At 39.5% G+C, this 57,671-nt stretch carries 26 protein-coding genes, 11 tRNA genes, 2 rRNA genes and 6 pseudogenes (2 of these 45 only partly in view); 6 read left to right on the top strand and 39 right to left on the bottom strand.

Going from position 1 to position 57,671, the window contains the following annotated elements:
* The 8 genes and pseudogenes from AC2TF5_RS03200 to AC2TF5_RS03165 form a co-directional block, all read right to left on the bottom strand.
* Positions 1 to 11,886, bottom strand: the 5' portion of a protein-coding gene (locus AC2TF5_RS03200) for an amino acid adenylation domain-containing protein (RefSeq protein WP_491300834.1). It extends 2,025 nt beyond the left edge of the window; only the first 11,886 of its 13,911 coding nucleotides appear in the window; it begins with the start codon at positions 11,884 to 11,886; its stop codon lies off the left edge, out of view.
* Between the two features lie 30 nt (positions 11,887 to 11,916).
* Positions 11,917 to 12,885, bottom strand: a complete 969-nt coding sequence (locus AC2TF5_RS03195; RefSeq protein WP_491300833.1) for a 2,3-diaminopropionate biosynthesis protein SbnB — start codon at positions 12,883 to 12,885, stop codon at positions 11,917 to 11,919.
* 126 nt (positions 12,886 to 13,011) lie between these two features.
* Complete coding sequence (locus tag AC2TF5_RS03190) at positions 13,012 to 13,458, bottom strand: GNAT family N-acetyltransferase (protein WP_491300832.1); 447 nt, start codon at positions 13,456 to 13,458, stop codon at positions 13,012 to 13,014.
* Positions 13,459 to 13,486: 28 nt separating this feature from the next.
* Positions 13,487 to 14,455, bottom strand: a complete 969-nt coding sequence (sbnA, locus tag AC2TF5_RS03185; protein WP_491300831.1) for a 2,3-diaminopropionate biosynthesis protein SbnA — start codon at positions 14,453 to 14,455, stop codon at positions 13,487 to 13,489.
* Positions 14,452 to 17,547: a cyclic peptide export ABC transporter gene (locus tag AC2TF5_RS03180; protein ID WP_491300830.1), complete on the bottom strand. Its 3,096-nt coding sequence runs from the start codon at positions 17,545 to 17,547 to the stop codon at positions 14,452 to 14,454. Before AC2TF5_RS03180 ends, sbnA begins: the two co-directional genes overlap by 4 nt.
* Positions 17,548 to 17,568: 21 nt before the next feature.
* Positions 17,569 to 22,053, bottom strand: a complete 4,485-nt coding sequence (locus AC2TF5_RS03175; protein WP_491300829.1) for an amino acid adenylation domain-containing protein — start codon at positions 22,051 to 22,053, stop codon at positions 17,569 to 17,571.
* A gap of 27 nt (positions 22,054 to 22,080) precedes the next feature.
* The gene (locus AC2TF5_RS03170) at positions 22,081 to 22,773 is read right to left on the bottom strand and encodes a thioesterase II family protein (RefSeq protein ID WP_491300828.1); all 693 of its coding nucleotides are present in this window, start codon (positions 22,771 to 22,773) and stop codon (positions 22,081 to 22,083) included.
* Positions 22,774 to 23,082: 309 nt separating this feature from the next.
* Positions 23,083 to 24,321: pseudogene (locus tag AC2TF5_RS03165) on the bottom strand (IS256 family transposase).
* Between the two features lie 209 nt (positions 24,322 to 24,530).
* Here AC2TF5_RS03165 and AC2TF5_RS03160 point away from each other — a divergent pair.
* Positions 24,531 to 25,811, top strand: a pseudogene (locus AC2TF5_RS03160) (IS3 family transposase).
* Positions 25,812 to 25,942: 131 nt separating this feature from the next.
* On the opposite strand, the pseudogene AC2TF5_RS03155 reads toward AC2TF5_RS03160, so the two are convergent.
* The 3 genes and pseudogenes from AC2TF5_RS03155 to AC2TF5_RS03145 all read right to left on the bottom strand — a co-directional run.
* Positions 25,943 to 26,107 (bottom strand): annotated as a pseudogene (locus tag AC2TF5_RS03155) (IS200/IS605 family transposase); the annotation flags it as partial.
* Between the two features lie 251 nt (positions 26,108 to 26,358).
* Entirely contained in the window at positions 26,359 to 27,021 is a 663-nt protein-coding gene (locus AC2TF5_RS03150) for an ISL3 family transposase (RefSeq protein WP_491300827.1), read from the bottom strand.
* A 416-nt stretch (positions 27,022 to 27,437) separates the two neighbouring features.
* Positions 27,438 to 27,761 carry a Cap15 family cyclic dinucleotide receptor domain-containing protein gene (locus AC2TF5_RS03145; RefSeq protein WP_491300826.1) on the bottom strand — a complete coding sequence of 108 codons (324 nt, stop codon included), beginning with the start codon at positions 27,759 to 27,761 and terminating at the stop codon, positions 27,438 to 27,440.
* Here AC2TF5_RS03145 and AC2TF5_RS03140 point away from each other — a divergent pair.
* Positions 27,662 to 28,153, top strand: a complete 492-nt coding sequence (locus AC2TF5_RS03140; RefSeq protein WP_491303036.1) for a hypothetical protein — start codon at positions 27,662 to 27,664, stop codon at positions 28,151 to 28,153. The two genes, AC2TF5_RS03145 and AC2TF5_RS03140, sit on opposite strands and share 100 nt — an antisense overlap.
* 187 nt (positions 28,154 to 28,340) lie before the next feature.
* Here AC2TF5_RS03140 and ltrA read toward each other — a convergent pair whose 3' ends face one another.
* The 4 genes from ltrA to AC2TF5_RS03120 all read right to left on the bottom strand — a co-directional run bounded on the left by ltrA (position 28,341) and on the right by AC2TF5_RS03120 (position 34,267).
* Positions 28,341 to 29,429 (bottom strand): group II intron reverse transcriptase/maturase, encoded by a 1,089-nt coding sequence (gene ltrA, locus AC2TF5_RS03135; protein WP_491302793.1) that lies wholly within the window; start codon positions 29,427 to 29,429, stop codon positions 28,341 to 28,343.
* A gap of 837 nt (positions 29,430 to 30,266) precedes the next feature.
* On the bottom strand, positions 30,267 to 31,349 hold the full coding sequence (locus AC2TF5_RS03130; protein WP_491300825.1) for a phosphotransferase enzyme family protein: 1,083 nt from the start codon (positions 31,347 to 31,349) through the stop codon (positions 30,267 to 30,269).
* A complete protein-coding gene (gene rsgA, locus AC2TF5_RS03125; protein ID WP_491300824.1) occupies positions 31,346 to 32,422 on the bottom strand; it encodes a ribosome small subunit-dependent GTPase A in 1,077 nt (358 codons plus the stop codon). Before rsgA ends, AC2TF5_RS03130 begins: the two co-directional genes overlap by 4 nt.
* Positions 32,423 to 32,851: 429 nt before the next feature.
* Positions 32,852 to 34,267 (bottom strand): sensor histidine kinase, encoded by a 1,416-nt coding sequence (locus AC2TF5_RS03120; protein ID WP_491300823.1) that lies wholly within the window; start codon positions 34,265 to 34,267, stop codon positions 32,852 to 32,854.
* A gap of 107 nt (positions 34,268 to 34,374) precedes the next feature.
* Here AC2TF5_RS03120 and AC2TF5_RS03115 point away from each other — a divergent pair.
* Positions 34,375 to 35,203 (top strand): annotated as a pseudogene (locus AC2TF5_RS03115) (alpha/beta hydrolase family protein); the annotation flags it as partial.
* Between the two features lie 115 nt (positions 35,204 to 35,318).
* Positions 35,319 to 35,411 (top strand): annotated as a pseudogene (locus AC2TF5_RS03110) (IS3 family transposase); the annotation flags it as partial.
* Positions 35,412 to 36,165: 754 nt separating this feature from the next.
* Here the strand turns inward: AC2TF5_RS03110 and AC2TF5_RS03105 are convergent.
* The 4 genes and pseudogenes from AC2TF5_RS03105 to AC2TF5_RS03090 all read right to left on the bottom strand — a co-directional run.
* On the bottom strand, positions 36,166 to 37,086 hold the full coding sequence (locus AC2TF5_RS03105) for a hypothetical protein (RefSeq protein WP_491300822.1): 921 nt from the start codon (positions 37,084 to 37,086) through the stop codon (positions 36,166 to 36,168).
* Positions 37,076 to 39,391, bottom strand: coding sequence for an ATP-binding protein (locus tag AC2TF5_RS03100; protein ID WP_491300821.1), 2,316 nt, complete (start codon positions 39,389 to 39,391; stop codon positions 37,076 to 37,078). The genes AC2TF5_RS03105 and AC2TF5_RS03100 overlap by 11 nt, the downstream gene beginning before the upstream one ends.
* A 51-nt stretch (positions 39,392 to 39,442) precedes the next feature.
* Positions 39,443 to 40,711, bottom strand: coding sequence for a DNA cytosine methyltransferase (locus AC2TF5_RS03095; protein WP_491300820.1), 1,269 nt, complete (start codon positions 40,709 to 40,711; stop codon positions 39,443 to 39,445).
* A 1,034-nt stretch (positions 40,712 to 41,745) separates the two neighbouring features.
* Positions 41,746 to 41,925 (bottom strand): annotated as a pseudogene (locus AC2TF5_RS03090) (ABC transporter ATP-binding protein); the annotation flags it as partial.
* A 142-nt stretch (positions 41,926 to 42,067) separates the two neighbouring features.
* Between AC2TF5_RS03090 and AC2TF5_RS03085 the strand changes: the two are divergent.
* Positions 42,068 to 42,331 (top strand): hypothetical protein, encoded by a 264-nt coding sequence (locus AC2TF5_RS03085; RefSeq protein ID WP_491300819.1) that lies wholly within the window; start codon positions 42,068 to 42,070, stop codon positions 42,329 to 42,331.
* Positions 42,332 to 42,357: 26 nt separating this feature from the next.
* Positions 42,358 to 42,480 (top strand): hypothetical protein, encoded by a 123-nt coding sequence (locus AC2TF5_RS03080; protein WP_491300818.1) that lies wholly within the window; start codon positions 42,358 to 42,360, stop codon positions 42,478 to 42,480.
* A 233-nt stretch (positions 42,481 to 42,713) separates the two neighbouring features.
* On the opposite strand, the gene glmS is transcribed toward AC2TF5_RS03080, so the two are convergent.
* The 20 genes from glmS to AC2TF5_RS02980 form a co-directional block, all read right to left on the bottom strand.
* Positions 42,714 to 44,546: a glutamine--fructose-6-phosphate transaminase (isomerizing) gene (gene glmS, locus AC2TF5_RS03075; protein ID WP_491300817.1), complete on the bottom strand. Its 1,833-nt coding sequence runs from the start codon at positions 44,544 to 44,546 to the stop codon at positions 42,714 to 42,716.
* Positions 44,547 to 45,212: 666 nt separating this feature from the next.
* Positions 45,213 to 46,553 carry a phosphoglucosamine mutase gene (gene glmM / locus AC2TF5_RS03070; RefSeq protein ID WP_491300816.1) on the bottom strand — a complete coding sequence of 447 codons (1,341 nt, stop codon included), beginning with the start codon at positions 46,551 to 46,553 and terminating at the stop codon, positions 45,213 to 45,215.
* A gap of 36 nt (positions 46,554 to 46,589) precedes the next feature.
* On the bottom strand, positions 46,590 to 48,050 hold the full coding sequence (locus AC2TF5_RS03065) for a CdaR family protein (RefSeq protein WP_491300815.1): 1,461 nt from the start codon (positions 48,048 to 48,050) through the stop codon (positions 46,590 to 46,592).
* A complete protein-coding gene (cdaA, locus tag AC2TF5_RS03060; protein WP_491300814.1) occupies positions 48,043 to 48,873 on the bottom strand; it encodes a diadenylate cyclase CdaA in 831 nt (276 codons plus the stop codon). Before cdaA ends, AC2TF5_RS03065 begins: the two co-directional genes overlap by 8 nt.
* Positions 48,874 to 49,073: 200 nt before the next feature.
* Positions 49,074 to 49,688, bottom strand: a complete 615-nt coding sequence (locus AC2TF5_RS03055; protein ID WP_491300813.1) for a zf-HC2 domain-containing protein — start codon at positions 49,686 to 49,688, stop codon at positions 49,074 to 49,076.
* A 115-nt stretch (positions 49,689 to 49,803) separates the two neighbouring features.
* Positions 49,804 to 50,373, bottom strand: a complete 570-nt coding sequence (gene sigW, locus AC2TF5_RS03050) for an RNA polymerase sigma factor SigW (protein ID WP_491300812.1) — start codon at positions 50,371 to 50,373, stop codon at positions 49,804 to 49,806.
* Between the two features lie 263 nt (positions 50,374 to 50,636).
* On the bottom strand, positions 50,637 to 53,423 hold the full coding sequence (ppc, locus tag AC2TF5_RS03045; protein ID WP_491300811.1) for a phosphoenolpyruvate carboxylase: 2,787 nt from the start codon (positions 53,421 to 53,423) through the stop codon (positions 50,637 to 50,639).
* Positions 53,424 to 53,887: 464 nt separating this feature from the next.
* Positions 53,888 to 53,961: transfer RNA gene (locus tag AC2TF5_RS03040), tRNA-Gly, on the bottom strand.
* Between the two features lie 11 nt (positions 53,962 to 53,972).
* Positions 53,973 to 54,046 (bottom strand) — tRNA-Pro (locus tag AC2TF5_RS03035).
* Between the two features lie 21 nt (positions 54,047 to 54,067).
* Positions 54,068 to 54,144: transfer RNA gene (locus tag AC2TF5_RS03030), tRNA-Arg, on the bottom strand.
* A gap of 6 nt (positions 54,145 to 54,150) precedes the next feature.
* A tRNA-Gly gene (locus AC2TF5_RS03025) sits at positions 54,151 to 54,225 on the bottom strand.
* Between the two features lie 7 nt (positions 54,226 to 54,232).
* Positions 54,233 to 54,316: transfer RNA gene (locus AC2TF5_RS03020), tRNA-Leu, on the bottom strand.
* Positions 54,317 to 54,330: 14 nt separating this feature from the next.
* A tRNA-Lys gene (locus AC2TF5_RS03015) sits at positions 54,331 to 54,406 on the bottom strand.
* A gap of 69 nt (positions 54,407 to 54,475) precedes the next feature.
* Positions 54,476 to 54,550 (bottom strand) — tRNA-Gln (locus AC2TF5_RS03010).
* A 57-nt stretch (positions 54,551 to 54,607) separates the two neighbouring features.
* Positions 54,608 to 54,683 (bottom strand) — tRNA-Val (locus AC2TF5_RS03005).
* 57 nt (positions 54,684 to 54,740) lie between these two features.
* Positions 54,741 to 54,815 (bottom strand) — tRNA-Glu (locus AC2TF5_RS03000).
* Between the two features lie 12 nt (positions 54,816 to 54,827).
* Positions 54,828 to 54,903, bottom strand: a tRNA-Thr gene (locus tag AC2TF5_RS02995).
* 3 nt (positions 54,904 to 54,906) lie between these two features.
* Positions 54,907 to 54,982 (bottom strand) — tRNA-Asn (locus tag AC2TF5_RS02990).
* Between the two features lie 9 nt (positions 54,983 to 54,991).
* A 5S ribosomal RNA gene (rrf, locus tag AC2TF5_RS02985) occupies positions 54,992 to 55,108 on the bottom strand.
* A 127-nt stretch (positions 55,109 to 55,235) separates the two neighbouring features.
* Positions 55,236 to 57,671: ribosomal RNA gene (locus AC2TF5_RS02980) — 23S ribosomal RNA — on the bottom strand; it runs 493 nt beyond the window's last position.

The raw sequence follows: 57,671 nt of genomic DNA, 5'->3' as shown, positions 1-57,671 counted from the left end.
ATCACCTGTACGGTACATTATTACTCCAGGTTCAAAGGGACTTTCAACAAATCTCTCACTAGCTAATTGAGCTTTATTCAAATATCCTCTTGCTACTCCATCTCCGGCTATATATAACTCTCCGGCTACACCTATTGGAAGTAAGTTCCTGTCTCCATCTAAAATATATGCTCTATAGTTTGAGATAGGTTTTCCTATAGGTATATTATTAGCATTATTTTTTTCGTACTTATAATAAGTTGCACATACTGTAGTCTCTGTTGGACCATATGTGTTATATACTCTAGCATCGCTTATTAGGTTATTAAAATACTCAGCTTTTAAAACATCTCCTCCGCTTATAAAGGTGTGTATAGAACTTAGATTATTGCTCTTATTTAATTCATTTAAAAATAAAGGAGAACAGCTTACTATACTGATATGATGATTAGTTACTAGATACTCCAATTTTCTAATATCTAGGGCATCGTACTTATTGCATATAACAAATTTTCCGCCACTTAAAAGTACGGGATATACCTCATCTACAAAACCATCAAAACAATATGTTGCCTGCTGGAGGAACGTGTCTTTATCACTTAAATTAAATTCATCTAAAAATGCATATATATATGCTATAAGATTTCGATGTTCAACCATCACTCCTTTAGAATTACCTGTTGTTCCTGAAGTATAAATAATATATGCCAAGTCTTTCGGACTGTTTATCAGCTCTGGATTACTCGGATCACCATTAAATGAGTCCTCAACAGTCAGATCGATCACTTCACCATCGTATTCCATAGCTTCCGTTAATGCAGCGGTACTCAACAACACTTTGCTTCTGCTGTCGTCCAGCATATATTTTATTCTTTCTTGCGGGTATGCCGGGTCGATCGGCAAGTAGGCTCCTCCTGCTTTTAGGATAGACATGATTCCTACGATCATTTCTAATGATCTTTCCACCATGATTCCTACAATCGTATCTGGCCCTATAACTTTAGTCCGCAGTGTTCTGGCCAATCGGTTGGCCTTCTCATTCAGTTCTCTGTAGGTGAGTTTCTCTTCTTCGAAGATTACGGCTATATGATCCGGCGTTCTTTCTACCTGTTCTTCAAACAGCTGCTGCACGGTCTTTTCTCGCGGGTAATCCGCATACGTATCATTAAATTCATAAAGCAGCAACTGTTTTTCTTCTGCTGTCAGCATGTCTATTTCATGTAGCTTAATCTTTCGATCCGCCGTGATAGCTTTCAGTATATTTACAAAATGCTTTATCATTCTTTCTATGGTTTCTCTGCCATATAACTTCGTGCTGTATTCAAAATCCAATTCAATCGTTTCTTCTAGCTCTTCTGCGGTTATGGTTAAATCAAATTTGGATATCTTATGTTCCTGCTCATAATCCTTAAACGCCAGGTTTGCGAGTTCCATATGTTCTGAATCGAAGTTTTGCATCGTAAACATGACATCGAATAACGGGTTTCTGCTGATATCCTTTGGAATGTTTAGATGCTCTACCAATTCGTCGAATTGATAATCCTGGTTTTCATAGGCTTGTAACGCACTTTCCTTGACTTCCTTGAGGAATTCTTCGTAGCTCTTGTTTCCTGCCGGGTAGTTTCTCAAGGCAAGCGTATTTACAAACATCCCTATAATATTCTCTAAATCCGCATGCGGTCTGCCCGCGATCGGGCTGCCCACAATAATATCTTCTTGTCCGCTGTATTTTGACAACAAGATGTTTGCTGCCGACAAAAGCACCATATACATGGTACTTCCGGCTTCTTGCGTTACTTGCTTTAATAACGGTGTTAATTCCCGGTCCAGCTCAAAGCGGATACTTTCCCCTTCAAAACTTTGCACCAGCGGTCTTGGATAGTCTGTCGGCATGTTTAATACAGGCACTTCATCGCTGTACTGACCGATCCAATATTCTTTTTGCTTTTGCATTTCTTCCGATTGTAAGATGTTGTTCTGCCATGCAGCATAGTCTTTATATTGAATTCGCAAAGGTTCCAGTTCATGGCCTTCATACAGCTTGGCGAATTCGCCGATTAATATGCCCATGGATACGCCATCGGATATGATGTGATGCATATCGAACAGTAAGATATGCTTTTCTTCTTCCTGTTTGATCAGCCCTACTCTCAGTATCGGGGCCTGACTGAGATCAAATGACCTTACAAAATCGTCTATTATGGAATCTGCAGCCTGCTCGGTATCCGCTTCATAACACTCAAGTGTAATATCCACATTTTCATGTACCCTTTGAACGATCTTATCTTCTATCATTTCAAAAGATGTCCTTAAGGTTTCATGTCTCTGGATTAAGCTTTTAAATGTTTCTTCGAGCCGGTCTGCATCGAGGGCTCCTTCTACTACCAGGGCTCCCGGCATATTGTATCCTGTACTTCCCAGGTCGAATTGCTGAAGCAAATACATTCTCTTTTGTGCCGGAGATGCTTCATAGCTTTCCTTCTGCTCTACCGCCTGTATGGAGGAATACATACTCACCGTTTCCATACTTCTGATATATTCACTGATCCCTTTGATCGTCGGCGACTTAAACATTTCTCTAAGCGGCACTTCTACATGGAATGCTTTATGCATTCTGGAGATCAGCACGGTTGCCTTTAAGGAATGTCCTCCTAATTCAAAGAAGTTATCGTTGATCCCTATGCGTTCTGCCTCTAATACTTCACTCCATACCTTCGCCAGTTCCTCTTCCATTTCATTTCTTGGCGCTTCATACTCCGTACCTGTGGATATACTGCCGTCTGGCTCTGGTAATGCCTTTCGATCAACCTTCCCATTCGGTGTGATTGGCATTTTATCCAACTGTACGAAATAGGACGGGATCATGTATTCCGGAAGTTTTTCAGATAAATGTTTTCTTAGCTCTCCTACGGTTAATTCATTCGCTGAGACGATATAGGCGCAAAGATACTTTTTCCCGTTTTCATCTTCCCGGTCTAGAACGACCGTTTCTGTTACTCCTTCATAATGAAGGATATTATTTTCAATCTCACCCAACTCTATTCTAAATCCGCGTATTTTAACTTGATAATCCATTCTTCCTAAGAATTCGATGTTTCCGTCAGGCAGCCATCTTGCCAAATCTCCGGTTCTATACATCTTTGTACCAGCTTCAAATGGATCATCCGCAAATTTTTCTGCAGTGAGTTCCGGTTTGTTAAGATATCCTCTGCCTACACCAATTCCCGAAACACATAATTCACCAATGACTCCCACAGGACATAATTGATTCTGATTCAATATATAAATGTTCATGTTTTGCACAGGTTTCCCTATTGGCACTACATCATTCTCATATTTGGAATCGATCAAATAATGCGTGATATCATCCGAAGCTTCTGTCGGGCCATATGCATTGACCATTTTTATATCTGAATACAAACTAAACCATTCTTTTGTAGACTTTCCTTGCAGCACCTCTCCGGTGACCAACAGATATTTCAGAGAGGGCAGTTCCAGTTTTGCTTGCTTCATTTCTGTGAGCATCGCCGATAAATAGGTTGGAACCACTTCTAAAATACTTATTTCATCTTTAATCACCTGTTTGATGAAGTTCACTGGACTTAATATCAATTCATCTGAATAAATCACTACTTTTCCGCCAACGACAATAGAAGCCAGGAACTGCCAGACCGAGATATCAAAACAATGCGATGCATTTTGTGCAATCACACTTGTCTCATCTATTTGGATATCCTTTATTTTCGCATATAAATGGTTCAGCATTCCGGCTTGTTCGATCATAACGCCTTTAGGCTGGCCCGTACTTCCTGATGTATAAATCACATAAGCTAAATCATGAAGTTGGCTTACCGGTTCCAAATTATGTGCGTCTTGTTCATCCAGCTCCAAACGGGTGAAGGATACCGCTTCAATCCCAGAGCTCGCTCTCATTTGCTCCCGATACGGATCTTTGGTGATTACCAATCGGGTTGTGCTATCTTGCAAGATATAGTCTATTCTGTCCTTTGAATACTTCACATCTATTGGCAGATAAGCCCCGCCAGCTTTCATGATTCCTAGAATAGAGATAAGCATTTCCAGAGATCGTTCCATCATGATTCCTACGATCGTGTCTGTCCCTACTCCTTTGGTTCGCAGCGTTCTGGCCAATCGGTTGGCCTTCTCATTCAGTTCTCTGTAGGTGAGTTTCTCTTCTTCGAAGATCACGGCTATATGATCCGGCGTTCTTTCTACCTGTTCTTCAAACAACTGCTGCAGGGTCTTTTCTTTCGGATATTCCGCATACGTATCATTAAATTCATGAAGCAGTAACTGTTTTTCTTCTGCTGTCAGCATATCTATTTCATGTAGCTTAATCTTTCGATCCGCCGTGATAGCTTTCAGTATGTTTACAAAATGCTTTATCATTCTTTCTATGGTTTCTCTGTTGTATAACTTCGTGCTGTAATCCAACTGGAAAATAATAGTCTCTTCCATCTCGCTTGCTGAAAATTCCAGATCGAATTTAGAAATTTTACTTTCCTGCTGATATTCTTGCAAGACCAAGCCTTCTAGCTTAATCTCATTTGAATCAAAATTTTGCACCGTAAACATGACATCAAATAATGGATTTCTGCTGATATCCTTTGGAATGTTTAAATGCTCTACCAATTCATCGAATTGATAATCCTGGTTTTCATAGGCTTGTAACGCACTTTCCTTGACTTCCTTGAGGAATTCTTCGTAGCTCTTGTTTCCTGCCGGGTAGTTTCTCAAGGCAAGCGTATTTACAAACATCCCTATAATATTCTCTAAATCCGCATGCGGTCTGCCCGCGATCGGGCTGCCCACAATAATATCTTCTTGTCCGCTGTATTTTGACAACAAGATGTTTGCTGCCGACAAAAGCACCATATACATGGTACTTCCGGTTTCTTGCGCTGCTTGCTTTAATAACGTTGTTAATTCCCGGTCCAGCTCAAAGCGGATACTTTCCCCTTCAAAACTTTGCACCAGCGGTCTTGGATAGTCTGTCGGCATGTTTAATACAGGCACTTCATCGCTGTACTGACCGATCCAATATTCTTTTTGCTTTTGCATTTCTTCGGATTGCAAGATGTTGTTCTGCCATGCAGCATAGTCTTTATATTGAATTCGCAAAGGTTCCAGTTCATGGCCTTCATACAGCTTGGCGAATTCGCCGATTAATATGCCCATGGATACGCCATCGGATATGATGTGATGCATATCGAACAGTAAGATATGCTTATGGGCTTCCTGTTTGATCAGCCCTACTCTCAGTATCGGGGCCTGACTGAGATCAAATGACCTTACAAAATCGTCTATTATGGAATCTGCAGCCTGCTCGGTATCCGCTTCATAATGCTCAAGTGCAACATCCACATTTTCATGTACCCTTTGAACGATCTTATCTTCTATCATTTCAAAAGATGTCCTTAAGGTTTCATGTCTCTGGATTAAGCTTTTAAATGTTTCTTCGAGCCGGTCTGCATCGAGGGCTCCTTCTACTACCAGGGCTCCCGGCATATTGTATCCTGTACTTCCCAGGTCGAATTGCTGAAGCAAATACATTCTCTTTTGTGCCGGAGATGCTTCATAGCTTTCCTTCTGCTCTACCGCCTGTATGGAGGAATACATACTCACCGTTTCCATACTTCTGATATATTCACTGATCCCTTTGATCGTCGGCGACTTAAACATTTCTCTAAGCGGCACTTCTACATGAAATGCTTTATGCATTCTGGAGATCAGCACGGTTGCCTTTAAGGAATGTCCTCCTAATTCAAAGAAGTTATCGTTGATCCCTATGCGTTCTGCCTCTAATACTTCACTCCAGATCCTTACCAGTTCCTCTTCCATTTCATTTCTTGGCGCTTCATACTCCGTACCCGTGGATATACTGCCATCTGGCTCTGGTAATGCCTTTCGGTCAACCTTCCCATTCGGTGTGATTGGCATTTTATCCAACTGTACGAAATAGGATGGAATCATGTATTCCGGAAGTTTTTCAGATAAATGTCTTCTTAGCTCTCCTACGGTTAATTCATTCGCTGAGACGATATAGGCGCAAAGATACTTTTTCCCGTTTTCATTTTCCCGGTCTAGGACGACCGTTTCTGTTACTCCTTCATAATGAAGGATATTACTTTCAATCTCACCCAACTCTATTCTAAATCCGCGTATTTTAACTTGATAATCCATTCTTCCTAAGAATTCGATGTTTCCGTCAGGCAGCCATCTTGCCAAATCTCCGGTTCTATACATCTTTGTACCAGCTTCAAATGGATCATCCGCAAATTTTTCTGCGGTTAGTTCCGGTTTGTTAAGATATCCTCTGCCTACACCAATTCCCGAAACACATAATTCCCCAATGACTCCCACAGGACATAATTGATTCTGATTCAATATATAAATGTTCATGTTTTGCACAGGTTTCCCTATTGGCACTACATCATTCTCATATTTGGAATCGATCACATAATGCGTGATATCATCCGAAGCCTCTGTTGGGCCATATGCATTGACCATTTTTATATTTTCATATAAACTAAACCATTCTTTTGTCGATTTTCCTTGCAGCACCTCTCCGGTGACCAACAGATATTTCAGAGAGGGCAGTTCCAGTTTTGCTTGCTTCATTTCTGTGAGCATCGCCGATAAATAGGTTGGAACCACTTCTAAAATGCTTATTTCATCTTTAATCACCTGTTTGATAAAGTTCACTGGACTTAATATCAATTCATCTGAATAAATCACTACTTTTCCGCCAACGACAATGGAAGCCAGGAACTGCCAGACCGAGATATCAAAACAATGTGATGCATTTTGCGCAATCACACTTGTCTCATCTATTTTGATATCCTTTATTTTCGCATATAAATGATTCACCATTCCGGCTTGTTCGATCATGACGCCTTTAGGTTTGCCCGTACTTCCTGATGTATAAATCACATAAGCTAAATCATGGAGTTGGCTCACCTGTTCCAAATTATGTGCGTCTTGATCATCTAGCTCTAAACGGGTGAAGGATACCGTTTCAATACCAGAGTTCGCTCTCATTTGCTCCCGATACGGATCTTTGGTGATTACCAATTGGGTTGTGCTATCTTGCAAGATATAGTCTATTCTGTCCTTTGAATACTTCACATCTATTGGCAGATAAGCTCCGCCAGCTTTCATGATTCCCAGAATAGAGATGAGCATTTCCAGAGATCGTTCCATCATGATTCCTACGATCGTATCTGTCCCTACACCTTTAGTCCGCAGCGTTCTGGCCAATCGGTTGGCCTTCTCATTTAATTCTCTGTAGGTGAGTTTCTCTTCTTCGAAGATCACGGCTATATGATCCGGTGTTCTTTCTACCTGTTCTTCAAACAGCTGCTGCATGGTCTTTTCTCTCGGGTAATCCGCATACGTATCATTAAATTTATGAAGCAGTAACTGGTTTTCTTCTGCTGTCAGCATATCTATTTCATGTAGCTTAATCTTTCGATCCGCCGTGACTGCTTTCAGTATGTTTACAAAATGCTTTATCATTCTTTCTATGGTTTCTCTGTTGTATAACTTCGTGCTGTAATCCAGCTGGAAGATAATAGTCTCTTCCATCTCGCTTGCTGAAAATTCCAGATCGAATCGTGCTACAATATTAGCTAGGTTATAATTTTTTAACGCTAAATTTTCTAATTCATTCTCTTTTGAATCAAAGTTTTGCATTTTAAACATGACATCAAACAATAGGCTTCTGCTAATATCCCTAGTTATACCTATATCCTTAACTAATTTTTCAAACTGGTAGTCTTGGTTTTCATAGGCTTGTAACGCACTTTTCTTGACTTCCTTGAGGAATTCTTCGTAGCTCTTGTTTCCTGCCGGGTAGTTTCTCAAGGCAAGCGTATTTACAAACATCCCTATAATATTCTCTAAATCTGCATGCACTCTTCCCGCGATGGGGCTGCCCACAATAATATCTTCTTGTCCGCTGTATTTTGACAACAAGATGTTTGCTGCCGACAAAAGCACCATATACATGGTACTTCCGGTTTCTTGCGTTACTCGTTTTAATAGCTGTGTTAATTCCCGATCTAACTCGAAACTTACTCGATCCCCTTCAAAACTTTGCACTGACGGTCTTGGAAAGTCTGTCGGCATGTTTAACACAGGCACTTCATCGCTGTACTGACCGATCCAATATTCTCTTTGCTTTTGCATTTCTTCGGATTGCAAGATGTTGTTCTGCCATGCAGCATAGTCTTTATATTGAATTCGCAAAGGCTCCAGTTCATGGCCTTCATATATCCTTGCGAAATCTTCTCTTAATATCCCTGTGGATACGCCATCGGATATGATGTGATGCATATCGAACAGTAAGATATGCTTATGTTCTTCCTGTTTTATCAGCCCTACTCTCAGTAACGGTGCCTGCCTTAGATCAAATGCCCTTACAAAATCTTCTATGATAGCCTCTGCAGCCTGCTCGGTATCCGCTTCATAACGCTTGAGCGTAAAATCAACATTTTCATTTACCCTTTGAACGATCTTATCTTCTATTATTTCAAAAGATGTCCTTAAGGTTTCATGTCTCTTAATTAAGCTTTTGAACGTTTCCTCTAGTCGGTCTGCATCGAGGGCTCCTTCTATCACTAAGACTTCAGACATATTGTATCCCGTGTTGTTTAGGTCAAATTGCTGAAGCAAATACAATCCCTTTTGTGCCGAAGACGTTTCATAGGTTTCCTTCTTCTCTACCACCTGTATGGAAGAATACGTACTCGCCGTTTCCATACTTGTGATATATTCACTGATCCCTTTGATGGTCGGTGACTTAAACATTTCTCTAAGCGGCACTTCTACATGGAATGCTTTATGCATTCTGGAGATCAGCACGGTTGCCTTTAAGGAATGTCCTCCTAATTCAAAGAAGTTATCGTTGATCCCTATGCGTTCTGCCTCTAATACTTCACTCCATACCTTCGCCAGTTCCTCTTCCATTTCATTTCTTGGCGCTTCATACTCCGTACCTGTGGATATACTGCCGTCTGGCTCTGGTAATGCCTTTCGGTCGAGCTTTCCATTCGGTGTGATTGGCATTTTATCCAACTGTACGAAATAGGATGGGATCATGTATTCCGGAAGTTTTTCAGATAAATGTTTTCTTAGCTCTCCTACGGTTAATTCATTCGCTGAGACGATATAGGCGCAAAGATACTTGTTCCCATTTTCATCTTCTCGGTCTAGGACTACCGCTTCTTTTACTCCTTCATAATGAAGGATATTACTTTCAATTTCACCCAGTTCTATTCTAAATCCGCGTATTTTAACTTGATAATCCATTCTTCCTAAGAATTCGATGTTTCCGTCAGGCAGCCATCTTGCCAAATCTCCCGTTCTATACATCTTTGTACCGGATTCGAATGGATTATCCACAAATTTTGCTGCGGTTAGTTCCGGTTTGTTAAGATATCCTCTTGCTATCCCAACTCCCGAAATGCATAATTCTCCAGCAACTCCTATTGGTTGAACATTCATATTTTTGTCTACAATAGATAGTTTTATATTATCTATTGGTTTTCCAATAGGGACCATTTTGAGATTATTAATAGGAGAACAGTCAAAATATGAAACATCTACAGTTGCCTCTGTCGGCCCATACAAATTGCAAAGTTTGATTTTATAGTTATTAAATAAATTTTCATTAAACCTATTGACTTGATTTAAAGTAAGAGCTTCTCCACTTGAGAAAACTTGTTTGAGTGCTTTAACGTCTTTTTGCTTTTTTTCTTTTTCAACATAGTCTAGAAAAAGATTTAACATAGAAGGCACAAAATGAAGAACTGTAATATTTTTATGCTTTATAGTTTCCGTGATCAATTTTACATCTTTTTCTCCACCTTGTGGAAGTAAACATACACTAGCCCCTACTAGTGACCACCAGATTAACTCCCAAACGGAAACATCAAAAATATACGTTGTTTTTTGTAAAATCACATCATCTGAAGTTATCGGATATTTTTTTTGCATCCACAGAAGCCTGTTTATAACTGAATAATGTTCAATCATTACCCCTTTAGGCATTCCAGTACTTCCCGATGTATAGATTATGTATGCTAAATTCTTTGAAGTATTAATTTTATCTAAGTTATCTTTACCATTTAAATACAAATTGTGATCATTTAAATTTATTTGTTTCCCTTTAAAATCTACTTTATTTATTAGTTTCTCTTGTGTGATTAAAATTTCAGTTCCACTATCCTCAAGTATATATTTCATTCTATTATTCAGAAATCCTGGATCTATTGGTAAATACGCTCCACCGGCCTTTAATATCGCCATTATTCCTACTATCATTTCTAAAGATCTCTCGACCATTATTCCCACGATCGAATCAGCCTTAACCCCATAATCTCTTAATACTCTTGCGAGGCTGTTTGCTTTTTCATTCAACTCTTTATACGTTAAGGCTTCGTTTTCAAATACTACTGCAGTATTATCCGGATTTTTTTCCACTTGGGCTTCAAATAATTCATATATTGTCTTATTAAGTGGATAGTCCGCCTTAGTATCGTTAAATTCATATAACACCTGATTTTTTTCTTCTTCGGATAATATGCTTATTTCCTCTATTCCGGCATTAGGTTCGGTTATTAAAATATCTATAATTCTCTCTAAGCCCCCCCCTAACTTTCCAACTAGACTTTCACCTATTGATAAACTGTTAAAGTTAAATTTAAATTCAATCCCGTTAAAAGTGAGTATTTCTAAAGCCATGTTGTAATTCGTTTTTTCTTTTATTGAAAAATCTTGTATGGATAAAACATTTCCCCTGTTTAAATTTACGTCTAAAGGGTAATTTTCAATAGTTACTATTGAATTAAACATTTCTTCATTATATTTCAAAGCACAATATTCCCTGATATCAATCAAAGGCGTATTTTCATATAATTTTCTTTCGCTAAGAACTAAATTCATTTCTCTCATTAAATCAATAATCTGAATATTATTGTCAATTTTTACCTTTAAAGGTATAGTATTTATAAATAATCCAACCATATCATCTACTGATTTAAGGCTTTCTGGTCTGCCTGATACGGTTGTACCGAACAATACTTCCTTTGAATTACTCAGTTTATGAAGTAATATTCCCCATGCCCCATACAATATCGATGACAATAAAATCTTATTTGCTTTCGCAAATTCTATAATTGCATGTACCTTATTTTCGTTTACTTTATATACTATTTCCTTATTACTTCCCATCACTTTACACTGGAAAAAGTCAGACTTCTCATCCATATTATTCAGATAGTTAGTCCAATATTTTTTTTCTTTTTCTTTATCAGTACCATTTAAATATTTTATAAATTCACTAAAGCTCACTTTATTTACTTTTTTCACTTCTCTATTTTCGTATAGGGAATTATATGTGCTCATGAGTTCTTTTAAAATTATGCCATTACTCCAACCATCAAATAAAATATGATGATTGCTTATAATCATTTCATGAGTGTTGTCATCTAATTTACACAAGTAAACTCTCAAAGTTTCACTTGTTAGATCTATTCTATGATTTAAATCCTCTAATTTAATTTTTTCCAGTTTGTTTTTATCAATCTCATTTGTGAGATCAAAATACTTGATTTTCATTTCATGTTCTGTAAGCACTATTTGAACTGGTTTGTCTATTCCCTTCCATCTAAAAATAGTCCTTAACATTTCATTCGATTTTATTACAAAATCCCATGATTTTTGTAATAAATCCAGATTCATATCACCTAAAATATTTATACTTAATTGTTCGTGATATTGTTCACTGGTTGTATCACTAGCATAATGAAATAGCATTCCCTCTTGGGTGCTGGTTAGATTCATTATATTTACAATGCTATCTTTATTAAGTTTTTTGTTCATTTTATACCCATCCTTTTAATACAATTAATTTCAATCCAGTATTTGTCCAGCGTTCAAATGATAAGCTTTTTTCATATAATAATCCGCAATTGAAACGTCAAAAATAGCCATTCCCATAGGATTAAACATAATAACATCATTTGTAGAGCAATTTTTTAAGCAATCATCACAAATAACATCTACAATAGATTTAGTCTCACTTTTAATTAAGCCTTTATCTATATTCATCATTTCAATATCCGTTTTCTCTCGGCATACCTCATCCCAATCATCCACTATGATGTTCCCTTTTACGTATTCATAGATGTCCGTTTTATAATCTCTTAGTGAAATATTTAATTGTAATGATCCTGCTTTGGGTCTGATGTCGATATAAGGTTCCTTTGATACAGTGCATGTGATAAAGATATCAGCATCTTCATAGGCACTTTTCCAACTATTTACTACTTCTATTTTTTCTTTATAGTTAGACTGAATACTATTGATGTCTATTGGATTTAAATCAAACAAAGATATTTTCGAAATCTTATCACCTAACAACTCTGTTACCATTTTGAAATGATTTTGGCCTATAGGCCCCCATCCTATTATTCCTATATTAAGATCTTTCAAATCTCTTACTTTATTAAAAGCCTTTATAATTGATCCTGTTACTCCAGCTGTGCGAATAATACTTACAAGTGCCGTATTAACAATTGCCTCTGGTTTTCCAGTGTCTGCATCATTCAAAATAACAACACTATGAGCTCTCGGGATATTTTTTGTTATATTATCCGGGAAGCTGGATATCCATTTTATTCCGGACTTATTAATGTCTCCACCAATAAATGCCGGCATGGCAATAATTCTATTCTTTAAATCTTTATATCTTAAATACGGCTTAATCGGCTGGGAAAAATCATTATTCGCTAAAATTTTCGTCGCATTTTCAATGACAGCTATCACTTCGTTCCAGTTAACACCAATATTTTCGATTGATTTTTCATTAATGTATATCATACATTAGCACCTCCAAAGTTATACTGCTCTTAAACCCCAAATATATTCAAATATTTCCCGAATGATAACAAGTAATAAATAACTATAAAACCTTGTTTCAGGTCCACCAAATGCGACCCAATCAATTTATAATTTCAACACATACAATTCTTCGTCATCCCGTATCTCTCCGGTATTTATAAACCCAAAAGATTCATACACATGTTTAGCTTTTGTATTCTCAGCTACTGTAGATAAATAAATCTCCTTGCAACCAAATTGGCTTTTCATTTCTTCGATAATTAAGGATAAAGTCTGCTTACCATAGCCATTTCCCTGGAATTTTATATCAATCATAAATCTGCACAGTTCATAGGAGTTGCTTTCTTCCGAGAGTCCATACATAGCAAATCCAATTAACTCACCTGTATGCTCAATCGCTTTTATTGTCCAATTTCCTTCAAAAAATGACTGTGCAAATGAATATGCATTAGAAGCAACAAATTCCTCATCGAGCGTATGCTGATTATCCTTATTTGTAGTCAAGAGTATAACTTTTTCCCAATTTTCTTTTGTTATTTCAACAAGTCTCATGCATTTATTCTCTCCTTAAACTCATTTTTTAAATTCCCACTTTTTCATGATCAGGTAAGAATTTTGCGCACCACTTGCTATCATAAACTGAATTTGCATACCTATCTCCTCTATCTGCAAATAGAGTAACTACATTAGGTTTTGTTATGAATTTCTTATCTTTAAAATATTTTTTTATTGCTGCAAAAATCGCACCTGATGACCCACCTGCGAAAATTTTATGTTCTACTAGTAGGTTGTTACATTCTTTCACTACATCCTTCTCACTAATCTCCATAACTTCGTCTATTTTAGCTGATTTTAGAATTTCTGGGACTCTACTCGACCCAATTCCAGGTATATATCTCTTTTGAGGTTGTCCTCCAAATATCACTGATCCTACTATGTCTACAGCGATCACCTTTGCATTTGGATAGACCTCTTTTACCTTTCTTGACACACCCGTTATTGTCCCACCTGAACTGACTCCTACAAATACATAGTCAATGTTTTGAACTTCATTACATATTTCAAGTCCTAATGTATTGTAGTATGCTGCAGCATTGTATTCATTGGCATACTGGTTTACCCAATATGAATTATGATTTTCTTCAAGTAACTCATTTACTTTTTTTATTCTTGTTAATAGATAAGCTCCATTCTCATCCCTTTCTGTTACTTTTATAACCTTAGAACTATATTTATGTATTAACATTTCATTTGTATCAGTTATTAGCGGATCAATAACACAATAAAAATTCAACCCTTTGCTCTTGCAATAAGCTGATAATGCTATTCCAAAGTTTCCTGATGTTGATTCAATTATGATAGTATCTTTATCAATTATTCCTTCTGTTTCAATTCTGTCTATTATATATTTCGCCGCTCGATCCTTAACACTTCCTGTTGGATTAGCCCCTTCTAATTTGCTATATAAGTTTATATTCTCTAATCCTTCACCCTTAAGGTTTATAAGTGGTGTATTACCAACCAAACTAAATATATTTTCATAAATCATACCAATACCCCCTGGACTATTTTTAAATTTCCCATCTCAATTTTTATAATTTTATCCGCTACGTTAAAGTAATGATCATCGTGAGTTATGGCTATAACACACTTTCCACTTTGTTTTAAGTCTGGCAAGAGAACTTTATAAAAAAACTTTCTAAACTCTGGATCTTGATCTGCAGCCCATTCGTCAAATAAGTATATTGACCTATCCTCCAAATATGTAACTAATAAAGCCAATCTCTTTCTTTGTCCGGTGGATAGCTTCTTTGTACTAAATTTCCCATCCTCGATTTGAACCTTTTTATCTAGATGAAGTATACTTAAATATTTTTTTATTTCATCGGCCTTATTCTTATAGTCGATTCCATAAAGTTTATCGAATAAATAAAAATCACCAAAAACCGCAGATATGCTTTCACTCAATATTTTTTCTGAAACCTTACTATCATTCAGAAAGATCTTTCCGTTATATGGTTTATAAAGACCAGTTATTAATTTAGCTAGTGTTGATTTCCCGCTCCCATTTCCACCTGTAATAAAAATGATCTCCCCTGAATTAAACTCATAACTAATCGGTCCTAGTTTAAAACTTTTCCCATCATTTTCATCATAAATATACTCAATGCCATCTAACTTTAAATTTATTTTCCCCTCCACACTGAAACCGGTTTCATTAACTTCTTCATCTTGTGATTCAGTTAGTTCATCCATTAATCCATTAATTCTTTTTAGGCTTATTCTTAATTCAATGAAATTTGGTATACTATCTAGTATTTCATGCACAGGACCTGTCATATAAAGCAAAATAAATACGTAACTCGTTATGTTAACCGCTTCAAGGTTGTTAATAATTAGCGGGAAAATTATTGCTATAGCACCAATTGCAAAAGTAAATAATAATTCTCCTATTATAAACATATTTGCAAAAGCTAACGCCGACTGTCCTTTTTTAACTTTGTATTTATAACAACTTTTATCCATGTCTTCTTCAAATTCATTTTTCTTTTTTTCACTTAAACTTAATTCCTTAATACCTCCTATTAAATCTTTAATGAATTTAAAAAAGAAGTTCTGAAGATCCCTTGACTCTTCACCAATTCTATTGGCATACCGACCAATTAAATAATAAATACTTGCAATTAGTAATATTACTGATATGGAGAGTAATAAAGCATTTATATTTATGAAGCCTAAATAAACAAAGCAGCAGATAAGCGTTACGGCACTCGTTATACCCCCGACTAAAATGTTCGCAAATCTGCTAATAGTTTCCGTATCATTATTAAGCGTTGCTTCAATTTTCCCTTCTTGAATTTCTTCAAATCTTTTATAAGAAGACTTCAGCAGAAATTTAACTACTTCCATTCGTTTCGAATAAACGATTTCATTTGTTATATCTATTAGCTTTTTCCTTACTATTTTTTGACCATAGACGTAAAGTATTATTCCGATTATAAAATAAATTAAGAGTTTTATTTTTATATCATTTTCGCTATTAATCGCCATATTTATGGTGAAAATAACAAGGGCATTTCCAAACCCACTCGCAATACTGAGTAATAGAATGGTAAATAAGGACTTATCGTTATTCTTCTTAAACAAACTTGTTAATATAGAGTATATGTAAACCAACCATAGGCTTATATATATTAAATAAAAGGAGATTTTCACCGTGTTAGGAAGCCATACAAATACAAATTTCCATGAGACTCCTCCATAAAAAATATAGGGAATCAAGTATAGTGAATAGCTTAGCCCTAACATGAAAATTAAAGAAATAATGAATTTAATGAAACTTGTTATCCTTTTTTTCTGTAGAATCCTTTCTTTTTTTATTATTTCGATTAGTAGCTTAACCAGAAAGAAAAATGTAATCAAAATCATTAGACCAGTGGTCAATAAGATGATAATAGACACTTTGTCTGCACTTTTATTTAAATCTTTTATCTCTTTGGTATAAGATTCTCCTTGAATTATTGCGTTAATACCTTGACCTATTTTTTCTGTGTAATCCGAATTCATGTTACTAAGCACCGCTATACCGATTTTATCCTCTGGTTTAAACACTATAAATGAAGAGAAATTAGGATTATTTCCTCCATGAGAAATCTCCCCCCCTTCTTTCTGATACACATACCAGCCACTTGCGTAAGACGATCCGTCTTCTAAAGGTGCAGCCCTACGATTGGCTTGATGTGATTGTTCAATAATTTTCTGATCAAAATTCGACTTATTGAAAGTCCCCATCTGAATTTTTAGCCAATTAGCCATATCCTCACCGTTAGAAATGATATATCCAGCTGGTTTATTCCCTCTATACTCCGGAGCCTCATACACCTGCGGTTTTAGAAAATCAATTTTATAGCCTTTAGCCATCTGTTCATTAACAGCTTCACTCTTATAAAGGAAAGTACTACTTAATCCCATTGGTTTTAATACATTTTCTTCAATGTAAGACTCATAACTTTTCCCAGTCTCTTTTTCAATGATCAATCCTAAAACATCATAATTTATGGTCGCGTATTGAAATTCCTTACCTGGTTCACTATCCAATTCAATATTTATTAAGGTCTTAACTGTTTCTTCAAGTGCATTATTTTCATTAGAAATTGGTATATTATCAATGGTCTCGAATGGTATACCGCTTGTTAGATGAAGTAATTGTTCGATCGTTATTGAAACTTCCTTACCTTTATATTTAACCTTTAGCCATGGTAAGTATTTAGTTATCTCATCTTCAAGTTTAATATGTCCGCTTTTTTGCAAATTCAGAATTCCCAATGCTGTGAAAGCTTTACTGTTAGATCCAATCTCAAATAAAGTTCTTGAATCAACTTTTTTTTGTAAATCTACATCTGAGAAGCCGAAGCCATTTGAATATACCGTTTTGTCATCTTTCACTATAGTTATAAATACACCCGGTATCTTAGCGTCTTTCATGTCTTTTTCTATTAATTTCTCTATTTTTAGTTTTTCGTCATTAGTTAAAGAGTTTATATTTTCTGAAGTATTATACAATGCATAACTCTTCTCTAATGGTAACAACAACAGAATAAAAAGTGTAATCCATAGAATCAACTTGTTCACAAACTTCATAGAGTATACTCCTCACATTATCTAATCAAACAAAGATTCTAAGTCCTCCTGTGAAATTTCCAGAGCATTAAAATCTGAAGGAGTAAATTCCGCTCCTTGTTTATTTATGCAATGATTCAAAATTAAATTTAAAGTATCTATGTAACCACTAATAAATTTTTCAATTGTTTCATCCATGAATCTATTCCTGCTGTATTCAATTGAAATATTCAATTCTTTATTCATTATAAATGAATTTATATCCATCAATGACGTCATATGGTTATCACGATCACTGTCCAGCCCCATTTTAATATTCGATACGTTAATTGTTTCTTTATCTATTACATTGTCAAAATCGCCTAGGAAATTAAATCTAATATTATTACCAGCTCCCTTTTTAAGTTCACCATTCTTTGATTTAAGAATACTAAAATTAAAACCTTTACTAGGTATTTCCCTTAGTTGTTCCTTTAATAATTTGATATTATCCTCCAATTTTTCCTGATCCACTTTAAAATAAGCAGGATACATACTCGTAAACCAACCTACAGTTCTAGATACATCAATGTAATCATTAATTTGTTCTCTACCATGCCTTTCAAGTTCAATCAGTATTTCTTCTTTCTTATACATTTTGTTAATGTTAATTACTAATGCAATTATTAGAACCTCATTAAGTTCAATGTTATAAATTTCATTGGTTCTTCTAATCAGATGATTCAAGGTTATTTCGTCTATTCTTCCGCTTATGTTATTTGAAGTTATGACAGTATCTTTTCCTTTCAGGTAATCGACTGGATAGTTAATTTGTTTATCCAATATTATTTTCCAGTAATTAACTTCACCAATAAAATCCTTTTCACTGTAATCTTTCAAGGCGTTTGACCATTCTTGGAACGAATGTGTTTTAGTTGGTAGTTTAATTTCCATATCATTATTTAGTTGTTTTAATATAATTCCAAAATCATTTAATATTATTCTCCATGACATTCCATCAACTATTAAATGGTGGGCTGTGAATAATACATAATTTTTTTCATTGCTTAATCTTATTATGGTTATATTAAATAAAGGACTACTTTCAATATCAAAATGATTACCAGCTTTATTAACTATATTTCCCACTGCAACATTCTGCTCTTCATAGGGGATTTGCGATAAATCAAAAAATTCCATTAATGAATTATTCTTAAAATGTGCATTATTGTAAAACAAGTGATTCTCTTTTCTATCATAATTAATTCTTAAACCATCATGATGTTCGACTAATTTTTTTGCAGCAATTCTAACTTTATTAACATCTAATTCTCCTTTGTATTCTAATAATACATGTTGATTATAAAGATTTTGATTTATGAGATTCTGATCAAAAAACCATTCAATAATGGGTGTTTTCACAATAGTTCCTTGCCGCATTTCTTGGCTTATTGCGAGAGGCTTTTCTCCTTCAATTATTGTTGCAGCTACCTCTTCAATAGATTCATATGCTAATATGTCATTCACTCGGATATCCAAACCAAATTTTTTTAAAGTTGAGGAAATCTGAATTGCTTTTATGGAGTCTCCTCCAAGCTGATAATAATTATCCCTCATTCCTATATTTTCTATATTTAAAATTTCCTCCATAACTTTTACTAGTGTTTTTTCCACTGAAGATTCAGGCTGTATAAAATCGCCTTCTATTTTCTTTGGTTCTGGAAGCGCATTGTAATTAACTTTTCCGTTAGAATTCAAGGGGACCGCTTCTAAAAATATAATGTTATTAGGGAGCATGTACTTAGGTAAGAATTTTAGAAGCCACTGTTTTATTTCTGTATCTGATACTTCTGTTCTAACCACTATATAAGCATTTAATAATTTGTTTCCTAACGAATCTTCCTTCAATGCAACGACTGCATCAATTACAAATTTGTTTTCTAGCAAGTACCTTTCGATCTCGCCAATTTCAATCCTATGACCTCTGATTTTTAATTGGCTATCCATTCTCCCAATATACTCAATAGATTTATTATCAGAGTATTTTGCCAGATCTCCAGTTCTATACATCCTCTTTCCTTTTACAAATTTATTCTCTAAAAATTTCTCGCGAGTTAACTCTTCTCTGTTTAAATAACCTCTCGCCACTCCATCGCCCGAAATATACAGCTCGCCCACAAAACCTGTTGGAACTGGATTCAATTGATTGTCTAATATGTAAACTTGTACATTATCAGCAGGATACCCTATTGGAACAGACACCCCCTTATCTTTAGCCTCATCATATTTATGTATCATACAACCAACTACAGTTTCGGTTGGTCCATACTCGTTATATATCTCAAGATCTTCAGAAAAACAAAAACACTTCTTAATTTCATTCACTAAATTCACTTTCAGATCTTCGCCACCTACAATAAATCTCTTCACTTTTGACTCAGTATTATTTACATCTTTTAATAAAGATAGATGTGCAGGTGTAAGTTTAATTACCGTTGTTTTATTTTCTCTTATTATTTTATATAAGGTAAACTCTCGCTCATCATTTTCATAAATGACAATTTTATTTCCTGATACGATTGGTGTAAATATAGAAGTAACTGTTAAATCAAACGAAATTGAAGAATATAATGCCATAGCTTCATCTTCTTCTTTTAAATACATTTTATTTGCCCACCAGATGTAGTTAGTAAGACCTTGATGTTCAATCATTACTCCCTTGGGTGTACCAGTAGAACCTGAAGTATAGATGATATAAACCAAATCATTTAAGTCACTAGTTATCATTAAATTATCTTTACTGTAGTTATCAACACATATTTTTGCAGTGTTAATTATATCAGCATCTATTTGTAAGTCATTCAATTCAAAATTTATTAATATTAAATTGCTTTTCGAATCCTCGAGCATATACTTTATTCTTTCAGGAGGGTAACTCGGGTCGATAGGTAAATACGAAGCTCCAGTTTTTAAAACCGCTAATATGCTAACAACAAGCTCTACTGAATGCGTTTGCATAATTGTTACGATTGTTTTCTTACCTACTCCTTTTTCTCTTAAGCAGTTCGCTAATTGATTAGATTTTTCGTTGAGTTCTTTATAAGTTAATAATTCATCTTTGAATTCTAAAGCAATTTTATTCGGTGTTTTCAATACTTGATCTTCAAATAATTCATATACAGTTCTCATTGGATATTCACTATATGTAGAATTAAAATCATATAATTTGTAATCGGTTTCGTCCTCATCAAGAAGTTTAACGGAATTAACCGGCATATTCTCTCTGTCTAACATTTGATTAATTATATATATCATAGAGGTATACATTGATTCGATTTGGTTATCTGTATATTCTAGTATTTTATAATCAAAATTAAGGGTTATATTCCCTTCCTTCCACTCTTTAACGGTTAGTTGCAACGAATAATTCTGATGTCCGCAATAATACTCCTCGATTTCCACATCTATTCCGTTAATACGATTTACATATTCCGAATTATAATAATTCACGCACATTTTAAATAAACTATCATACCCTCTCTTACTTAACTGCAGGTCTTGGACTAGAAGATCATACGGGTACCTTTGATTCAGAAAACAAAACTTCACTTCCCTATTCAGGTTTTTTACTAAATCATTTATATTCATCTCAGTATCTAAGTTAAATCTCACTGGTACTGTACTCGTGAACATTCCAACTATATTCTTTTGCTCGTTTCCGCTTCTATTAAATACAGGTGTTCCTATGACTAAGTCTTTTTGGTATGTAATTTTATTTATATATATAAATAATGCCGCAATAAAAAGAGTGTTTAGAGAACAGTTCTTTTCACTGACGAAATTTTTTATCTTATTTGTTAGATCTCTATTTATAATAAAAGATTGTCTTTTCCCTTCTGAACTATCAGATGCTTTATATAAAAAATCTTCAGGTAAATCCGAAAATTTATTCCACCAAAAATCTTTATTCCTTGCAAATCTCCCTGAATTCTGATACTCATCCTCTTCTTTTATGAAGTTCAGATAAGAATACACATCATCAACACATACTGTCTCTCCATTTACCATTGTTTCATATATGCGGCATAACTGTTTTTCTATAAGCGTTATAGCCCAGCCGTCTGAAATAATATGATGTATATTCAATAAGACACCATATTCTGTTTCACTTATTTTATATATCGCAAAGAAGTATAATTTTTCATCTAAAGCAAAAGTTTCTTTAAACTTTTCTTGATACCATTTCTCAAATTCTTCTTTAGGGTGTTCGTAATTACTAAAATCCAGAAAAGTTACATTTTCTCTTTTAAATTCTTCGACGTACTGAAAAGGCTCATCTTCTATTTCTAAAACTCTTAATCTTAGGCTATCATTACTTTTTATTAAAATGTTAATCGTTTCTTTCATTGCTTCAACATCTATAGCCTGATTAATTTTCATACACCCACCAATATTATGTAGTGGTGAATTACCATTAACTTTATCTATGTACCATACTCTTTTTTGAGGATGTGTTAATTTAAAGTAATTCCTCTCTTTATTATTCATCTATTAATACCCCTTTTGATTTATTTTCTATTTAATAAGAATTCTGTTAATAATATCCATTATGCTTTCAACATTAGTATTTATAAAAAAGTGCCCTCCATCAAAATTAAAAACATTAAACCCTTTAAGGATATGATTCTTCCAGCCCAGTATCTCTTCAGGAGTTATGTCATCTTCTTTTCCATTCAAAACTGTAATATCACATCGTATTTTATCTTCTCGTTGAATGAATTTATAATTTTCAATTATCTTATAATCACTTCGGAGTAATGGGATAAAGAACTGAAATATTTCTTTGTTGTCTATAATTTCTTGTGGGGTCCCTCCCAATGCGATAATTCCCTCTGTAAATTCCTCCTCATGAAGTAAATGAAACTGCCGCTCTCTTCGCTTTATATGTGGAGGTTTATATCCTGAAAAAAAAACATGTGTAGGTAATCTAAGCTTTTGACTATTTATTTTATAATATAATTCATACGCTAAAAGACTTCCCATACTGTGCCCAAAAATAGCGTATTCATTACATACCACTTGATCTTTAATCTGTTGAAAGATATCTTCAACTGCTTCCTCTAGAGTTTCATAAAAATCCTCATTAAATCGCTTTCCTCTTGCTTTAAGTTCAATTGCTTCCACTTGAATAGGTGGGCTTAAATATTTTTTCCAATTATAAAATATAACTTCCGAGCCACCTGCATAAGGTAAACAAAATAGTAGCATTATATATCACCATCACCCAACATAAAGTATAAGATAGTTTTTTGATAAAACTTCTTAAAAAACTAAATTTATTCACTTATCATTTTCAATTAAATATTTTCCAGTTATTTCACCGGATATCTATAGTAATATTTTTACTATTTAACCATACATTATAATAAATTCTATAATTAGAATAACATGTCCATTATACACTCTTCTACATATTTCTTAAATATTCCTTCTTTTTTTACAATTACTTCAACTTGCTTTCAGTAGCGTCAAGAAATTTGTGTAAATGAATATAACCTTATCTTGTAGAATATGAAGTCAGTCTCTGGTAGCGGAGAACATCTCCGAAAGCTCGGCCCGAGCCTTGTCAAAGCTCATGTGACAGCGGGTAGCAAAGCGTTGGTTATAGCCTTCGAACTGGGCCACCAAGAATTTCTCAAGCGCCTCTTCATGAGGGAATTGCTCTTTTCGCTTGGTGTATCGCTTGATTTGTTTGTTGAATGATGCAATTAGATTGGTTGAATAAATGCATTTCCAGATGGACTTAGGGAAGCTGTAAAACGTGAAGATATGCAGGTTCTCCTGCAGCGATTTCACTACCTTGGGATAGGTGGCTTTCCATTTGTCACAGAAGGTCTTTAAAGCGTCTTTACCGGCGCTTTCATCGTCGGCTCGGTATATACGGCTTTGAAGTCGTCACAAATCTAGCTGCGATCCGATACACGAACCTTATGCGAGAGGTTTCGCGCTAAATGAACAAGTCAGGTCTGGTATCTGTCCCTTCGGATACACTTCTCTAATTGCATCCACAATGCCTTTTAACCGTCAGAAACAAAGAAAGGCACTTCCTGTACGCCGCGTTCCCGAACATCGAACATCTGCAGCTCTTTCCATATGTATGCCAACTCGGTTGGAGCAATCGAGTAAGTTAAGATTTCTTTCGAACCGTCTTCACGAATGCCTACAGCAAGATAGACTGCTTCTTTCGAGACGGTCTCTCGCTTCACCGCAATGTAAGTCGCATTTAAATAGACATAGACATAGCATGCGGTGAGCGTACGCTTCATGAAAGCGTCAATATGTTCGACCATGCCTCGCGTCATATTGGATACAGTTTGAGGCGTGTAGTGGTGACCGTACATTTTCTCAAGTAAATCTGAAATCACCGCCATCGTTACGCCTTTCTGGAACAGATGAATGACGAATGATTCCATGGTCTCGTTGGAACGCTTATACGGAGCCAAGGTTTGCTGTTTGAACTCTCCGTTGCGATCTCTTGGAATCTGCAGTTGCAAGTCGCCATACTCGGTACGAAGGGTGCGTGTGTATCCCCCATTACGAGAGTTACCGGAGTTGAATCCGATCCGGGTCATATTTATATTTTTCGCAGTCCAAAAACGTCGTTGATTCCGTTTCAAGCAGATGATTCATGGTAGATTCCAGGTGAGAGCTAAAAACCTCCGTGACATCTTGTTTTGTGACTAGAGCCTCGGCTAAATCTATTGTAAAATGATTATAGGGAAGACCTCTCTTTGAATTGTTGTTGTGGTGACTCAATTCTACAAGAATAGGTCTTCCTTTTTCTATTCATCTATTTACACAAGATATTTTAGCGCTCTTACAAATATATTTGTTCTTACTCTTTTCTGCTAATGATACAAGTTCTTTTCAAAACAAAAGGATAAGAATTTAATAAGTGATTTAATGAGTCTCTAATGTATCTTTAAAACAAAAACCAGCTATATAATATGAACTGCACCTCTTATATGACCAGATTCAGTACAGATGAAAAAATACAAGCAGTTATGCGTTACCAAAAGGGATCCGACAGCTTGAAAGTTATCGCAAAATCCATAGGCATTCACCATTTTTCTTTTTAAACTGGATCAGACAATATGAGCATCATAGTGATGAAGCTTTTAAAAAAGGCTATACATCATATCCTGTACTAGACGTACTTAATTATATGAACGAATTTGAGACGTCTGTTAGAGAAACAGCTGCGATATTTAATATTGCGAGCCATAGTACCATTTTTAAGCTGGCAAAGGAGCTTAGAATTACATGGAATGGACGCTCTACAACCAAAGAAAAAGGGACGCTCATCCATGAAAAAAAAATCTAATAAACGAAAGAATCAAGCGTAGTAGAAGGATCTGTAGAAAAATCACCAAACAAGACAAAGCTCAAGTAGTCTATGAACTAAGGAATGAATTTCCGGTGAAAGCACTTCTACAGCTAGCAAATATCGCTCGTAGCACGTATTATTACGCGGTAAAAACGTTTGGTATGCCAGATAGAGATATGCAGTTAAAAAAGATTATCCAAGCAATTTATGAGGAGCATGAGGGGCGCTATGGTTATCGCCGTATTCGTGACGAGTTAGTGAATCGTGGATACCATGTAAATCATAAAAAGATACAACGTTTGATGAAAGTATTGGGATTAAAATGCTTGGTACGCATGAAAAAATATCGTTCGTACAAAGGGACGGCTGGCAAGATTGCACCGAACATATTAGAACGTAACTTCTACGCTGAAAAGCCAAATGAGAAGTGGGTTACGGATATTACAGAGTTTAAATTATTTGGAGAAAAGCTGTATTTATCTCCAATGCTAGATCTTTATAATGGCGAAATTATTACGTATACGATCGGTTCAAAGCCGGTCTACTCGCTTGTTTCAACGATGTTAGATCAAGCTTTAGTCGATTAACAGATAAAGATAAGCCCCTTATTCATTCTGACCAAGGTTGGCACTATCAGATGAAACAGTATCGTCATACCCTCGAAGAACGTAACATCAATCAAAGCATCTCCCGAAAAGGTAACTGCTACGACAATGCCGTCATTGAGAACTTCTTTTGCATCATGAAATCTGAATTTCTGTATTTAAAGGAATTTGAAAGTATCGCACATTTTAAAAAAGAGCTATCAAAATATATCGATTATTACAACAACAAGCGAATTAAGGCAAAACTAAAAAGCATGAGCCCGGTACAGTACAAACTCATGCCCAACAAGTCGCCTAATGATATACCTGTCTAACTTTATGGGATCACTTCATGAACGGGTGGTTTGCTCTGCAGCTGAAAGCCTTTGTTACTGGCCAGCCCTTCAAAGGGCTCTGAATAGTTCACCAACCGCACTACTTTCCCGGCTACCCCTTAAAAGGTTCTCTATTCCTTCTTCTTTCGTTTATCCCCTGTTTCTTCTCCTGTAAATGGATCTATATACTCTTCCATCGTCATTTGTTCTGCTACCACATCTTCTTGCAACTGATTTCGTATATATTCTTCTATCACTTTTTTGTTTCTTCCTGCTGTTTCCACATAAAACCATTTTCACCAAAATTCTTTGCTTTGCCACGGCACGTGATAAACAAGCAAAAAAGAAAGTGTGGAACCACTAGAAAATACCATGTAAAGAATGTTGGAAACTCTTAGGATGAAAGACACGTCCTCTATATTTTTTCTAAAATAAATATTGTCTATCCTATTTTAAAGGTTTCATAAGCACACATATTTCTTAGCATTTCTAAGCAAAATTCGCTTTCTTTTTTGGCTCCATCCCAAAGTTAGTGCTTGATTCAATTTTAACCATAATGCGCGTAGTTGCATTCTACGAGAAGACCTTGCACGTAACGTTCGCGGTTTCGAGTAAAATAGTGCCTACGCTGAAAAGCTTTTATTCGGTTGTTTCGCCCCTCAACCGCAGCGTTCGTCCAGCGACAACGATGGTGATTCAGGATCTCGGTTTTCCAATTTTTAATGGTTTTCAAACAAAGCATAATCGCCGGATGTTGAATTTGTTCGCCCTGAACGAGCCAGTGATGCAGCCATTGCTTGCCGGTATGAACATTTGGTGAGCAATCGTACCATCGACTGAAACTTTCTTTCCAAGCATGAGCTTGCTTCAACAAAGCGGAATATCCCAGTATGTCTCGTAGTTCTTGCTGCTTTTCAACAGACAAGGATTCCGCGCGAGGATTCAGAAGGCGATGCTTTGCCTTAAGATGTGTTTTCGCTTGTGGAGCTAGGATAGGGGTGATCGATTTGCGAATCGATTGAACCGCCTCTACGACATACCGCTGCACATGAAAACGGTCAGCCACACGGATGGCTTCAGGAGAACATTCTAGAATCCAGGTGTGGTAATACGGAGCTAAATCCATCACAACAGCCACGGGACGCAGCGCTAAAAAAGCAGGACTCTGCTTTGCATAGATCCGCAGTTCATCCAGCTTTCGACCAGGCAAAATGTCCAGTTTGTTTTGTTTTTACATCTGGCAGTCGGAGTAAAAAATCGGTATACTGATTGTGCATCTGTCATTCCTCACAGTTGGATTGGTCGCACAACCATCTTACGGAATGTTCAGATGTTTTTCTATTATTCAAGCACTATGTTTTGGATTGAGCCTAATTTTTTAACAACTTTATTATTTGTATACAAACAGCTGTCGGGTGATAAAAATCTCTGGAACTAATCTTGTTGATTTTATTGGGTTTGCAACAGCACGTGATAAACACGATAAATAAAAAAGTCTGGGACCACTAAAAATTACCATGAAAAGAAAGTTAGAAACTTCAAAGTTTATAACGTTATTTAAGTAAGGAAATTTAAAAAATGATTCATTTAGCTTTCTTACTTAAAATCGAATATTCAGGGGACAGATTATTTGAAACGAACCATATTTAAGTTCTTTTGGAACTTCATTGTCCCATAATTTAATCTACCTCTTCCTGTATAATACTCTCCTTCAAGTCCCATTTTATTGTCCATAAGCCTTAGACGAGTAAACCCACGATGAATTTGCATTGTGTTTACAGAGTTATAATTAGGATCATTTTGATACTCATAGCTTAAAATATATCCTTCTGCTTCGTTCGGGTGATGAGGTGTATCCTTTTGTTGCGGAACGTTACGACCCGGAAGGAACGAGTAAAATTGACCTGGCCTGCGAGATGATTCAAGCCATCCCGATGTCCAAGTACCCAACCTACGTGCTGATGGACTCGTGGTACCCGTCGTCTTCGGTGCTTCAAACGTGCGCAGAGCGAGGCTTTCATGTCATTAGCGGTTTAAAAACGACCCGTATTTTCTATCCCCAAGGCATTCGGCAATCGCTCAAAAGCTTTGCTTCTTATATCTCGAAATCGGATACCGATCTGGTGACCATCGGCTCCTCCGCTTATCGGGTCTATCGCTATGAAAGAAAGCTCAATCTCTTGGAAAACGCTGCCCTGCTGATGTTTGCTTCGATGTGCTGCATCTGTGATGGACATGGAAGCTTGATTGATGGCATACCTCACTACCGCTCACAGAAAAAGCAGGACATGATTGAGTATCTACTATCAAGCTCAAGTTGGGGCTTCATTAGCCCAGATTAAAACACAGCTCAGAGCTGCATAGGGATACTGTCAGATTTTTCAACTCCAAAATTATTGAATCGATTATTAGCAAGTATGTTATACATACTAGAGTAAAGGGCAGAACATTCTGCCCCTCCTCATCAAACCGTACGTGAGGTTTTCCCTCATACGGCTTTCCGATGTTCGTCATTCATGTGCATGCAGATTACAAGAGCGTTTTGAGCCCACATTGACTGGCAAGATATTTAACTTCTCGAGACGAACTCATCCAACCTCTGCGCTGTCTCTTTCTGGCATACCACCTTGTAAATCGCTGTAGGATGTACCAATCCAACTTTGCTAGCTTTCGCCCACTGTAGGCTGTGTAGTAGTAGTTTCGCCACCCCTGAATCTTCGGATTCAACCATTTCACGTGATCAAGAAATGACTTGTGCCGCATGTTTGGTGGGGCAAGACGATCCTTTACCACTTCCCGGATGCGTTCCTCCGCTTTCCGAGTCAACCATTGTTGTGTTGTGTAGTACACCTGTCCTTTGGAGGTTTCGGCCTTCGTCTTCCGATGATGCATCCCTAGAAAGTCAAAACCGTCTTCTCCTGTCCATAGTCCAACAATGCGCGTCTTGGCCGGGTGCAGTGTTAATTCCAGACGCTCCATGATAGCTTCTATCAGTTTATACGCCCGATCTGCTTCTTTCTTCGTTTTGCACACGACTACGAGGTCATCTGCGTAACGCGTAAGTTCCCCGATTCCGCTTCCATGTCGTTCCCACAGTATGTCGAAGTAGTTCAAGTAGATATTCGCCAAGAGTGGTGAAATGACCCCGCCTTGCGGTGTACCCAAGTCTGAGCGCCTAACCTTTCCTTCCTCCATTACACCCGCATTTAGCCACTTCCTCACGAGTTTCAAGATACGCCTGTCGCTGATTCGTATTTCCATCAGCTTCATGAGTTTCTCTTGATTGATGTTGTCAAAGTAGCCTTGGATGTCGACGTCGACCACCCAATTACCTTTGCGGTTGCATGCTTTCCGAATTCGGTCAAGCGCTTGTTTCGCGCTTCGCTTTGACCTAAATCCGTAGGAGGATTCCTGGAAATCCGCTTCAAAGATTGGTTCAATCACCAGTTTCGTTGCCATCTGTATTACGCGGTCCCGAACGGTGGGAATCCCGAGCGGTCTTTGCTTCCCGTCTTTCTTTGGGATGTAATGCCGTCTGACAGGCTGAGGGTGATACTCACCTTCCTTGAGTATTCGTTGGCATTCATGGATAAAGAAATGTTCTCCTTGCTTTTCGATATCTGCAAGTGTTTCTCCATCGACTCCCGCCGAGCCTTTGTTGGCCTTTCACCCTCTGCCATGCTTCCCACAGAATGTCTATCCGGTAGACCTTATCGTACAGTGCGTGAAATCTGCGCCTCTTGTTTTCCTTGGCCGCATGACCTAGCTTTCCTTGGAGTTGTTGAACTTTTTCCTTTGGTGTTGTTAGCCTTTGGGCATTCACTCACTCGTACCTCCTTAAAAAGCATGAACAAAGCAGGGCCCCTTCCCTCCCGCAGGTTGTGTTATCCTGCGTTCCTCGGTAGTATGAGCCCCTCGGACTCCCTTCCTGCAGATGACTCACTTCGCCTTCTGGGCTTATAGAGCACCTCTTTACATTTTTTTCTCTGTGCAGGGGAGGGTCTCCCCAGTTCACTGCATTATCTTTTATTCCATGCCGATCCCCTTACGCCGGAGGGTTTTTCGCTGTTGCTCCAAGTTCTTTACAGCTTCCTTGGCCTTCGCCCATTTGCTCAAGACTCGGCTCCCTCTTTTCCCTCTTGCGAGGCCTCTTTGACGACGCGGCAGGATTCACTTTATGTTACGGCCTGGCATATTGCTCGCCCTGTCTCTGACAGGTACTTTCGTCGACACGCTTCTACGCATGGATTTCTCCATACGCAGGTGTCCTAGCTACGAAGGTGGCTTGGACCCTCCTTCGGTTGGACTTTCACCAACTAGATAATGCGTGCTTCTGGGCACGCAACAAACCAAAAGAAAAACCACCGGTTCCTCCGCAATGCGCAATCACCCGCATCAGGGGAAGAGAACCGATGGTTTATCCCTAATTCAATACATCACTGCCCATGACCGCTGTTAACTCTTGTTTTCCTCGTATTGAAAAGGCGCTTCGAATGAATAAATGTCGTGGAAAAATCCTCTATACGGGATGTCTTCCTCCAAACATTTGATAAGGTACAGCAATGCTTCGTCGCACTCCACTTGCTCTCCGTTATGTTGTGCCACCTCAAATGCGTCAATCATATTCTCCAAGATAGTCGTTTGAATAAATAAAGGCAATTGCTCCAGCATAGCATCATCAAGATCAGTTTCAGAGCGATAGCCGTCCAGAACAGTCTCAAAATAGTCCTCCATAAACTTCATCCGTTTGTTTACGTCTTTTTCGAATTGAATCCAGCCAACGCCATGTCCCCACAGACCCGCCAAGTCGTACATGTACCAGCAGAAACAGGAGTTGTCGAAGTCAAATACCGTAATCTGTCCGTTATCGTAATCGATGTTATAGTTTCCGTCACTGTAATCAAAATGAACCATGCCATAATGATCGGAATGCCTGTTGAGCCCCTGCAATTGCTCAAGAATACGGAACAATTTCTCCTTGACCGCCGGCGACAAGAAGTCGGGAACTATTTGTTCTATATAGGTTTTATTGTATTTATCGAAGAAATCGTATCTCCGGCGGGTGGGCTTATAGGCTTTGGACAATTGGTGCAGCTTGCCAAGCGTTTTGCCGCAGTTGTAGAAGTATTCGGTCAGTGGCGCTCCATCCCGATAACGGTAGTGGTTTTCCGCAAGCTGCTTCCCTGCGGCCCGTTCGAACAAACAGATAAAGAAGACTTGACCCTCATGCTGAATTTCTTCCAGAAGCCGACCATTCTTTGAGTGGATGACATTGGATACACTGCCTCCGTGTTCGTGCAAATAACAGATATATTCGAGCTCGCCCAGAAAGTCATCTTTGCTGCGGTCATCCAGAAAAGAGATTCGGATGACCATATCCTGTGCTTCTGCTTTATGGCAGGTGAACACCAGATTTCTACCGCCGTCATGCGGTGGAATTTGGGAAAAGGAGTAGTCCTCTAAACCATATAGTCTCTTAATTGCGGGCAATAACAGACTTTGTGCTGTTGCGGCCGCTGCTTGGTAGGTTATGCTCATCTATGTTTTCCTCCTCTTTTTTGCTGTCTCTCCATTACTTTTGAAGCCACGATCTGGGCCGTTTTGTTGCGTAAATAGGCAGCTTTGTCCTCTACGAATGAGACTTCCCTTCTGAGAGCGAGATAGCTGTCCCAACGCTCCTTCGGCAACTCCCCGTTTTGTATGGCAGCTCTGACGGCACACCCCGGCTCACTTGCGTGCCCACAGTCGGAGAATTTACAATGACCCAGGTAACGCTCCACATCGGAGAATCCTTCACGGATGCCTTCGGAGGCCTCCCACATGCCAAGCTCGCGCATCCCCGGCGTATCAATGACCATAACGCCGCTGCTCAGGAGAATTAATTGGCGATGAGAAGTGGTATGCTTGCCTTTGCTGTCATCCTCGCGGATGTCGCTAACCGTCATCATTTCCTTTCCTGCAAGCTTATTGACAAGGCTTGATTTTCCTACACCAGAAGAGCCGAGAAACACAATAGTGTTCCCTTTTGTGAGGTAGTCGGAAAGTCCGTCTATGCCGTAACCGGTTTTTGCGCTAATGACATAAACCACAACTCCGATTGCTATTTGATTCACCGCAGCAAGGTATTCCGAGGTATCGGTTATCAAATCCGCTTTGGTCAGGATGACAACGGGAATGGCGCCCGACTGCCATGATAAAGCCAGATAACGTTCAATCCGACGCGGATTGAAGTCATGGTTTAGCGATTGCATGATGAATACGTAGTCGAAATTGGCGGCCACCATCTGCTCTTTTATGGTCTTTGCAAAGTTAGCCGCATGACCGGATAAGTCATTTCGAGCAAATTTCGATTTGCGTGGCAGCGTTCTGATAATCAGGCTTTCGCCGTCGGGATTATATTGAATTTGCACGAAATCCCCGGTGGTAGGGAATTCTTCGGTACAGTTGTTGAAGTAGATACCCGCCTTCAGTCGCGCAAGGCATTCCCCCTGCTCGGTTATGAGGCTGTAGTGTTGTTTATGCACAGCGGTAACCCTTGCGTAGGTTCCATCTGTGTGTAGTGGATCATGTTGCGGCGTGAAGCCGTAGTCACGTAGTGTAAAAGTGTTCATGGATGCCTCCCTGCTATTTTTGTAAAGAAAAACCACGTCCAAGAAACCGCATTACAGGCCATACTTTTGTTACCGTCCAGGGCGCAATGCAAAAAAACCGCAGCAAGCAGCCGTTCATGGCTGTCTGCTGCGGTCCAATGATGAAGGAAAAATGAGCATAAAAATAACACACCCAGAAGTGTGCTACCGTTGCTTTTGACCAAAGCTTCAATATTCACGAAAGGTTACTTTTTTGGCATACTGAATAAAGGGATACAATCCCAGTAAAAATTCAGTCATGCGCCCTTATTCGGTTTTAAGTATGGGATACCTCAAATGTTTTTGCGTTTTTCATTACGAAACAGCCCCTTTACACATTTATAAAACTACGGTACAACATAAGTAATATACCATATTCTCTGCTGTATGTATATATTTGGATAAAGTCCATCAACATTCTCTAAACCATATAGTGAATATAGATCCAATGTCTTTTGAGCTTGTTACCTCTACAAAAGCATGATGTTCATCAATAATAAATTTGGCAATAGATAAACCAAGACCAGTTCCCTCGATTTTACCTCGAGAATGATCCGCCCTATAAAAACGATCAAAAATGTAGGGGATTTCAGATTTATCTAATCCAATTCCTGTATCTTTAATGATTATCCCAACCATACGATTGTTTTTTGCAAAAGATAGCTCTACTGAACCCTCTAGAGTATATTTAAAGGCATTGTCTATAAATATTAAAAGCAATTGTTGTACATAGTCACTGTTACCTAAGATGGTTACATTATTTAACACAGAGATATCACTATGAAGCCATTTTACTTTTTTAGGCATTACATCGACTTGCCGAATAACCTTTTCCACAATAGGCTTAAACTCTATTTCTTGAAGTTCTATCTTTAACCTAGAGTCCGATCTGGCGAGAAATAGTAAGTCATTAACCAATTTTCTCATGCGCTCAGCTTCATCGACGATATCATGAATACATTCAATCGAATCCTCCAATTCTGGATCACCGATTGACTTATTCAACCACATTTTCTGTAAGAGTTGTGCATTTCCTGAAATAGACGTTAATGGTGTACGAAGCTCGTGAGATGCGTCCGCCACAAATCGTTGTTGATTAATATACATATAATTAATTTTTTCAAAATTGATCTCTATGCTTTCAAGCATAAAATTAATAGCTGTAACCAATGTTCCAACTTCATCTTTAGACCTTTTATAGAATACTCTGTTTTTCAATTCACCTGTATTTCTTATATTCTCCAGGTCCTTAATCATCGATTGTAATGGTTTTAGGGTAACTTTTGATAGTACCCTTCCTGATACAACTGCCAATAATACGACACTCAAAGTAAGTATATACAGAGCATAACGTAGTATCTTAAAAAAATTTTCAAATTGGCTTACATTAACAGCTGATTGTACTACCCCTACAATATCACCATTAAAAGTTAGCGGAGCAGAATAGATCAAAACAGGCGATTCTAACAAAGATACAGTATCAAAATAAGCCGTAGCTACATTTTTTTCCTCTATAGGTAACTCTAAGTACCCTAAATTACTAGACTTAAGAATAGCACCGTTTAAAAAATTAGTAATTTGAAAAAGTATTCCCTTTTGGAGACTAACCCGTTCATCAATGCTTATCAATAAGTTCCAATCTCTTCTCGATATCTCTATCTCATACGAAATTGATTTTCGAACCAATCCAGCCTCATATGCCAGATTTTTTTTTATATCCTTATATATATATTGATGCAGGAAAAAATACAGTGCCACCCCAAAAACAATTAACATAACCATTAATATCAAAGAGTGGACCAATGATAATTTTGTTTTTAATGTCATTTGTTTCAACGCCTTTGGTTTTATATGTAAGTTAAGATATCAAACAAACCTTAAGCGCATATTAAAAATATGGAAAATCAAGCAATATCCGGCTTCTCCTGAGCGTTGTGAAGCCGAAAAACACAGTTGTTTTGAAAAATTAGATATAATAATTATAAAAGGTGCAGGAATTGTTGTAGCTGCTATTACAATGTTTACATTACCGAAGCTTTTCCCAATCATGGCATTTCCAGAGCCGACAGGAGTGTATACGGTAGGGACTCTAGCATTTCATCTAGTTGATAAAAAACGAAAAGAATTTGTTGCGCTGAATAGTCAGGTGAATCGTGAATTGATGGTACAGGTTTATTATCCTGCTGAAAAAGGGCTTTCCACATATTGCAACAACACACTTAGGATTGACAGAAACGCATTCTTATAAAGATGCAACACCGGTAAAAGCAAAAGAAAAATTTCCACTTCTTTTATTTGCGCATGGGATGAGTTTATAGTCGCCAGAACACATTCCAACTAGAGGAATTAGCGAGTCAGGGTTATGTTGTAGTAGCTCTCAACTTTACAAGAGATACAGCAACAACTGTTTTCCCTGATGGAGACCGTGTTGATTTTACACCGATTGAAAATACAATTACATTCTTAAACAATCGTATCAAGCTTTGGGAGCAGGATGCCTCATTTGTTTTAAATGAAGTCATTAAAGGAGATTTTGATAACAATTTCAAACCCATTGCGGAGTTAATGATTATGATAAAATCGGTATACTAGGTCACTCTTTTGGCGGTGCAACTTATGTTAATGAAGGATGATCGAATTAAAGCAGCATTAGATATGGATGGCGGATTGTATGGAGATCCTATGCCGAAAGATGGTCCTGAAAAGCCATTTATGCTGATGAATGCCGAGGCTTCAATTAACTTCATGAAGGAAGCACATGGTTAAGAGCCCGGAAATCGTGATGAATTGTTTGTAGAGTCCTATTTAGCTTTACGGACTTAGCAGCAGTTTCACCGATCAGTACTGAATCAGGGGCAGATGTGAATGCGATTTATAAGAGCTAAATGACTACGTAAACTGGTATAACAATCATCGAATTCACGGGACGCTGGACTACATGAGCCCAGTAAACTACAGAAAATTAGCTTAAAAAAGTTGTCTGATTTAGTGTTGACAATCCATTTCCCCTTCGGGGGAATTCCTTGGCAAAGAGTCTACACAAAATTAATGACAGACCCTACGCTTGTGAATGAAAATTTTAATCAATAGATGATTCCAGCCATCAGGCGTTGGCTGACAACGCTGTTCTCATTGTGGCAACAATCGGAAACAAAACTTTGCAGAATCTCCCGTTCAATGACTGATATTAATTGGATAATATTTCACCATAGATTAATAAAATACGCATCATCGAGTTACATGTAGTAATCTCAATTATGCGTATTTTAAACAATTCTATTTTTAATCAAATAACTTTATTGACATTTCACAATTCCACCATTCCATTTCTTCAAAAATGATAAAATATTAAACTGTAGCTTATTAATTTTCAAGACTTACGATAACGTAAAATAAATAATTTCTGTTTAATAAGTTTTAGACTGGGGTAACAATAACAAAGCATCAAACTCCAAATCTTAATAATAAAGTTTTAGACTGCAAGCTCTTAAGGAATATTTTTAAAAATCAAAAATATATATCTTCATTAAGGTATCTCTCTTTGTCCAAAAGGAAATACAATTAGCTAAAGGGAGGCTATTATGAAAAAAACTATCTCGGTAAAATGCCCTAAATGTAGCCAATATAATTGTTTCAATATTCCATTAGAGAGCCAGCTGTATAATGTTAAAGCTGAGTGGCTTATGTGCTCTTTTTGTTTTGAAAAAAGTTCCAAGGAGCACTGGCTATGATTTTAAGCTTTGTACTTTAGCATGTATATCTTCTAGGTTGTTTCTATGATTTCCTATATCCTTTCTAATTTTCTTACATGTTTCATCATCAAAAAATATCTCAACCTCATTTATGCTACTTTTAATTCCCTTTCTCCCATCAACAACAACTTCCTTTGCATGAGCTAAAGCATTTCTTATATTTAGTATCTCATCTACATATTTACTCAAAGTTTCTCTATTCTTATTAAAATGCCCCTCACCTAATTTTTTATCTTTATGTTTAATAAGTCTTACAATAGCATTAAGTCTATCCCCGGCATCAAGTCTTTCACAAAATCGGTTAATGTCAGCAGGCTGGGCTTTTTTTAATTTTTCAAGTCTATCTTCTCTATTACTTATGGTTGAATCGATTAACTCTTGCTTTTTAATTTCACTATCACTAAAAGTATCAAAAAAGTCCATCAAAAGCTCTGTCATTTTCAAATCTAAATCACTTGTTTCAGCCATAACCAATCCTCTTACAGTATTTACTTCTTGTAGCTTCTTTATGGTAAGAGATACTAATTGTTTAATCTTATTTTGGACTTGGCCAGCACCAACTGCAAAAGAGACCCTCTCGACCCATTCATGTTTCTGTATTATATTGTTTATCTCTATAACGTTGCTAGAGTAAAAAAGCACTTCAGTTAAGATACTATGATCACGAATCTTTGCTATAATTTTATCCCCCGTGTCTTCATCATTTAGATTCAAATCAGTTAATATTAAATCAAATCCTTCATCAATGTAACTATCTAAACCCGCTCCATTATCCTTATGGAGAATCTCTAACTTTAAACCATAATCAGCTAACATTTCATGTAATACTTCTTTATTTTCTTCGACTATTTCAACGTCATCTTCAAACCATAAAATCTTGTAGTTAAGCGCCATGATGTACCTCCAAAATAAACTGGACGCCTTTTTCCACTTTGTTATTCACCATTATATTTCCACCCATACTTTCAATCATCTGTTTAACATGGTACAAGCCAAGACCTGAGCCATCAGTTGTTGTAAAACCAAACTCAAAAATCTTATCAATATTAATATCAGGTATTCCTTTACCATCGTCTTGATAATAAAATAACAACTCTGAATCAGAATTTTTCTTCCACGAGATAGATATTTCTTTTGAATTTGCTTTATATGAATTACTAAGTAGATTATCGATAATTATTATGATTTCAAGTGGTTTAAATCTACACACAAACGAAAGATTCTCTGGTGTAAAAATATCCACACTTAATATTTGATTATTGATTCTTAGATCTTCGTAGTCTTTATAAACATTTTCAATGTATTCATTTACAAATTGCACTAAATCCCGCGTTAAACTTTTTGATGTAGTGTTAAAGTTTGCCTTAGTAACAAATCTTGCTATAGTGGAAATTTTATTGTTTTCTAAACTTATCCTCTCAACATATCTCATCAATTCAGATTTAGGTGCATCATTTTCAATTGCATTAGCAAGCTTTGTTAAGTTACGAATGATTTTTACAGTGCCATGGTCAATATGATGTTGTAAACTTGCAATCTCCTTAATATCAGCTGAAGCAATTGATTTTAAGAACAGATTCTGATTATTAACTTGCTCTAATTCTTTAGTAGTTTTCTTTAACTCTACAGTTTTTTCCTCAGTCTCTGTTTCAAATTGATTTCTTTCATCAATTAACTTATTTACTTTTCTACCTAGCTTTTCTAACCCTAAATGTAAAGCAGGGTCATCCGAAGAAACTACAGCTTTTGCTGTCAGTTCAGTTAGAGTTCTTGTAACACTATTTTCTTGCCTTTCTTCAATTATAGCTAAAAAATCATCATCGAATTCAATAGAAAGTATCTCATCAGATGCGGATAATTTCTTTATAATCCCCTGAATATCTTTTTTTACGTCTTCAGGATTTAACGCTGGTTGCTTTTCCTCATCATCTTTATTGAGTCTGTAGGGTTCACCCCATCTTATAATATAAACTACATATCTTTCTAATTTCTTCAAAGCCTTTTCATAAAAAAATTCTACAAGATCTTCATAATTGTGATTCTTTATTAGACCGCCATCTCTACTTGTTGTTTCAATAAAAGAATCTTTATGGTCTATTATTTCAATTCGTCCTATTAATTCACGATTCCCCAAATATCTACTATGTCCTTGTGTCTTTCTAGCATCAAGTTTTAAAGGATCTTCTCCCACTTCTCCGAAAGGATAGATTCTGAAACCATTTTTATACATAAAAATAGATCCATATCTTACTGGACGAATCCCCATTAATTTAGTGAAATTCATCTTCGCTATTTGATTAAGATAAAAGAGCTCAATCTCAACACCTGCAATAGAAAAAGGGTTGTTCTCAACTGTTTTATAGATTAATTTTCCCCGATCTTCTAACGTGGTAGTTATTTTACTTCCATCTTCAGATACTATTGTGTTTATTCGAGTTGTTTTTACTTTTAATACTTCAAAGATAGTATTATTTACAAAGCCATTAATTTTCTTACGTGGATCTTTTGTTTTAGCATCTTTTTCTAACTCTTCATTGACTATTAGTTCAATTGAAAATTCATCACTTTGTTGATTGGGATTAATTAATTTTTCAAGTGAGTGTTTTAATTTCAGAAGTTTTGTTCTATCCCATGTATCTCGTAAATCCAATATTTCTAAAATAGTTCCATGCTGTATATCATAGTTATGTAATTGAAGTACGTTATGTTCAAGTTCTATTTCAAAAAATTCCTCTTTTGAATCTCTTTCAAAATCTTCCCAGTTAATCTTAATATTTTCTATAAGAGCTTCTGGCTTATCTTTTATTGTTATTAGGTTCAGTCTACTACCCAGTCGATCACAAGAAAATCGGCCTACTCCTTTGGCTCCTGCGTATCCACGATGCCCCTTTAACGTATTCCTATAATCGTCCAATTCATTATTATCTTCAGAACCATCTTTTTTGGCTGAATAAGCTACAAACAACCATTTTTCTTCTATATCCGTAATGTCCATGCCTTTTCCTGTATCGACAATTATAATTCGAGCATTCTTAGTTGAATATATGTTCTCAAAAAAAATTTTCACACTCTTCGCATGTGCATCAAATGAATTTTTAACTAACTCAAAAATTGCAATAAGTTCGTCTGTAATTAATTCTTTCCCAATCAGGTTTTTTAATCCAGAACTTATTTTAAAAGAAACCGTATCTTTTTCCATATTCATCACTCTCTTAAACAGAGATTTTTAAAATAAATATTTAGAGGATTTTTAACTTGAAGCTGCCTCTATAATTACTGCCTCATTGGTAGATTCTATTTGTTTTAAGGCGCACATTACTTCCGCTGCAATAGCTCTAGCAAATAGAGGAGGTACTGCATTCCCTACCTGAGTATATTGAGGAGTCTCAGACTTCCTTCTTTCTCCACCCGTTGTTCTTTTACCGCAAAATTCAAAACTGTCGTCGAAAGATTGTAGTCTAGCAAACTCCCTTACTGTTAAAATCCGTGGATTTGTTTCATCAAAATGAATAATATCATCTGGAAGAGTTAGAACGGTAGGGGAAACTTGATCTCTATTTAACTTAGAACATCTATATTTCTTAGTAAAATAATAAGCATAATCTTTTTCATCTAGTCTGCCTAATAGTTCAGCAATAGTTTCGCCCTGCTTTAATTTTTTAAATCTATCTACTGTTTTTTCTAAATGCTTTGACGCTTTATGATTCAACAACTCTTCACACCTTATAGTTCTATTATTAGCCCCTGGAGTAAGACCATTTCTTAACATTGATTGATAGGCAGTTTGCTCAAATTCGTCATTATAATTAGATGTGCTCTCTCCATTTTTCAAGAAACTTAAATCAGAAATAGCCTCATAAACAGTAACTATTTTCTCACTCTTTTTAGGTGGGCTTGGCCTAGGAACTAAATCAATGTATTCCTTACCTTTTTTTTCAACTTTGTTTGCAATAAAAATTACACGTGGCCTATTTTGTGGAACACCATAGTCTTTTGCGTTCAATTGAAGACATTGAACTCTATAACCTAGTTTAAGCGCTTCTTTTTCAATAATTTTTGACGCAAGCTCGTTTATATAGACTTTACCAGAAACGCCTCTAATTTTAGTGAATCTATAGGATAAAATACCTTCAACATTTTCCATGACAAAGTACTTTGGTTGCACATTTTTCACAATTTTTAAATATTCAAGAAACATTTTATTTCTAGGGTCATTTTCATCCCTTTTCCCTGAGAGACTAAACCCTTGACACGGAGGTCCCCCTACAATTACATCAATTGAAGCCCCATTTAAAAACTCGGTAAGCTTGGGCTTTCTTGAGAGTTTTCTAATATCCCCTTGAAAGAACCTAAGTTCATAACCTAACTGTGCATGTCGATTTTTATACGTTTCTGCTGCTTCTTTACTATAGTCACTAGCAAATGGAATGTGGAAGCCTGCTTGCATAAAGCCTTCTGACATTCCACCCGCGCCACAAAAGAGATCAAGTACCTTATATTTCTTATTTTGTATACTCATTACTATCCACCTGTCATTATGGTTAATCTAAAACCAGGATAGCATAATGTAACTGCATTTCATAGATAGCACTACAAATGCAAATTGCATTACATTAAAAGCAATTTTGAAACTTTGGACCTAATAACGTTAAGATGTATTTAGTGTTACTAAATTACAATATTCGACATATACTTTTTTTATCCTTCCAACATTAAAATTTATCGACTATTTCTCCATATATTCGTTTTGCCCAAGCATCACTATCATTTGATAATTCTTTAGTTTTTGAATATCCAAGTTAAATAAATAATTCAAAATATATAAATCCTAACCTCCACCTTTTTTTACATTAAGCATCTTCATATGTCCACCTCTTGACTGCAATTCGCTAAAAACGCCTCGTCAAGCTATGTTTTATTTATGCTATTTTTCATTTATTCTGTTGCAAATCGCTTTTACAACCCCCTTCTGAAAAACACAAAAACGATCTGTAAGTGCTTCCGCTTCCTCTAAATATTGCGTTGTGAAGACAATCGTTATCGTTTCTCCTTCCCCTCTAAACAGTTATCCTTTTAGAGTTTTCACAGAGAAAACATAGGAGCAATGATCAGAGATAGCCCTGCATTTTTCTGATCACCAGCTGCCATAATGTATGAAAAATAGCCGAGCAATGTCGGGAAATAATCCTGAGTTTACTCGGCTTTGAAGTGACTATAATTTGCTGTTCAAGGACTTCATTTGTCTTTTACAGCCCTGTGTAGGGACAATAAAGTTGCTTAATTTAAACACTACTTATTAGTATATTATCCCCATTTAAAGTTTTTTGCCTCCCCTATATTAAAAATTTCTTCAATAAATTTAACAATAAGTTATTTTAAAAATCATAGCACTTTTATACTTTTTCGGATTAGTAAATCTAGTTTATTAATTAAATTAACTTTCTTTAAAGCCGTTGTCATCCATATATGATTATGCCGAACAACAAGGCAAAAGAAGAATTTTCGCTTTTCCCCATATAAAGCCGGATATTTTCAAGAAGCATGCCTCTGAACGTCGTGAGTTACAAACATAACCGCAGTACCTTCCGCGTTGATTTCGGAGAATATGTCCATAATCTCCTGCGCAGATTTTGAATTGAGCGCACCCGCAGGTTCATCGCCGAAGATGATTTGCGGGCTGTTCATAAGCGCACGGCAAATTCCCGCACGCTGAAGCTGACCTCCCGACGTCCTCGGATTTATTGAAACACTTTCCATACCCATGCTACTTGCTTTTACGGACAGTTCCGTAATTGGAACGATTGAAACTATTGTTGCTTCGGGGATGCTTGTATCAAGTGTAATAATAGGATTTCTTCCAAATAATAAGGGGTATGTGACAATTCTTTCGATTGCGCTGTTTTGTGAAGGAATGTTTATGGCGGCGTTCGGATTTCGTGAACATATTATTGGGATCAGTGTCTCAGGATTCCTCTTTTTTGCGATGATGCCTTTTGCAAATGTAAGTCTTGATTTTCTTGTTCGCACCAACATTGATAATTCCGTTCAGGGCAGAGCATGGTCACTGATCGGAATCATTTCTCAGCTTGGATTTGTTGCAGCTTATGCGCTTTCGGGTGTGCGTTCACTCCTTTATTAGTTGACGGCGGGGGGCTTGCTGACAGTATGGGGAGGATCATCGGCACGGGCAGCGGCAGTCATGCAGCGCTTTTAATGCAATTTGGGGCATTTTTATTAGATTATATGGATTCAGAAGAATCCGTGAAATACAATCGCTTAACTTTGTAGATCCCCCTCTCTCCAAGGCCTTCCGGTAATATATCATGGTTGATATTCTACCCCACTGCCAGTCCCACGACCTTCTCTAATCCACTTATCGACTTTAGATGTTCTTTTTCTTTTAGACACAAAAACACCCCTTTAGATAATCATATCCAAAGGGGTAAAACGGTTCATCTTATTTATAAGCGGTACGACTTTATTTTAAATCTACACAAAAGCACGTCTTGCCAACTCCCACCCTACTCCACCGTCACACTCTTCGCCAGATTACGTGGCTTATCCACGTCATGACCCAGCGCCAGTGATGCGTAGTAGGCAAGCAGCTGCAGTGGTACTACGGACAATGCCGCTGTAAGGATCGGCAGCGTCTTAGGAATCGCAAAAGCTTGATCCACGGACTTCAGCATGTTAACTACATGCTCTTCATGAGTGATAACCATAACATCAGCACCGCGTGCCTTAACTTCCTTGATGTTGCTCACGGTTTTCTCAAGAACGTCCTCCTGAGTCGCCAGGGCAATCACCGGGATACCTTCCTCTATGAGAGCAAGCGTACCGTGTTTCAATTCACCTGCAGCGTACGCTTCAGAGTGAATGTAGGAGATTTCTTTCAGCTTGAGCGAGCCTTCCTGAGCGACAGCAAAGTCTTGACCACGTCCGATGAAAAACAAGTGCTCATGCTTCGAAATTTGCTCCGCATAATTTTTAATGGCTTCGGTATTTGTTAGCATGGACTCTACCTGCTCCGGCAGAGCTTCCATAGCGGCCAGGATCTCAGCTGAAGCCTCCTCGGTAATAGTACCGCGAACTTGAGCCAAATACAGACCGAACAGATAGAATGCAATCAGCTGGGATGTATAAGCTTTGGTTGATGCCACAGCAATTTCCGGACCAGCCAACGTTCCAAGCACATCATCCGCTTCACGAGCAATCGAGCTGCCCACTACGTTTGTGATCGCCAATACGTGAGCACCATTGCTTTTGGCTTCACGCAGTGCAGCCAGCGTATCCGCTGTCTCTCCGGATTGACTGACCACGATGACAAGAGTCTCTGGTGTAACAATTGGAGAACGGTAGCGGTATTCGGATGCCACGTCATTCTCAACAGGGATCCGTACCAATGATTCGATGACACTACGCCCGATAAGGCCAGCATGATACGCCGTACCGCATGCAACGATCTGAATATTACGAATATTCGCAATCTGATCTTTGCTCAGCTTCAGATCGGACAGTACAACCTTACGACCGCTTTCATCGACACGTCCCAGCATCGTATCACGGTATGCTTTAGGCTGTTCATGGATCTCCTTCAGCATGAAGTGATCGAAACCGCCTTTTTCTGCAGTAACGGCATCCCAATCGACACGAATCATTTCCCGAGAAATAAAGTTCCCCTCAATTGTCATCAGTTCGACAGCATCCGCTGTAAGCAGAGCCATCTCCCCGTCGTTCAAAATGTACACATTTCGCGTATATTTCAAAATCGCCGGAATATCAGAACCGATGAAGTTCTCTCCATCACCAAGACCGATAATTAGCGGGCTGGCTTGACGCACAGCGACCAATTTATCAGGTTCATACTCAGTCAGCACACCAAGAGCAAATGCGCCTCTCATGAAGGAAATAGCCTTCTGTACCGCTTTTACAATATCTCCGTCATACTCGCGCGCAACTAGATGGGAAATAACCTCTGTATCCGTTTCGGACACAAAATGGTGTCCCTGCTCCATCAGCTCTTCCTTCAGCTCCAGATAGTTTTCCACAATCCCGTTATGAACGACCGAGAACTTCTGGCTCTCATCCGTATGCGGATGGGAGTTCACGTCCGAAGGTTTTCCGTGCGTTGCCCAGCGGGTATGCCCAATCCCGGCTGTACCGACAAGTGGAGCATCCTCCAGCTTCGATTCCAGGTTGGCAAGACGTCCCTGCGCTTTTGCGACACGAAGACCTTTGTCTGTAAATACGGCAATACCCGCTGAATCGTACCCGCGATACTCCAGTTTTTTCAATCCATCGATCAACACCGACTGAGTCTTCTGATTTCCAATATATCCGACAATACCACACATAGTAATATTCCTCCGTTCGATTTTCCATATAGGATCGTGTGGAAAAGAACGCGGCACACATGTGCGGCATATCAAAAGAAGAATGAAATATTCAATTTTCAACGTTCCAATAACATCAGATATTTATATATTCCGATTGAATCGTCATGAATGCACTCTTCTTCCGCCGCGTTAACCGCGTTCATCGCACACTCATGTTCTAAGTTAGTATGATGATAGCACCCGCCGGTACGTTGTATGAACGGTCGCCCACTCATTTTCCGATCCGGCTTACGGTTGGTGCAGATTACCGGGAGGTCCCCGCCGAACAATTCGAACACCTCCACCTCGTCAGCTTGCTCTGCCGATGGCCCAATCTATGAAAAAGAAAATCCGTTAGCCCGTAAAGCTCAAGGCAACTTCTCCTTCACAGCATAGCCGTTCCCGCGCAGTATCAAGCTCTGGCGCTTGTGTAACTTCGTAACCTCACGATCCTCGCTCTCTATCTTTGAATGATATTTCTTTATTATATTCATGCGGTACAGGTTTGGCAACTGGGCCACACTTCCACTCCTGAACGCTATAACAATAATAAACCTCGCAACAAAGCCGGTGGAACCATTTTTTAAGTCCCACCGGCCCAAACAAGGCCTAGCCCCATATACCTCTAACAATACACCCTGCGGCTTACGCCAGCTCCCGCTCTACTACATCAGCAATTTGTGTCACAAAGCGATCAAGCTCATCCTTATCCGGACCTTCGGCCATAACTCGGATCAAAGACTCTGTTCCTGAAGGACGAACCAATACGCGGCCATTGTCACCAAGCAGCTGCTCAACTTCCGTAATAGCTGCCTCGATCTGAGCATTCCCCTCATACTTGCTCTTGTCGCCTACGCGAACATTCACGAGCACCTGCGGATATTTTCGCATACTGGACTTCAGCTCACTCAGACGTTTTCCAGAAGATGCGATCGTGTCCACAAGCTGAATCCCCGTCAAAATACCGTCACCCGTCGTATTGTAATCCAGGAAAATGACATGCCCGGATTGCTCACCACCCAGGTTGTATCCCCCGCGGCGCATTTCTTCCATAACATAACGGTCACCTACAGCGGTTTTAGCTGTCTTCAGTTTCAATGTGTCACATGCCTTATAGAAACCAATATTACTCATCACGGTAGATACAACTGTACCTTCCTTTAGCTTGCCTGCCTGATTCATGGCTTCACCACAAATACACAGAATGAAGTCGCCATCCACTTCTTCCCCCGTATGATCAATCGCAATCAGCCGGTCTGCATCGCCATCAAAAGCCAGCCCCAGGTCGGCTCCATGACGGATCACTTCTTCCTTCAAAAGCTCCGGATGTGTCGATCCACATTCATCGTTGATGTTCAATCCGTTCGGCTCAGCACCAATCGCTATAACCTCTGCTCCGAGCTCACGGAACAATTTAGGCGCAAGCTCATAAGCTGCACCGTTCGCACAATCCAATACAACTTTCAATCCGTCAAAGCGATTGCTAATTGTTGTTTTGAGATACTCCAAGTATTTATATTTTGATTCATTATCTACAATCACTTCGCCAAGATCCTTACCTACCGGACGAGGAAGCTCATCGATTTCTGCATCCATCAATTCCTCGATCTTCAGTTCTGTTTCATCAGACAACTTAAAGCCGTCTCCACCGAAAAATTTGATGCCGTTATCCTCAACCGGATTGTGGGAAGCGGAAATCATAACCCCAGCGTCTGCTTTAAGCAGTCTTGTAATATATGCTACTGCGGGCGTCGATACAATGCCTAAGCGAATCACATGCGCACCGATGGACAGTAGTCCAGCTACCAGAGAAGACTCCAGCATTGCACCGGATACACGGGTATCCATACCGATAATAACAGTTGGTTTTTCCTTGTCTCCTGTAAGAACATATCCTCCGCAGCGTCCAATGCTATATGCTAATTCTGCAGTTAGTTCTTTATTGGCAACCCCTCTGACACCATCTGTTCCAAAATATTTCCCCATGTTACGTTAGCTCCTTTTGTCCTACTCTTTATATTGTCATTCGTTTGGTGTATCTGTGCTATTCCGTGTTGGAGTTTCCTCCTCGCTCCCTTCTCCCGTGGGAGGTTCTGTACCGGAATGATCACCGCCTTCACCGCCACCAGTCTGGCCATCTCCCGATCCATTGTCGGTGCCAGAACCAGGCTTATCTTGTGGCTCATCCGGCTTTTCCTTATCTTTACCTTCATCCGGCTTGGGAGTAGGTTCAGTGGTTACCGGTTTATCAGTTTCCTTCAACTCCACTTTTACAACAAGCTGCTTCTGGTCCACCCGATTAATCAAATTGGGCAGCGTAACCTGAAGCGGTATTTCATGCACACCTGCATTCAAGCCAGCTACATTTGCAACCAATCCAATGTCTGTAGGTTGTAGACTGTCTAGCAGATCCGGTGCTCCAGTCAACGTCATCGACATGGTTTGATTCTTCGGTTCCGTTATGACGGCTTCCATTCCGGAGGGAACTCCCTTCAAAGAAACAGGGATTCCATCCAACACTCGTTCGCCGTGCGAGACGGCAGTAATCTCAACCTGAACGGAACTAGGCTCGATTTTCTCAAAACCTTCAGGTGGCGTCAAGTCGGCCGTAAGAACCGTTGTTCCCGAATTTCTTACATTTGCTAAATTAACAGTTACTCCCGTATAGGACTTAGCTCCTGCGAGTGCCTCTTTACTTCCGAACAACTTAACCTCTTTTACTTTCGGGTTCACCTTCGATAGAACTAAATCATCAGGCAGACGTCCTGTATACTCCATTTCAAGAGGAACCGTAACGAACGAAGCCTCCACAGGAATTTCCACAGCTACGGAAGAAGGCTCAATAATCGCATCCTCCATCACTTTTCCTTCCTTATTATATGCGGTAAGCTTCACCTTTTTTTCCACGATGTTTTCCTTTGCCCCATCCAGATCCACAGTTCCTCTTACTTGAGCCAAGGTAGCAAGCTCTGATTCTGGAAGAGTAACATTTACACTCCCTGGTTCGATTGTCACAGGTTCACCTGCCCGATAATCCTTGGCGGGCTCTCCTTTAGTTCCAATACTTACTGTAACGGGTTTGGTGACACGTTCCTCTACAGTTACCGTTACCATAGACGGGTTCATGGATACCAGTTCCACTCCGTTGGGTATGGAATACGTTAAGGGAAGAGTATGTGTACCGGGTTCCTTGATGCTGCTCAGATCCAACTTAACCTTATAAGCATCTGTAAAAAGCATGATATTTGACCGTTTCCCTCTTACTTCAAGATTTACGCGATCCTTATCAATCCCTGTTAAGGCATACACACTATCATCAAATCCATATGTCTGGATCTCAACACCTTCGATTACCCTGGTATCATAAGATGTTGTCGGTGGTACAGCCGTCCCACTATCCATATGGACCATAGCCCATAATAAGATACTGACCGCCAGAGCAAGTAGCTTGCTTGCCGTATTATTCTTAATCCATTTATCCATCACGGCCATCCCCCTTCCGTTTCCAGAAGAACACGCGTTTTTCCTTGATGGATGCAGCAGGACGTAACTCCTCGTACAGTTTGGAGATGAGAGACTCTTCCTTGATATCCCTAACCACTTGTCCATTCAAGGCCAGCGACACTTGCCCGGTCTCCTCGGATACAACAACGGAAATGGCATCTCCCACCTCACTGATCCCAATAGCTGCACGGTGTCTCGTTCCCAGTTCCTTACTGATAAAAGGATTTTCAGAAAGAGGCAAATAGCAGCCGGCCGCTGCAATTTGACCGTTCTGAACGATAACTGCTCCGTCATGGAGTGGTGTATTCGGTATAAAAATGTTGATGAACAATTCCGAGCTAATCACCGATTGCATCGGAATGCCTGATTCTACATATTCATTCAGGCCTGTTGTGCGTTCAAATACGATCAGTGCCCCTATTTTGCGCCGGGACAAATAATTAACAGCTTTAATGGTTTCTGCTATTAACTTGTTGGTCTCTTCATCGATGTCTCCCGTCCGCCCAAACAGCTTCCCGCGCCCAAGCTGCTCCAGACCCCGTCTGAGTTCAGGCTGGAAGATGATAAAGATCGCAAACACACCGAAGGTAAAGATTTGGTTCATCAGCCATTTCAGTGTATAAAGGTCAAACCAGGTACTGAGCGCCCAGATGAGCACCAACACCAAAATCCCTTTCAGCAGCTGAACAGCCCGGGTACCCCGGACAAGTAGTATCAGATGATAAATAATATAGGTAACGATTAGTATATCGATAATATCCTTAATGGACCCTTTCCAGGTTAAGTCCGTAAAATACCCCATACTGCAACCCCCGTCATTGCTTAATAACGCTTGCGTCTTTATATGTAGTATGTGCTCTACACTATCTAGGTTATAACGTTAATCCTCACGATGCAAGTCAGGCCCCAATTACACAATAAAAAAATAACAAAAACCACAAAAAAGGCGCCGTCTTTTCGGAGAAAAGAGGCGCCGTTATTCATCAAGATGCAAACTTCATCTTAGCGGTAAGCGACATCCGAAAACAGATTGGTAATCTTATACAAGATCCAATCTATTGCTTTATCTATATCCTTCACTTGTCCAGATATGTGGGCCGTAGAGGCTTGAAAAAGCTCTCCGTCGATAACGGTTAAGTTTCCTTCAATTTGTCCAAAAACTTGCGCCTTTCCGTTCTCCACAGTTATATCACCCGTAATAATCTGATCTGGTGGAATAATAACCGTATTTCCTTCGATGATAAGTTTGTCGAGTTCACTGCCTTTAACGATAAGTTGATTCTCCTGGCTCCAGAAGCTGACCGTACTAAAGAGCATTACGACCAGAAAAAGAGCAGCAGCCGTGATTGCCGGGTGATTCTTTATCCAAATTACCCAAAGCTTCTGCTTCTTTTGCTGAGGCAGCATTCCCATAATCCGGTCTGCCAGATCGTTAGAAGGCCCTGTGGCATGATGTGTCAAGGAATACAGAAGCATGTCTGTCTGCTCTAGTTCCTCGAACCTATTCCGGCAGTCAACACATTGCAGCAAATGGGATTTAAGTTCCAGCTGCTGCTGTCTGGACAAATCGTTATCCAGATAATCGTGCATCAAAGAGACGGCCAATTTGCAATCCATATGAGCCAGTCCTTTCGTTCAATCTCTTTGCTGGGTCTACTCCCCATCAGGGGCATAAGACTTGCTTAATGTTCATACGCACCGGAAGCGGCGATGTTTCATTATTTTTTAAAACCTATAATTTAAATTCGAGTTTCTTACGTAAAAACTCCCGCCCGCGGTGAACTCTTGTCTTAATGGTCGTCACAGGCAGAGTAAGCACCTCACTAATCTCCTGAAGTGACATATCCTGAATATACCGCAGTATCATAATCGTCTTGTACTTTGCAGGAAGAGACTCGATAGCCTGATGAATAATCCGCTGCGTCTCGGAGATCAACATCTCCGACTCCGGTGTGCGGTTATCACTCGGTATCATCGAATAACCATCCATTCCCTCTTGGTCGTTCATATCCGCGTCCAGAGAGTAAGATGGCTTGCGCTTGCGTAACCTGTCTATACATAGGTTCGTACCAATCCGATAAATCCAGGTCGAAAATTTCTGATTCTCATCATAGCGATCCAAGTTCTTGTACACGCGTAAGAACGTCTCCTGAACAATATCCTCAGCCTCATGCCGGTTATTCAGCATCCGGTACGCCAGATGAAAAATTTTATCTTTATATAGCTCTACTATTTCGGCAAAAGCACGCTGGTCCCCCTTTCGGGCCAGCTTCGCCAATCTCACATCTAAATTGTCCACCATAATTCCCCCAGAATGGTCTGATGGGTAACGTCTAAAGTCTAAAAGCATCATTCAAATGGTAATTCAACTTATTCGAAAATGCAACAAAATTCGAAAAACACAGCATTACTGCGATTACTATCTTTATCAGTTTTAGAAATACAATCATCATTACAGCTGTTCTAATAATTCTCAGTTTCTGCTAACAATGCAAAAGGCGAGGCCCACAGGGAACCTCGCCTTTGACTATCCCTAACCCTGTATATATTTCACGAAAAAGGGTATCAACCTGTATTACGGAGTCCTGCTGCAATACCGTTAATCGTCAACAGCACTTCTCGCAGCAGATCCGGATCATCCTCACCTTTTTCACGCAGATCACGCAACTCATTCAGAAGCTGTACCTGCAGATAGCTTAGCGGGTCAACATACGGATTGCGGAGTCTTATGGATTCCTGCAATACCGGTTGATTATCCAGAATTTCCTGCTGCCCTGTAATTTTGAGAACCATTTCTTTCGTAAGCTTAAATTCTTCTGTAATCAGGCCGAATATCCGCTCACGGGCCACATCATTCTTTGTCATCAGCGAGTATTCCTTCGCAATGGTGAGATCGGCTTTGGCCATCGCCATCTGCAGAGTATCGATCATTGATGTAAAGAAAGGATAGTTAACATACATATCTTTCAAGATCTGCAGATTCTCTTCATTGTCCTGATAGAAGCTCTGTAGACCCGTACCAGCCGCATACCAAGCTGGTAGCAGGTAACGACTCTGAGTCCACGCAAACACCCAAGGGATGGCACGCAGGTCCTCAAAACGGTCACTGTTCTTGCGCTTAGAGGGACGGGATCCAATATTCAGTTCCCCTACCTCAGGCAGCGGTGTGGATTCCTTGAAGAAGCTCAGGAAATCCGGATCACGGAAAATCAAATCCTGGTATTTCTTTTGGGAGTCAGCCGAAATTCGGGCAGAGATCTGCTCCCACTCCTTCTCGTGTGGATTTTCCTCCGGTGACCGGGCATTTATAGATGCACGGATCAGCGCTGATGTTGCCTGCTCAAGACTACGGTATGCAATTCCCTTCAAGGAATAGCGAGATGAAATAACCTCACCCTGCTCGGTAATTTTGATGCCGCCGGCAATCGTATTCGCAGGCTGTGCCAGAATACTACGGTTAAGCGGCATACCACCACGTCCGAGTGAACCGCCGCGGCCATGGAAATATTTCAGTTTCACACCAAATTCATTACCAACTGCGGTAATGTCCTTCATGGCAACCTGCAACTCCCAGTTGGCTGTTGCTGCACCGCCATCCTTGTTACTGTCAGAATAGCCAAGCATAATCTCCTGAAGATCATTCATTGCCTTAATACCCTCACGATAAATTGGGAGGTTAAACAGGCGGCGCATAATATCCGGAGCTGCGTGGAGATCCTCGATCGTTTCAAACAACGGTACAGCCTGAAGAGTAGCTGCTATGGTTCCATCGTTATCCTTACGGAACAATCCAACTTCCTTGGCAAATACCATTACCTCCATAATGTCGCTTGCGCCTTCCGCCATACTGATCAAATAGCTGGAGACACACTTAACACCGAATTCCTTTTGCGCCCGGTATACTGTGCGGTAAACCTCAAGGCACTCTTCGGTACTGTCGCTGTACTCCTGATAAGGAGTAGTCAGCGGACGCGGATCGTTAAGCAGTTTGTTCAGAAGCTCAATCTTTTCTTCTTCTTCAAGAGCAGAGTAGTCTTCGACTACGTTCATTTTCGCTAAAATCTCAGTCATTGCATTCTCATGCTCTTTACTGTGCTGGCGAATGTCTAGTGTAGCTGTGTGGAATCCGAACAGTTCAACCTGCCGAATCAGTTTCTTAATATAAGTATCAGCTACATAGTCAGCATAGTGATGGCGCAGGCTACGGTCGATAATTTGCAAGTCTTCAATAAACTCTTCCGGTGATTGATAACGTTCTGCTCCAATCATGCTTTCATCCAGCACGTGAACCATTTTGGCAAGCATATAAGCAAGCTTGATACGGTACGGCTCTTTCTCATTGTGCCAAATTTCCATCTTCTTCAGTGTTACATTCTCACGGTCCTTGTGGATAGACTGCTTTAATTCATCGGACACGTTAACAATCGTTGCACTGAAGCTGAGATTTTTCATGAGCCCTGTCAAAATGCGCTGGTATTCCCGGATAGCCAGTTTCCGCTGCATTTCTAGCGTCTTCCATGTAATGTCTGCTGTTACCGAAGGATTACCGTCACGGTCTCCACCGATCCATGAACCAAAGCGGAGATATGTCGGTACATGCCAATTGTAGCCGGGATAAAATTTAGTAAGACAGCGCTCAAGTTCTTGATAAACTTCTGGCAGAATGTGAAACAGCGTTTCATGAAAATAATACATACCATTGCGAACCTCATCCAATACCGTTGGCTTACGGTCGCGCAGCTCATCCGTTTGCCAGAGCGTAATCACCTCGTTAAGAAGTTTTTCCCGAAGCTGTTCTCTTTCACGGAATGTGAGCGTTGGGTTATCAAGGAGCATAACATCTTCCGAAATTCTTTTGTGGATGTCGAGAATGGCACGTCGCATTGCCTCTGTTGGGTGTGCGGTCATTACGAGCTCCAAGGAAAGACTTTCGAGAATGTCTTGAACTTCTTCATACGTAAAATTGCGCTCTTTCAAATCCTGGACTGCACTTTCGATCGATCCTGGCTGGACACTCTCACCTGCGGAACGTTCATAATCGCGTTTCCGGCGTATCCGGTGATTTTGCTCTGCGATGTTAACCAATTGAAAATAAATGGCGAACGCTCTGATTACTTGATGACGATTGTCCGGATCCAGCGTGCTGACGATCCTTTTAAAATCTGCGAATAATTCTGGTAAAAATACGGAACGTAATGACTTGCTAGTCTCGCGAATCTTCTCAACTATGTCTAAAAGCTCGTTGCCCCCCTGGTGGACAAGAACTTCACCGAGAATGTTTCCCAGGAACCGTACATCACGCCGCAGCAGATTATTGGAATTGCTTTTTGCGGTTACAGTAAGTTCAGTCATGCTACTCCTCCCATCTAAACCCGTTCAACAGTTTGTCTTTTTATGCCTTCCTAGTATCATACAATAAATGCGCCTGAAAATCTTTACTTTCCAACCGAAAAAATTCGCCAAATCGACAAAAGAGGACGTTATTACAGAGGTAATTTCTTCTTGTAATTTCACTCTTCATAGCGTTCACTCCTTAGGACAAGCTTGGAATATCTCAACGATACACCTTGGGTCAGACCTAAGGTCAAGTGTTTGCAGTATAATTATTTGTTAAACCAGATTATCTAATTCTCACGGATTCGACTTAAAGACATACTGCCTAAACATCTACACGACTTTTACGAATCAATCTCCTTATAATTCCTCATCTTTTCTTCATTTTTCACTGGCGATTGCTTTAACACGTTGACACTTCGCAGGAGTGTGGTGACAATATGTAAAAAAAACATCACACTTGTGATGTCCTGCTTTATGTATGGAGCGGGTGATGGGAATCGAACCCACGCTACCAGCTTGGAAGGCTGGAGTTCTACCATTGAACTACACCCGCAGATGTAACAATCGGGATGACACGATTTGAACATGCGACCCCCTGGTCCCAAACCAGGTGCTCTACCAAGCTGAGCTACATCCCGTTACATATGAATAATTAAAAATGGCGCGCCCTGAGAGATTCGAACTCCCGGCCTTTTGATTCGTAGTCAAACGCTCTATCCAGCTGAGCTAAGGGCGCAAATTATGGAGCGGACGACGGGAATCGAACCCGCGACCCTCGCCTTGGCAAGGCGATGCTCTACCGCTGAGCCACGTCCGCAAAAACATGGTGCGCGTGGAGGGACTTGAACCCCCACGTCAAAGACGCTAGATCCTAAGTCTAGTGCGTCTGCCAATTCCGCCACACGCGCACAAGTAAAACTAATGGTGAGCCATGAAGGACTCGAACCTTCGACACCCTGATTAAAAGTCAGGTGCTCTACCAACTGAGCTAATGGCTCGCATTTAAAGGGCCCCGAAAAAGTATTCGGACTTACCTTCAAAGCCATACTTCACTTTTTAGGGTAAAGTGGCTGGGGATATAGGATTCGAACCTATGCATGACGGAGTCAAAGTCCGTTGCCTTACCGCTTGGCTAATCCCCAATAACGAAGTATTGATTATATTCTGTCCGATTCTGCGATAGAACATGAGTAAAATAATGGTGGAGGCTGAGGGGTTCGAACCCCCGACCCTCTGCTTGTAAGGCAGATGCTCTCCCAGCTGAGCTAAGCCTCCATACTGGTATGCTCCGACGAACCATTGGGATTTTCATCCCTGAATCGAGTAAATAAGTGGTGACCCGTAGGGGATTCGAACCCCTGTTACCTCCGTGAAAGGGAGGTGTCTTAACCCCTTGACCAACGGGCCTCATTGTTAAAATGGAGCTTCCAACCGGGATCGAACCGGTGACCTCATCCTTACCATGGATGCACTCTACCTACTGAGCTATGGAAGCAAGTGGCTCCCCGAACAGGACTCGAACCTGTGACAACTCGATTAACAGTCGAGTGCTCTACCAACTGAGCTATCAGGGAATATATACCGCTTGGCGACGTCCTACTCTCCCGGGACCCTTCGGTCCAAGTACCATCGGCGCTGGAAGGCTTAACGGTCGTGTTCGGGATGGGTACGCGTGGAACCCTTCCGCTATCGCCACCAAACGGATCAAGTGTTTGATCACTTGAAAACTAGATACGAAACATGAATTTGCGAATTATGCTTCCGAAGCACCTCACACCGTAGTTCAAAGCGTATGCTTTCGATGTAAGCTTCACTTCATGAAACTTTTAGGATAAGCCCTCGACCGATTAGTATTGGTCAGCTCCATGCATTGCTGCACTTCCACCTCCAACCTATCTACCTCGTCGTCTTCAAGGGGTCTTACTAATTGGGAAATCTCATCTTGAGGGGGGCTTCACGCTTAGATGCTTTCAGCGCTTATCCCTTCCGTACGTAGCTACCCAGCCATGCTCCTGGCGGAACAACTGGTGCACCAGCGGTACGTCCATCCCGGTCCTCTCGTACTAAGGACAGCTCCTCTCAAATTTCCTACGCCCACGACAGATAGGGACCGAACTGTCTCACGACGTTCTGAACCCAGCTCGCGTACCGCTTTAATGGGCGAACAGCCCAACCCTTGGGACCTACTTCAGCCCCAGGATGCGATGAGCCGACATCGAGGTGCCAAACCTCCCCGTCGATGTGGACTCTTGGGGGAGATAAGCCTGTTATCCCCAGGGTAGCTTTTATCCGTTGAGCGATGGCCCTTCCATGCGGTACCACCGGATCACTAAGCCCGACTTTCGTCCCTGCTCGACTTGTAGGTCTCGCAGTCAAGCTCCCTTATGCCTTTGCACTCTTCGAATGATTTCCAACCATTCTGAGGGAACCTTGGGGCGCCTCCGTTACTCTTTAGGAGGCGACCGCCCCAGTCAAACTGCCCACCAGACACTGTCCCCGCACCGGTTTACGGTACTAGGTTAGAACCTAGATACGATCAGGGTGGTATCCCAACGGCGCCTCCACAGAAGCTTGCGCTCCTGTTTCTTAGGCTCCCACCTATCCTGTACAGATCGTACCCAAATCCAATATCAAGCTGCAGTAAAGCTCCATGGGGTCTTTCCGTCTTGTCGCGGGTAACCTGCATCTTCACAGGTATTAAAATTTCACCGGATCTCTCGTTGAGACAGCGCCCAAATCGTTACGCCATTCGTGCGGGTCAGAATTTACCTGACAAGGAATTTCGCTACCTTAGGACCGTTATAGTTACGGCCGCCGTTTACTGGGGCTTCGGTTCATAGCTTCGGATTGCTCCTAACCACTCCCCTTAACCTTCCAGCACCGGGCAGGCGTCAGCCCGTATACTTCGCCTTACGGCTTCGCACAGACCTGTGTTTTTGTTAAACAGTCGCTTGGGCCTTTTCACTGCGGCCCCCTCGTGCTATTCACACTACCGGGGCACCCCTTCTCCCGAAGTTACGGGGTCATTTTGCCGAGTTCCTTAACGAGAGTTCTTCCGCGCGCCTTAGAATTCTCTTCTCGCCTACCTGTGTCGGTTTGCGGTACGGGCACCTTCACCTGACTAGAGGCTTTTCTTGGCAGTGTGAGATCATGACCTTCGCTACTATAATTTTCACTCCCCATCACAGCCCAGCCTTATCGATGTGCGGATTTGCCTACACATCAGCCTCACTGCTTGGACGGACATCCATCAGTCCGCGTCACTACCCTCCTGCGTCACCCCATCGTTCATAACGGTTTACGGTGGTACAGGAATTTCAACCTGTTGTCCTTCGATTACGCCTTTCGGCCTCACCTTAGGTCCCGACTTACCCTGAGCGGACGAACCTTCCTCAGGAAACCTTGGGCTTTCGGCGGATCAGATTCTCACTGATCTTTTCGTTACTCATACCGGCATTCTCACTTGTATGCTGTCCAGCGCTCCTTACGGTACACCTTCAACCTACATACAACGCTCCCCTACCCCTGATGCAAAAGCATCAAGCCATAGCTTCGGTGGTGTGTTTAGCCCCGTTACATTTTCGGCGCAGAGTCACTCGACCAGTGAGCTATTACGCACTCTTTAAATGGTGGCTGCTTCTAAGCCAACATCCTGGTTGTCTGTGCAACTCCACATCCTTTCCCACTTAACACACACTTGGGGACCTTAGCTGATGGTCTGGGCTGTTTCCCTCTTGACAATGGATCTTAGCACTCACTGTCTGACTCCCGGATATAAGTCTATGGCATTCGGAGTTTGACTGAGCTTGGTAACCCTTGCGGGCCCCGCACCCAATCAGTGCTCTACCTCCACGACTCTTTAATTCCGAGGCTAGCCCTAAAGCTATTTCGGGGAGAACCAGCTATCTCCGAGTTCGATTGGAATTTCTCCGCTACCCCCACCTCATCCCCGCATTTTTCAACATACGTGGGTTCGGACCTCCAGTGCGTGTTACCGCACCTTCATCCTGGACAGGGGTAGATCACACGGTTTCGGGTCTACGTCCACATACTTAAGCGCCCTATTCAGACTCGCTTTCGCTACGGCTACAGCTTCTCGCCTTAACCTTGCATGGGAACGTAACTCGCCGGTTCATTCTACAAAAGGCACGCCATCACCCATAGATCGGGCTCTGACTTCTTGTAAGCACACGGTTTCAGGTTCTATTTCACTCCCCTTCCGGGGTGCTTTTCACCTTTCCCTCACGGTACTGCTTCACTATC

The organism is Paenibacillus sp. JNUCC 34 (assembly GCF_058269055.1).
The sequence above is the reverse complement of the archived record's forward strand: the minus strand, read 5'-3'. Positions and strand labels throughout refer to the sequence as shown.

Coding starts and splice junctions, on each gene's coding strand:
- AC2TF5_RS03195 (WP_491300833.1), bottom strand. CDS start 12,885: ATGATATACATTAATGAAAAATCAATCGAAAATATTGGTGTTAACTGG.
- AC2TF5_RS03190 (WP_491300832.1), bottom strand. CDS start 13,458: ATGAGACTTGTTGAAATAACAAAAGAAAATTGGGAAAAAGTTATACTC.
- sbnA (WP_491300831.1), bottom strand. CDS start 14,455: ATGATTTATGAAAATATATTTAGTTTGGTTGGTAATACACCACTTATA.
- AC2TF5_RS03180 (WP_491300830.1), bottom strand. CDS start 17,547: ATGAAGTTTGTGAACAAGTTGATTCTATGGATTACACTTTTTATTCTG.
- AC2TF5_RS03175 (WP_491300829.1), bottom strand. CDS start 22,053: ATGAATAATAAAGAGAGGAATTACTTTAAATTAACACATCCTCAAAAA.
- AC2TF5_RS03170 (WP_491300828.1), bottom strand. CDS start 22,773: ATGCTACTATTTTGTTTACCTTATGCAGGTGGCTCGGAAGTTATATTT.
- AC2TF5_RS03130 (WP_491300825.1), bottom strand. CDS start 31,349: ATGAGCATAACCTACCAAGCAGCGGCCGCAACAGCACAAAGTCTGTTA.
- rsgA (WP_491300824.1), bottom strand. CDS start 32,422: ATGAACACTTTTACACTACGTGACTACGGCTTCACGCCGCAACATGAT.
- AC2TF5_RS03120 (WP_491300823.1), bottom strand. CDS start 34,267: ATGACATTAAAAACAAAATTATCATTGGTCCACTCTTTGATATTAATG.
- AC2TF5_RS03105 (WP_491300822.1), bottom strand. CDS start 37,086: ATGGCGCTTAACTACAAGATTTTATGGTTTGAAGATGACGTTGAAATA.
- AC2TF5_RS03100 (WP_491300821.1), bottom strand. CDS start 39,391: ATGGAAAAAGATACGGTTTCTTTTAAAATAAGTTCTGGATTAAAAAAC.
- AC2TF5_RS03095 (WP_491300820.1), bottom strand. CDS start 40,711: ATGAGTATACAAAATAAGAAATATAAGGTACTTGATCTCTTTTGTGGC.
- AC2TF5_RS03080 (WP_491300818.1), top strand. CDS start 42,358: ATGGGGAGGATCATCGGCACGGGCAGCGGCAGTCATGCAGCGCTTTTA.
- glmS (WP_491300817.1), bottom strand. CDS start 44,546: ATGTGTGGTATTGTCGGATATATTGGAAATCAGAAGACTCAGTCGGTG.
- glmM (WP_491300816.1), bottom strand. CDS start 46,553: ATGGGGAAATATTTTGGAACAGATGGTGTCAGAGGGGTTGCCAATAAA.
- AC2TF5_RS03065 (WP_491300815.1), bottom strand. CDS start 48,050: ATGGATAAATGGATTAAGAATAATACGGCAAGCAAGCTACTTGCTCTG.
- cdaA (WP_491300814.1), bottom strand. CDS start 48,873: ATGGGGTATTTTACGGACTTAACCTGGAAAGGGTCCATTAAGGATATT.
- AC2TF5_RS03055 (WP_491300813.1), bottom strand. CDS start 49,688: ATGGATTGCAAATTGGCCGTCTCTTTGATGCACGATTATCTGGATAAC.
- sigW (WP_491300812.1), bottom strand. CDS start 50,373: ATGGTGGACAATTTAGATGTGAGATTGGCGAAGCTGGCCCGAAAGGGG.
- ppc (WP_491300811.1), bottom strand. CDS start 53,423: ATGACTGAACTTACTGTAACCGCAAAAAGCAATTCCAATAATCTGCTG.